The following is a 56,272-nucleotide window of genomic DNA, read 5'->3' on the forward strand; positions in this document are numbered from 1 at the left end:
CTGCTCCAAAATATCTCAGGAAAAACAACGCACCATCGTACACTCAAAGTTCTGTGTAATGGGATGGGTTACTACCGCCTTGTGCAAGATCGGTCCTGATTATATGAAGTGGAGCCGCTATGATATTAATCGCACTGAGGTGATGCGTTGGCCCTATTCGTTCAAGCAAAAATATCTTTGCTCTTATTGATTGTGGAGGGGCTCCGGTGGCGATTCAACTCGAATGCATTAGTTTGATTATCCCTATATGGAAGATAGATCGGCATTATCCGGGAGGTTTTCGAACCCTCCTGACCGATAAGAATTTAGAGTTCGGGAACGCGTTTTACCATGATGAGCACCTGTATCGTGAGGGTTCGATGGATCCAATGACCACGAATCTCCTGATCAGCCGCTGGGAAACACTTGGGCTGGTGCCAATGAGAAGGCTAAAAGGGAAACCCTACTGGAATGACTTGTGTGTCGCCACCAGTGTCGATGGCCCCACCTATCCTTGTGATTGGCTCGAATACAATCGGGACGAAGGCACTGTCAGTTACAAACATGTGCTCGAGGTCGATCTTCTTCCCTACTATGTCTACGAGCTGCGTGACCCAAGGAATAATCGCACCTTCTATGTTGGGAAGGGAAAAAATGATCGAATCTTTCAACATCGACCTGCCAAACAGTCGGATAGCGACAATGACGATATGTTAAATTCACAAGAGGAAGCCCGGAAGCTAGCCCTCATCAGGGAAATACAGGATGAATGCCAGCGTGACTGCCATCGAGTCGTCATTGGGCGGTTCGAGACTGAAGCAGAAGCCTTTGCTGTTGAAGCCTCACTGATCAAGTGGGTCTACGGCATCGAAAATCTCACGAACAGCGTCCACGGGCATCGTCACAAGAATATTCGAGATCATCGGCAGCAGAATGAGATGTTTGATCTCGAGGAAAAGAACCAATGTTATCCGAGCGAGCCGGGATTGGACGTGCCAAAGCGCGTCCCTGGCGAGCGCGATATGTCTGGAAAATATACAGAAGAGCAGCGTCGAAAGATCGCCGAAAACGCGATCTTTGAGAAGCTGGAAGCCCTAAGGGATGAGCTATGCGAAGCGCCCGCCCTTTCAGATCTCTTGGTCTCGGCGCCTAACATGTCGACACCCCAGGATCCGTGCCTGATTGTCAGTGGTTTTCATCCAGAGGCCATTCGTTTGATGATCAAGCTGCAGCTGACGGGCGATTATGTCCGGTTCAACCTGATACCAAAAAGCAGCAGGCAGAATGACATTGCCGCATTTAAGGCGGTGTTATCCGCTGATGATAGGGGGTTATTCGAACTCAAGAATGGAAGTGCTTTTCGAGTCTATGGAAAGATGCTTGACTTGGAGATATCCTTGGACGGCAAAAAAAGAGGTGTTCAGCATGCCAACGTGAATGACATCGTCGCGATAATCGAATATCTTATTGACAAGCTGAATGGTTGTAGGCCCAACTGAGCGTCAATAATGGCGTAATTTGCTGTTGGTCCAGATCGTCGTGGGCCGGTGATGCAAATCCTGGCCAAGGTTTCGCCGCAGATTGAGGTCTATTCGATCGACGAGTGCCTTTTCGTGGGCCATGTGCGCTAGCACCTCGCGTGCACGGAACAAAGGATAGCTCCGTCGAGGCAGATAATCACACGGGACGTAACAGTCGAGCACATCCCCGCCGATCGTCGTCAGTCCGTCACGGGGATCGAGCGTGCTGGGATCGCGCGCGAGCGCCGTGAGGGTGTGACCCTGCTCCAGTGCCTGGGCCAGGACCTGCTGGCCGGTGCCGCTGGTCGCGCCGAAGAGAGCGATCTGCATGGCGTTGTCTCCCGATCGTTGTCTGTCCAAGAAGCGACCTGACAGTGAGGGCGGCTCAGCCGGAAGGCGAGGGTGCCGATCCTGCGTCCAGGGCCCGATACCAGCCCACTTCCGCGACGCAGAGTTGCGCATGACAAGGTTGGGGCGCCGAGGTTAAACGCGAAGCTCGGGTGACCGACTGCCCTCGGCCGGGCTGGACGACTGAAGGTCGATGTCGTCGCGGCAGCCCGACCCGTATTGCTATGTGACTCGGTATTAGGCACACTGCTCGGGCTTAAATGAGCCTCGCCCCAGTGCGGGGCTTTTGCATTTTTGGCCCTCCAACACTCATGGCGGCCGTTCTTACCTCCCAGCCTTTCGCGGAACCCTACTTTGATCTCTACAGCCAACATCACCATGCAGTTCGGCGGCAAGCCGTTGTTCGAGAACGTCTCCGTCAAGTTCGGCGGCGGCAATTGCTACGGACTGATCGGTGCCAACGGCTCTGGGAAATCGACCCTGATGAAGATCCTGGGCGGCGATCTGGAGCCCACCGCAGGCAACGTCTCGGTCGATCCCGGCAAGCGGCTCGGCAAACTGCGCCAGGACCAGTTCGCCTATGAGAACCATACGGTGCTGGATACCGTCATCATGGGACACGACGAGCTGTGGCGGGTCAAGCAGGAACGCGATCGCATCTATGCCCTGCCGGAGATGAGCGAAGAGGACGGCATGGAGGTCGCGCATCTGGAGGTACAGTTCGCCGAACTGGATGGCTACACCGCCGAATCGCGCGCGAGCGAGCTGCTGCTGGGACTGGCCATCCCGCTGGAGCAGCACGAAGGACCCATGAGCGCGGTCGCGCCGGGCTGGAAGCTGCGCGTGCTGCTCGCCCAGGCCCTGTTCGCCGATCCCGACATCCTGTTGCTTGACGAGCCCACCAACAATCTGGACATCCACACCATCCAGTGGCTGGAAGAGGTGTTGATCGCACGCAACAGCACCATGATTATCATCTCGCACGATCGGCACTTCCTGAACAGCGTCTGCACCCACATGGCCGACCTCGACTACGGCGAGCTGCGTATCTACCCCGGCAACTACGACGAGTACATGACCGCCTCCAGCCAGGCACGTCTGCGCCTGCAGGCGGACAACGCCAAGAAGAAGGCCCAGCTCGCCGAGCTGCAGACCTTCGTCAGCCGCTTCTCCGCCAACGCTTCCAAATCCAAGCAGGCCACCTCCCGCAAGCGCCAGATGGAAAAGATCGTGCTGGAGGACATCAAGCCCTCCAGCCGGGTCAACCCCTTCATCCGCTTCGGTCAGGACAAGAAGCTCTATCGTCTGGCGCTGGAGGTCACGGGACTGGCCAAAGGGTACGACGGCACACCGCTGCTCAGCGGTCTCGACCTGACCGTCGAGGTCGGCGAGCGCGTCGCCATCATCGGCCCCAACGGCATCGGGAAGACCACACTGCTGCGCTGTCTGGCCGGCGACCTGACGCCCGACGACGGTACGGTCAAATGGTCCGAGAACAGCCAGTTGGGCTATTTTGCCCAGGACCATGCGGACGATTTCACCGAGAGCACCACGCTCTACGACTGGATGGATCAATGGAAGCAGCCTGGCGACGACGAGCAGGTCATCCGAGGAACGCTGGGGCGCCTGCTGTTCTCCCAGGACGAGATCAAGAAACCGGTGAACGTGATTTCCGGTGGTGAGCAGGGCCGCATGCTGTTCGGCAAGCTGATGCTGCAAAAGCCCAACATCCTCCTGATGGACGAGCCCACTAACCACCTGGACATGGAATCGATCGAGTCGCTCAACACGGCGCTGGAAGGCTATCCGGGCACCCTGATCTTCGTCAGTCACGACCGCGAGTTCGTCTCCTCGCTGGCGACCCGCATCATCGAGCTGACGCCCCAGGGCGTGATCAATTTCAGCGGCAACTACGAAGACTATCTGCAAAGCGGCATCGCGCCAGCCTCCGGCGTTTGATCGACGTTCGGTGCGATGACGAGGATGATGTACTGTCATCAAGTATCGACAATTGTCGATCGTTCTGATCTCGAATATTGATTTTATTTGCGTCCTCCCGGCGTCTATGTTCAGTCCATCGCATCGTCAGAGACTGAGACCCAGGAGGCGCAGATGTCGATCACCATCACCACGGCAGCGGCACTCGCCGCGCCCCTCGCACTTTGGCTTCCCGCCGCGCTCCCGAGCCATCTTGCCAACCGCTTCGGTCGACGCGTGCCGCCCCTGGCCAACAGTCTGGCCTGGCTTGCCTTCGCGCTGGCTGTGCTCGCGCTTCTGACCCACGGTTTCGGCCCTGCGGAATCACTGACACTCTTCAGCATCGATCTGCCGCTGGACATCGGCGCCTTCGCCATCGGCGTCTACGTCAACGCGGTGACGGTCATCATGCTGACGCTGGTCTCGCTGGTGGGCGCGATCGTCTCTACCTATGCGCGCAACTATGTGGCGGGCGACGCCAATGAGGGGCGCTTTCACAAGTGGCTGCTGATGACGCTGGCGGCGATCCTGACCCTGATTGTCGCCAGTAACCTGCTGATGTTCGCGCTGGCCTGGATCGCCACTAGTCTCTGTCTGCATCGTCTGCTGCTGTTCTATCCGGAGCGGCCGGCTGCGCTGATCGCCGCGCACAAGAAGTTCGTCTTCAGCCGAATCGGGGATGCCAGTCTGCTGATCGCCGTGATCCTGATCGGTGCCACCCTCCATACCCTGGACTGGGCAGGCGTCGGGGCGGCCATGGAGTCCATCCAGGGTCCGCTGCCCGCCACCCTGCAATGGGCGGCCTGGCTGGTGGTGCTGAGCGCGGCCCTCAAGTGCGCCCAGTTCCCCTTCCATGGCTGGCTGATTCAGGTGATGGAGGCGCCGACCCCGGTCTCGGCCCTCTTGCATGCGGGCATCGTCAACGCAGGCGCCTTTCTGGTGATCCGCATGAGTCCGATCATGTCGGTGTCGGGGCCGGCGCTCACGGCCCTGGCGGTGGTCGGTCTGGTGACGCTGACGGTGGCCTCGCTGGTGATGCTGACGCAGACCAGCATCAAGGTCTCGCTGGCCTGGTCGACCTCGGCGCAGATGGGCTTCATGCTGCTGGAGGCCGGCCTGGGGCTCTACAGCCTGGCCTTGCTGCATCTGGTGGCCCATTCGCTCTACAAGGCGCACGCCTTTCTCGCCGCCGGCAGCAGCGTGGACGCCTTCCGCGCGCCTGCGCTCCAGTTCGACGCGGCGGGACCGCAGCCCTGGCAGTGGTTGGTGGCCTTCCAGGGTGCCGTGCTGATGGCCTTGGTCGCCGGTTTCCTCTTTGGGGTGGATCCAACGCGCCAGCCGGCGCTCATCGTCACCGGCGCCATCGTCGCGATCGCGGTCGCCCAGCTCCTGCTCCAGGCGCTTGTGCTGGAAGACAGGGCTGCGCTTCTGCTGCGAGCGAGCGCTATCGGTGCCCTGGTCTGTCTCGGCTACTTCGGTCTGCATGCCGCCTTCGAGTCCGCTATTGCTGGGAGCGTGCGCCCCGTGCCGCTGCCTGGTGGGGCCTTGGATACGGCGCTGAGCCTGGCGATCGTCGCCGTCTTCATCGGCCTGATCCTGCTCCAGCATCTTTTCATGCGCCTCGCGGCACCGCTGCGCCAGGCCATCCAGGTCCACCTCTATAACGGTCTTTACGTGGACGTGGTGGTCACGCGTGTGATCACGCGTCTGTGGCCGATTCGCCGCGCGCCGGCCCTCGCCTGAGGAGGATGACAGCATGAACCTGACAGCACTCTCCAATCTTGCGCTGACGCCAGTCGAGGCGATGACCATGACGGAGGAGACAGAGGTGATCGACGCTTCCCACGAAATCGCGCCTTCATGGCTTGACGCGCAAATCACGGCGGCCTGCGATCGCATCGCGCCGGTCTGGCCGCTCGATCGCTTCGTCGCCGTCAACCCTTTCCATGGATTGCGCCATGCGCCCTTCCAGGAGGCCGCCGCCATCATGCGTCGGGCGGCCGGCGCGCGCCTCTACATGTCCAGGGCCTATTACCGGGAACAGATCGAGGCCGGACGCATCGCGCCGGACGACCTGCGCCAAGCCGCCGCGCTCTGCGGCAGCCACCTCGAACCGGATGACATCGTGCGCGCAACGGCCAGCGAGGCGCATTCAGCCGGCGGTGTTCCGCTGCTGACCGCCGTACTCGACGAGATGGATGCCGATCGCTGGTCGAGCTTCGTCGTCGACCGGATCAGCCATCACTGCGCGGCCTATTTCGACATGGGCCAGGCGACCTGGAAGCAGCCCTGGCAGGGTCTGTCGCTCTACGCCTCCTGGCGGCGTTTCGCGGCGCTCGACTTCAGCACCACCATGATGGGGCAGGGCGGCATGCGCGCACGGGTGAAGGCCCTTCCGGAGAATCCGCGCGACTGCATCCGATCCGCCCTGACGCGCCTGGGCATCCCGAACGCCGCAGTCCTCGACTATCTGCACGCGGCCCTGATGGATGTCGGCGGCTGGGCCGCCTGGACCCGGCTGCTGCGCTGGCAGGCGGAGCTCGCGGGTGCGAGCGACGCGACCATCGAGGAGCTGCTGGCGATCCGCCTGGCCTGGGATCTCCTGGTCTATGAACACAAGGCGAGGCCAGAGCTGACCCAGCGCTGGCGTGCGGTCTGCGCCGGGCTCGCCAAGGCTCCGGCTGTGCCCGAGCGTGACGGCCAGGCCGATGCCGGACCGACGACCGATTCGGGCATCGATCACCTGTTGCTGACCGCCCAGGAGTCGGCCTACCAGCGTCGGCTGATCGGTCAGTTGACCGCCGTCAGTGGAGATGGCCAGGGATCGCCGGCTCGGCCTGTGATGCAGGCCGCCTTCTGTATCGATGTGCGCTCCGAGGTCATGCGCCGGTCGCTGGAAACCGCCTGTCCGCAGGCCCAGACGCTGGGCTTCGCGGGCTTCTTCGGCGCGCCGATCGAGGTCGTGCCCCTGGGCGCGGGCCAGGCGAAACCCCATGTGCCGGTGCTGCTCAGTCCCGGTTATCGTGTCTGCAGCGAGATCCAGGGTGGCGACGGTGCACGAACCGTCCGGGCACTGAACACCCAGCGTCGGCGGATCGGCATCAGCAAGTCCTGGAAGGCGTTCAAGATGGGTGCCTCGTCCTGTTTCTCTTTCGTCGAGGCCGCCGGCATCTGGCTCTACGCCCCCAAGCTCATCGCTGACAGCCTGGGCTGGAGCCGACCCGTGCCGGCCCCGGACGATCTGCGACTGGATGCCGAGGCGGCGTCTCGGGTCGCTCCGAGCCTCGGCACGCCAGCCCATCACCGCTGTTGCGCCGCGCCCGAGACCACCCTGGGCATCCCGGAGGAGGACCGCCTTTCTTTGGCGGAGGGCATCCTGCGCGGCATGTCTCTGACCGAGGGGTTCGCGCGTCTGGTCCTGCTGGTCGGGCATGGCAGCACCAGCGTCAACAATCCCTACGCGGCCGGGCTCGATTGCGGCGCCTGCGGGGGGCAGACGGGCGAGGCCAGCGCCCGCGTCGTGGCCGCACTGCTCAATGAGCCGAGGGTGCGCCAGGGACTGGCCGAGCGCGGGATCGACATCCCGGCGGACACCTGGTTCCTGCCCGGTCTGCATGACACCACGACCGACGATGTGCGGCTCTTCGACACCGCCATCCTGCCGCCGGACTACGCGGAGGAGCTGGCCGAGATCAGGAGCTGGCTCAAGGAGGCCGGGGCGCTGACCCGGATGCAGCGCGCTACGCTCCTGAGTCTCGGCGGGCGCAGCGGGCGCGGGCTGGAGACACGTATCCGTCGCCGTAGTCGCGACTGGTCGCAGGTCCGCCCTGAGTGGGGGCTGGCGGGCAACGCCGCCTTCATCGCCGCCCCGCGCGCCCGCACCCAGGGCATCGACCTTGGCGGACGCAGCTTCCTACATGATTACGACTGGCAAACCGATGCGGACTTCAAGACCCTGGAGCTGATCATGACCGCGCCTTTGGTGGTCGCGACCTGGATCAATCTGCAATACTACGGCTCCATGGTCGACAACCGCCGTTTCGGCAGCGGCAATAAGGTGCTCCATAATGTGGTCGGCGGCGCCATTGGCGTCTTGGAGGGCAACGCCGGCGACTTGCGCGTGGGACTGCCGCTGCAGTCGCTGCACGATGGCCAGCGCTGGATGCACGAGCCACTGCGCCTGAGCGCCTTTCTGCAGGCGCCCGAGGCGGCGATCGAGGACATCATCGCCCGCCATGAACTGGTCCGGCAGCTCTTGGATAACGGCTGGCTGCACCTGTTCAGGCTCGGTGAGTCCGAGGCCGATATCGAGCGGCGTCTGCCTGGGCAGGGTTGGGTCGGCGCGCTACGAGGCGATCTTGTTTCGACGGATCACGAAGCTCCGGCTGCGTGATCCGAGCGATGCAGCAAACGCTGCGTTACCGATGTGACGACCCAGAATCGATCATTGAGGATCTTGAACGACGCATGGATTTCGCCATCAGGTTTTTCGTGTTCTTCGGATTTTGGACGATCCTCGCCGGTTGGGATCCGTCTTCCTGGGTCATCGGTCTTCCCGCCGTACTCTTCGCGAGCTGGGTTTATGGTCGCCTGGCACGGGATTCGGCGCGTCCAGGTATCGGTCAGATCCTGGCGTTCCTGCCCTTCTTCCTGCGCGAATCCTTCCGTGGCGGGGCGGATGTGGCGCGGCGGATTCTGCGTCCGCGTATGCGCATCGCGCCGGGTTTTCAGACCTATCGGATGCGCCTGTCGCAACCTGCGGCGCGCGTGCTGTTCCTCGACTGCATCAGCCTGCTGCCGGGATCCTTGAGTGCCGACCGGCACCAGGATGTCATCCAGGTGCATCTGCTGGATGCGAGCCTGGATGTGACGCCCGAGCTGGCCGACCTGGAGCGCCGCGTCGCGGCCATCTTCGGCGAGCACCTGGAGCCGCCTGCGCATGTCTGATTTCTTCGTCGCAATCGCCCTGGTACTCCTGCTCAGCATGACCGCCGGTCTGGTCCGGGTGGTTGTGGGGCCGACGCCCGCCGATCGCATGATGGGCGCTCAGCTCCTGGGGACGACCGGCATCGCGGTGCTGCTCTTGCTGGGACGCGCCTTCGCGATGCCGGCCCTGGCCGATGTGGCCCTGATCTTCGCGCTGCTGGCCGCCGTTGCCGTCTCCGCCTTCACCCGGCGTCGATTGGATCGGGAGCCTGACGCATGAGTCTGGTCCTGACGCTGCTCTCGGTCGTGTCCATCGCGCTGGGTGCCTTCTTCTTCCTGGTCGGTACGCTTGGACTCATCCGGCTGCCGGACCTCTTCAGCCGTCTGCACGCGCTGACCAAGACCGATAATCTCGGGCTCGGGCTGGTGATCCTCGGTCTGCTGCCCTGGGTGCCGGATCCCTTCCATGCCTTGAAGCTGGTGCTCATCTGGCTACTGGTGCTGCTCGCCGGAGCGACCGGATCCCACCTGATCGCGAAACGGGCCTTGCGCGGGGACGGCGAGGATCCGACGCCATGACCACCGATGTGCCGATGTTCCTCTTCGATCTGGTGCTGCTCGCCACCCTGTTGGGACTGGCCGTCGCCGCACTGACCAGCCCGGACGTGCGTCGGGCAGTGATGTTCTTCATCGCCTTCGGGCTCTGGCTGGCGCTGGTTTGGGCGCGGCTGCGCGCGCCCGACGTGGCGCTGGCGGAGGCGGCCATCGGCGCGGGTCTCGGCGGGGCGCTGATGCTCGCGGCGGCGCGCCGGGCCGCGCGTCGATCAGCGGCGAACGAAGCTGACGATCGGGAGGACGCGGGGGCGTGAGACGTGCCGGAAGCCTCATGATCGCCGTGCTGGTCGGACTGCTCGCACTCTGGCTGCTCTGGGTGCTGCGGGATGCGCTGGCACCGACGCCGCGTCTGGCCGATTTGGCCCTGCGGGAGCTGCCCAACACCGGGGTCAGCAATCCGGTCACCGGCGTGCTGCTGGCCTATCGGGCCTACGATACCCTGCTCGAACTGGCGGTCTTGTTGGCGGCCTTGCTGGGCATCTGGTCCCTGGGCGCGGCCTCGCCGGGCTTCCAGCCGGCGGGGACCGTGCTGCGCGGCATGGTCGAGCTGGTCGTGCCGTTGTTGATCCTGACCGGCGGCTATCTGCTCTGGGTGGGCGGACATGCGCCGGGCGGGGCCTTCCAGGCCGGTGCCTTGCTCGGTGCCGCCGGCGTCGTGCTGCGACTGGCCGGCGACGCGCGGGCCGGGTTGCCGCCGGTTCCGGTACAGCGCCGATTGGTGGTGGCTGGGGCGGCGACCTTCGTTCTGGTCGGACTCGCGACCATGGCGTTCGGCGCGGGCTTTCTGAGCTATCCGCACGCTTGGGCGAAATGGCTGATCCTGACCATTGAAACAGCGGCGACCCTGGCGATCGGGGTCACGCTGGCCGCCGCCTATGTCGGCGGCAAGCCAGTGCCGCGATCAGGCGAGGACGGCCCTTCATGATGACGCCGTTGCTCTACGGCGGGGCTGGCGTGATCCTGTTCGCGCTGGGGCTCTGGGCCTTTCTGGTCCATGAGCCTCTGCTGCGCAAGCTGATTGCGCTCAACATCATGGGGAGCGGCGTCTTTCATCTCCTGATCGCCATCGCCGAGCGCGGCGCGCTGCCGCCGGATCCGGTGCCGCATGCCATGGTCCTGACGGGGATCGTCGTCGCCGTGAGCGCGACGGCGCTGGCACTGGCGATGGGGCGACGGCTGGAAGACGACGACGATGCTCGATAGCCTCGCCCTGGCCGTTTCCGTCCCCTTGATCGGCGCGATTCTGGTCACCGCCGTTCCCGGCCGCGCCCAGGGACTGGGCCTGCTCGCCGCGCTGGCGACTCTGGCGACGGTCGGTCTGGTCACTGTCGAGGTCTGGCAACAGGGCAGCCTGCGCTCGGACCTCGGCGGCTGGGGCGCGCCGCTCGGCATCAGCCTCGTCGCCGACGGGCTCTCCGCCGCGCTGCTGGCGATGGCGGCCCTGGTCGCGCTGGCGGTCAGCGTCTATGCCTCCGGCTATTTCAGTCGTGGCGAGACCAAAACCCATTTCTGGCCCCTGTGGCTGCTGCTCTGGGCCGCCTTGAACGGGCTCCTCCTGGCGGCGGACCTCTTCAATCTCTACGTCACGCTCGAACTGCTCGGACTGACGGCGGCGGCCTTGGGCGCCCTGACGGGCACGACGGCGGCGGTCGAGGCCAGTCTGCGCTACCTCCTGGTCGGTCTGCTCGGCTCCCTGGCCTATCTGCTCGGCGTGGCGCTGCTTTACACCGCGTATGGCACGCTCGACATGACCCTCCTGGGCGCTGCCGTGAGACCCGAGCCCGTCGCGGGCTCGGCGCTGGTGCTCATGACCGCCGGTCTGGCCTTGAAGGCGGCGCTCTTTCCCATGCATTTCTGGCTGCCCCCGGCTCACGCCAACGCGCCGGCCCCCGTGAGCGCGGCGCTTTCGGCACTGGTCGTGAAGGCCGCCTTCTATCTCATGCTGCGGCTCTGGCTGGATGTCTTCGCGCCACTGGTCACGCCTTGGGCTGCGGGTCTCATGGGGCTGCTCGGTGCCATGGCCGTGGTCTGGGGCTCGTGGCGGGCGCTGCGAGCCGAACGGCTGAAGCTGATGGCGGCCTATTCCACGGTCGCCCAGATCGGCTATCTCTGTCTCTTCCTTCCGGTGCTGACCGCGCTGCCGGCGGGTGCCGCACACGACGATCTCTTGGTGGCGCTGCTGCTCATGGCCCTGACCCACGGCTTCGCCAAAGCGGGACTCTTCCTCGCCGCCGGTCTGGTGCAGCGTAGCGCGGGGCATGATCGCATCGACGACCTCGGCGGCACCGCGCAGCATATGCCGGCGACGACCTTCAGCATCGGCCTGGCCGGTATCGCCCTGATCGGATTGCCGCCGAGCGGCAGCTTCGTCGGCAAGTGGATCCTCATGCGGAGCGCGATCGAGAGCGGGCAGTGGTGGTGGATCCCGGTGATCCTCGTCGGGACCCTGCTGGCGGCGGCCTATGTCTTCCGTGTCCTGAGCCGCGCCTTCAATTTGGAGCCGACGCCGCGCCGCTTCGTCACTCAGGCACGAACCGAGGTGCCGGCGCTGCTGTTGGCCTTGACCTCGGCGGCGGTGCTGGGGCTGGCGGCCCGTCCGCTCTGGCACCTGCTGGGCTTCGAGGGCGGTCTATGAATCTCGATCAACTGCTGCCTGCGGTCATCGTGCTCAGCTCGTTCCTGCCGGGCGTCTTCATCTTTCTGTTGCAGGAAGAGAGTCATCTGCTGCGCGGCGTGCTCAACATGACCGGCGCTGTCGTCAAGCTGCTGCTGGTCGGCGTGATGATTTGGGGCGTCTTCCACGGCCATGTCTACGAGACGCGGCTGACGCTGGCGCCTGGGCTGGATCTGGTGCTGCACGCCGATGCCCTCGCGGTGCTCTTCGCGACCCTGTCGTCGGTTCTCTGGCTGGTGACGACCATCTATGCCATCGGCTATCTGGAGCACTCGCCAAACCGCAGCCGCTTCTTCGGGTTCTTCAGTCTCTGCGTCTCGGCCACGATCGGGGTCGCTCTGGCCGGCAACCTGCTGACCTTCGTCGTCTTTTACGAGGTCCTGACGCTTGCGACCTATCCGCTGGTCGCCCATCGCGGGACGCCGGACGCCACCCGTGGGGGCAGGATCTATCTGGCCTACACCATGGGCGGCGGTGCCCTGCTGCTGGTCGGTGCGGTCTGGCTGCAGGCGCTGAGTGGGCCTGCCGACTTCGTGCAGGGCGGTTTTCTGTCGGGGCTGCAGCCGGATGTCTGGGGGCAGCTGGTCGCCATCTTTTTCCTTCTGCTGGCCGGGCTCGGCGTCAAGGCGGCGCTGTTTCCTCTGCACGGTTGGTTGCCGCAGTCCATGGTCGCGCCGGCCCCGGTCAGCGCGCTGCTGCACGCGGTGGCGGTGGTCAAGGCCGGCGCCTTTGGCATCGTGCGGGTCGTCTACGATGTCTATGGCGTGGGGTTCGCTGACGCGCTCGGGCTGCTGACGCCGCTCGGCATCCTCGCGGCGATCACCATCCTCTACGGCTCGGGCATGGCGCTGACGCAGGACGGACTCAAGAAGCGGCTCGCCTATTCGACCGTGAGTCAGGTCTCCTACATCGCGCTGGGCGCCTCCATCCTCGGTCCCGTCGCCACCATCGGCGGCCTGGTGCATCTGGTGCATCAGGGGCTCATGAAGATCACGCTCTTCTTCTGCGCCGGGAATTACGCCGAGACCCTGGGCGTCCACAAGGTCAGTCAGATGGACGGGGTCGGGCGGCGCATGCCCTGGACTACGCTGGCCTTCAGCGTCGGCGCCCTGGGGATGATCGGCATCCCGCCGATCGCGGGCTTCGTCAGCAAATGGTACCTGGCACTGGGCGCGGTCGAGGCCGACGCCTATTGGGTGCTGTTGATCCTGGCCTTGAGCAGTCTGCTCAATGCCGGCTACTTCCTGCCCATCCTCTACCGTGCCTGGTTTCGGCCGCCCCCCGAGCGCTGGCCGGAGGAGCACATACCGGCCGGGCGTTTCGAGACCATGGGCGCGCTGCTCTGGCCGCCCCTGATCACCGCCGCCTTCTGTCTCGCCGCCGGCCTCTTCGCCGCAGCGCCCTTCAGTCCGCTCGAATGGGCGACGCTGATCGCGCGCCGGGAGTACGGGCCGTGAGCGGCGGGCTGCTGATCCTGGTCTGGGTCTGGCCGCTGCTGCTCGCGGCCCTGGCGGTCAGGCCGTCGTTTTGGTGGCTGCCGGCCATTGGCGCACTGCCCGGACTGGCCGCCGCGCTGCTGGTGCCGCTCGGCAGCCGTCTGGAGCTGCCCTGGCTGTTTCTCGGCACCACCCTGGGGCTCGACGCGACCGGCCGGATCTATCTGATCTTCACCGCCATCCTCTGGCTGGTGTCCGGGATCTATACCGCCTTCAGCGCTCGTGGAACGTCGCACGCGGGGCGCTTCGGCGTCTTCTTTCTGCTGGCGATGGCCGGGAACCTCTGGCTGATCGTCGGACAGGATCTGCTGAGCTTCTATGCCGGATTCGCCATCATGGGACTGTCGGCCTACGGGCTGGTGATTCACGACGGCAAGACGGCCGCGCTGAGGGCCGGCAAGGTCTATCTGGTGATGGCCCTGCTCGGGGAGGTGACCCTCTTCGCCGCCCTGGTGTTGGTCGCCAGTCATGCCGGAACCACAGTGCCCGCGCCCGAGCAACTGGTTGGTCTCGACAACCTGACCATCGCGCTGCTCATTCTGGGGCTCGGCGTCAAGGCCGGCATGGTTCCGTTGCATCTATGGCTGCCGCTGGCGCATCCGGCCGCGCCGATCCCGGCCAGCGCCGTGCTCAGCGGCACCATGATCAAGGTCGCGATCCTGGGCTGGCTGCGTTTTCTGCCGTTGGGTGCCGTCGCCCTGGCCGATTGGGGCGCCTGGCTGACCGGGGCGGGTCTGCTGACGATGTTCTATGCGCTCCCCATCGGTCTGATGCAGTCCGACCCCAAGGTGATCCTGGCCTATTCGAGCATCGGCAAAATGGGCCTGCTGATCCTGCTGCTGGGGCTGATCCTGACCGAACCCGCGCTGGCGCCGGTCGGTGTCGCCGCGATCACCCTCTATGCCGCCCATCACGCGTTGGCCAAGGGCGGGCTCTTTCTCGGCGTCGGGCTGCGTAAATATGCCGCGCTCCCGCAACCCCTGCTGCTCGCCGGGCTGGTCTTTCTGGCCCTGGCGCTGGCCGGTGCGCCCCTGACCAGCGGTGCGGTCACCAAGTACGGCATCAAGCCGCTGCTCGCTGGCGCCGACTGGGGATGGCTGTCCATCGCGGTCGCGGTTTCGACGGTCGCCACCACGCTGCTGATGGCGCGTTTCCTCTGGGTGACCACGCGCATCAAGCCCCACCCGGAGACCGGATACACCTGGCCTAGTGCGGCATGGGCGGTCCTGGTCACCCTGTTGCTGTTGTTTCCCTTCGTCCTCGGCGAGCCGGCGGCCTGGCCGACCAATGCCGCGACCGTTGGCGCCGGTATCGGCATCGCGGTTGCGGTCATGGCTGCGGCGCGCCGCTACCCCGGTTTCGTCAAACCCCTGGTCGGCCGCATCCCGCCTGGCGATCTGCTGGGTCTGATCAAGCGGATCCTGCTGGTGCTGGTCTGGTATGGGCTCGCGATTTTGCGTTTCGTGGGGGCGCTCTACGCGCGTATCGAGGCGCGCCTGACCCATGCGTTCGATCGGGTCTTCGCACAGCCGACGTCCGACGGCGAGCAAGGACTGCGTGCCTGGCCGGTGGCCGGCGCCCTCTGGCTTGCGGTCGGGGGTCTGCTCTTCGTGGCCGTGCTCGGCGGGGCGCCCGAGGTCTCGCCCCACGAGCCAGCGCCACGGGGCGAGATCGCCGCGACGTCCCCCTTGGAGGCGGATCTGCGGTCGGAGCCTGGCGTCGTCGGTGTGCCCGGAGACGAGCCGCCGCCCAGCTCACTGCCGGATGTCGACGCCGAGACCGACAGGGCATCCGCGTTCGAGCCGAGTCCGCGTTCGGAAATGTCTGAGGTTGACGCAGCGATCGCAGCCGAGGCCGAAGAGGCATCGACTCCGGCCGCTCGAACGCCCGCTCGCGCGAGTGACGAGTCGTCGGTGGAAGCGCTGGCGGTTTGCGACCCCGAGATCCCCTTCGTCTTCGCCAGTCCCAAGGATCCCGCCGAACGGATCAGCTTGCAGCGCTGCGTCCGGGATCCGGACAGCGGGGCGCCGCGCCTGCTCGATGCGCCGCCGCTCACGAATCGCTTGGTGTATCTGTTGCAGGAACAACTCGGCGCACTGGGCTTCGACCCAGGTCCGGTCGACGGCCTGATCGGACCCAGAACCCGCGATGCCGTTCGCACCTTCCAAGAGGCGCGGGGCATTCCTCAGACCGGCCGGATCAGCTTCGATCTGCTGGAGCGTCTACAGCGGGAAACGCTTCAGGACCCATGAGTCCCCAGCAGATGGTCACTTGAGGTCCTTTGGAATCCAAAGGACCAACCGCGTTATCAGCCACGTTCGAGCAGCACGCGCAGATCGAGCACTGCGGCGTTGGCTCGCGAGATGTAGGATCCCATCACGAGCGAGTGATTTGAAAATAGACCGTAGCCGTGGCCATTGAGCACGATGGGGCTCCACTTGGGCAGGCTGGCGCCCTGCAGATCGCGCAGGATCTGTTGCAGCGAAAGCTGGGCGTTCTTGTCGCCCAGCACGTCGGCGAAGTCGACCGCCAGGGCTTGCATGGTGTGCAGTAACGCCCAGGAGTAGCCGCGGGCCTCATAGAAGACGTCGTCGATCTCGTACCAGGGGGTCTGGTCGGGCGACGGCGCACTGTGCAGGACGAGTGCCGCAGTCAGCTCGTTTTCACCCACGCTGGCGCTTAGGCGCTGCGCGTAGCTGCCAAGGCGCTTTTCGACGACTTGCAGGTAGGCGTTCAGATTGTCGGCGCGCGTGTAGAATCGTGCGGATCGGTCGGTCCCCGACATCAGCGCCTGCATGTAACGCCCCAATGCGTCCAAGCCGCGTCGGTATTCGCCTTCGGTCGATGGCAGGATCCAGGACGAGGCGTTGAAGTTGAATTGCGCTTCGGCCTCGCGTAGGTCGCTATTCTCAGTCGACTGGGTTTGCGCACGGCTGAAATCGTTGCGCAAGGCGGCGATCGAGTCGCGCAGTTCCGTCAGCACGCCGAATTCCCAATTCGGCGTGTTGTCCATCAGCAGGCCCGGAGGCAGGATGTCATTGCGCAGATAGCCGCCGGGTTTGTCGAGTAGCGCCTCGGCGACACCCATCACGGCCGACACGGTCATGACGCCGGGCTTCAGTGTGGCGTTCTCGTCATCGAACCGCTGCACGGCTTCCTGATGTACATCGAGATGCGTCGGCTGTACCGACCAGTAGGCACCCAATCCGCCAATCGCCACGACCAGCAACAACAGACCGCCGCCGATCAGGGCTGCGAGTCTGGGGCCGCGCCGCCCGGTGATTTGAGTCGGCGCGCTCTGGATCTCGCTATTGGTCTCGTTCGTCACGATTCTCTCCTGTGGTTCATCAATGGCTCCGGGGGATTCCGGGTGCGAGCAGTGCCCGCGCGAATGCCTGCCAAGCCATTCGGGTCAATAGTATTGGCGCTGCTCGGGTCCGCTTGGCGATTGTACCAAAGAGCAGGATCCGGCTTCCGGCGCGCTCCGAAATGGCCGTACCTCTCGCGCGTGAGGGCGTCCATGCTCGCCGGATCATTGGTCGCCTTCATCGACTGGCTCTGTAGTAGCTTGCACGGCCGGTCGATGGCGAGCACGTTGGCAGTGAAACATGTGCATCGATCGGTCTCCATCCCGGTTTGGATGGCGCCTTTCCCTAAAGGTTCTTGGCGGCTGTCGCAGTCGGCGTGTCTTCTCGACCATGCGATGGGTCGAGCGACTGTTGTTGAATGGTGCCACCTGCCATAGCGGCACCCACAACAGCTGATGCGACTCGTCGTTGCCCGGAATCCTCAGATCGTCGTCCATCTCCACCAGAAAACGGATGTCGATGTGCTGGTGCCGCGGGCCGCGCGCACTGGCGGGGATGGTGTGGATGTCGACGTCGAAGATGGTGTCGTCGAGGAGACGGATGTGCGAGGGGTCGAGGCCGGTTTCCTCTGACGTTTCGCGCAGTGCGACACGCAGGATGTCTGAATCGCAATCGGCGTGTCCGCCGGGCTGGAACCACTGGTCGTGCTTGCGATGGTGCAGCAGCAGGACCCGATCGCGGCTCGGACTCACCACCCAGGCGGATCCCGTTACGTGGGCGGGCCAGAGATCGCAGTGAAAGCAGTCCGCATGAGCGATCACGAAATCGCGCGCCCGTGCCACGTAGGCCGATTCTTCCATGAATCGGGTCCGGTGTGCGTCGAGCAGTGAAAGGAGCGCTTGGCGGTGCATGAGGGGTGACTCGGTCAGGCTTCGGACGGGTTTTGGATGGCGTCGATCGCCGCCGCAGCCGCCTCGTCCACATCGCCCTCACGCCCGGCGAGGATCAAGCGGCCGAAGGCGCCAACCGCGCGCGCGTTGATCAGCGTGATGCTCGCGGCCTTCTCGGCTTGATTCGCGGCATAGACGATGTAGCCGGCCGGTTCGGTTTCGAGGATGAACATGCTCTGCCCAGGCAGGATCATGGAGCCGCGCCGATCCTGACGATTGATCAGCACGCAATGGTCGGGGGTCATGCCGCGGAGCGTTTCCTGCCAGGCGATACGGCAGGTTTCGCGGTCCGCGACGGTGGCGCCCATCCGCGACAGGAGGACGCGGCCGGCCTCGCGCACATCGCTCTGATCGCGCTGGTGGATCACCAGCGAGCCGTAGGTGCGTTCCACGACCTGCTGCGAGAGGTGCACGCGGGTGGCCTTGAGCGCGGCATCGGTGAGGCGATGGACCGCCATGCCGGGAGAGACCTCCACCCACAGGCAGGCATCGCCAGGTACCGGGAGGAAGCCCTGGGACACGGTCGCCATGTAGGCGGCGAGCTGGGGCTGCAGCGCGTCGATGTACACGTAGGTTCTAAGCTTGATCATCCTGTCTCGAAGCCCTGGAGCGGCTGTGTCGTTGAGTGCGCTGGATGCCGGGATCTGAGCGACTGTCTCGATCTGCCCTTGGCACCAGATCCCGATAGGCGTGCCAAGTGGCGTGGCCGACCAGTGGAACGGCCAGGAAGAGTCCAAGATAGAAGGTCAGGAGTCCCGCCCCGACGATTGCGACCAGCAGAGCAGCCCAGAGCAGCATGGGCAGCCAGTTCTGGGCCACGGCCCGCACGCTGGTCCGCATGGCGGTGAAGCCGTCCACCGGGCGGTCGATCAGCATGGGAATGGTGATGGCGCTGACGCAGAAGGTGCAGGCGGCGAAGAAGGCGCCGACCAGGACGACGGCAATCACCAGGGGCCTGTGCTCCCCGGACAGCACCACGGTCGGGATGAAGTTGTCCCAGGTGGGGAAGGGGTCCTGGTAGAGCATGATGAACAGAAAGACCGAGGCCAGTATCCACAGCTGCATGATGATCAAGAGGAAACCGGTCGCGATGCCGAGCTGCCCCTGATTGCGCTTGACCGCCTCCAGCGCTTGGCAATGGTCCATGGGCTCGCCCCGCTCCAGGTGATCGCTCATCCGATAGAGCCCGATCGCGAGCAGGGGCGCCATCAGAAAGAATCCGGCGGTGAGGAATGGCACCAGAAAGCTGAGATGGCCGAGCAGAGTCAGCAGGAAGATCGACGCGCTCAAGATGACGATGCCGGCGCCGTACCTCAGGCTGTACAGTGGGGCCGCCCGGATATCCCGCCAGCCCTTCTTCAGCCAACGCCAGGGGTGCCGCAAGGTCACCCGATTCACAGGCGGGTCCTTTTGATCGAGCGCCGGCTCGAAGGGTGTCTCGTTCATCGCTCATCCTCCTCATGCCCTCTTCGGGGCTTGGTCGTTCTTGCTAGCCTGTCGCCTGGTCCTCGGTCTGCTTGCTGCCAGTTTCGCGCCCGCGCGTCAAGCGAGCATGGGTCTTCTTCAATTGACGGCGCAGTTGCTCACCTTCCTCGTCCAGGAAGTCGAGGAAGGCGCTCGCGACCACCGAGAGCTCTTTGCCTTTCGCGTAGGCTACGTACCACTTGCGCTCGAGCGGGAATCCCTGCACGTCGAGAATCCGCAGCGGTGATTGCGGTCCCTCCTGGGCCAGTGTGTGGAGCGAAAGCACGGAGATGCCGAGCTGGCCGTAGATCGCATGCTTGATGGCCTCGTTGCTGCCTAGTTCCATCCGAACGCGCGGCTTGAAATCGGCCTCCGCGAAGTTTCTGAGCACGATGTCGCGGATGCCCGAACCGGGCTCGCGCATGATGAAGTGTGCGTCGGCCAGACGCGCCACGGGGAGGTTTCGCTCTGTGGCCAGCGGATGATCCCGGTGTGCGATCACGTGCAGGGGATTGGGCGCGAAGGCCTTGCTGGTCAGCTCCAGATCGCGTTCGGGGATCTGTCCGAGGATGTAGAGGTCGTCCTTGTTGGCGGCGAGGCGCTCCAGCACGCTGTCGCGGTTGGTGACCTTGAGCGCGACGTCGACACCGGTGTGGCGCTGACAGAAGCGACCGAGCACCTCGGGGGCGAAATACTTGGCGGTGGTGATGACGCAGAGGCGCAGATAGCCCTGCCTGAGGCCCTTGAGGTCGGCGACCTTCATCTCGAAGCGGTCGAGGACGTCTAGGATCGCCTTCACTGCGGTCTCGAGCTCGCGACCCGTCTCGGTGAGATAGACCCGTCGGCCGATCTGCTCGAACAGCGGCAGACCGATGACATCCGTCAAGCGCTTGATCTGGGTGGAGACCGTGGGTTGGGTCAGATAGAGCTCGTCGGCCGCCTTGGTGAAGCTGCCGAGGCGGGCGATCGCCTCGAACACCTGGAGCTGGCGCAGACTGACGTGACGGACAAGATTCAGCATGGGGTCGAACATCTTCGGCTCTCGATGGCTCCGATGATAACGCGCGCTCCAGGGGTGCTGGCGAGGCGTTCGATCCCGCGACGAGGGTTGATCCCGTCAATCGGGCCAGACACGCTGGCTGGAGCGATAGTTGTGGTCGTCGGTCGTCTGGGCCTCCGGTTTGGTGCGCGGGCGTCGAGCGGCTGGACGTTTGACGCCGCTTGGTACTGCTTTGGCCTTGGTGCTGGGGGCTGCGGCGGGCTCGGCCGCCGGCGGCTCGGGCGGGGCGATGGGCGGCTCTGTGTCATCGGTCATGGTTCTGATCTCCAGGTCGCGTCAGATCAAGAAGCCGCCGGAACGGCCGTGATGAGTGCGTCGATCTGACGGGCGAACGCCCGATGTTCGGGCAGGATCGCGCCCGAGTCCTCGTCGGTCTGGATGGTGAGGCTTACGGAGGTGCGCCCGAAGCTGATGTCCGGGTAGCGATTGGCAGCCTCGCTGATGTCGGCCAGGGCCTCTAGGAAGTCCCGGGTCTGCTCGTAATCCTCGAAGACGATACGGCGCTCCAGACGCGCGGGGCGGTTGCGTTCTTTCCAGGTGGCTGCTTGATTGGACATGGTGATCCTCGTCGTTTGTTGTCAGGTGTCGTCAGTGATTGGCGGTCGATGGGTGGTGTGCGACTGGTGCCCCATGATGCCAGTCGGGGGCGAGCGTAGCTGTTGCAGCCAGGCGTCGAGTTGCCGGACGTGGCTCAGCTCCTCGTCGTGGAGGGCGGCGAACAGGGCCTGGTCGTCGGGTGCGTCGATCAGCGCGCAGTACTGCGCCGCTTCGCGATACAGCGCGACCGCCCGCTGTTCGAGCAGCTGATCGGCCTGCAGCAGCTCGATCAGCGACAGGCCCGCACGTACCGGAGTCAGCTGCGAACCGTTGGGGATGGCACCGAATTCGAGCAGGCGCGCGATCAGCCGCTGTGCGTGCGCCTGCTCCTCGTTCGCCTCCTGGCGGAAGTGACTGGCGATCTCCTCCATGCCCCACAGCTCCGCCAGAGCGGCATGGGTGAGATACTGCTGTACCGCGCTCAACTCGTAGCTCAGGGCGCGGCCCAGATAGCCCAGCACTCTGAGGTTCACGGTTCCGGGGTTCAGGATTCCGGGGTGTGCGGTCATGGCGCTCGATCCGCGTTCGCGCGTTTGACGAGGCGATCGCTGGCGCAGCCGGCTGGCGGTTTCTCAGCCATGCGATCGGCCAGCGTCGCCTAGGACCGGCCGTGCCCGCCGTCGGTGTCGCCCGGTTGCTTGGGCAGGACCGGCTCCACCTCGCGATGGGGGCGGGCGATGATGTGGGCGGCGACCAGTCCGTCGCCCACCCGTTCGCAGGCGTCTGCCCCGGCCCGCACGGCGGCATTGACCGCACCGGTCTCGCCGCGCACCAGCACGGTGACATAGCCTCCGCCGACGAATTCACGGCCGACGAGGCGCACCTCGGCGGCCTTGGTCATGGCGTCCGCCGCCTCGATGGCGGGCACCAGTCCACGCGTCTCGATCATACCGAGGGCGATTCCATAATTTTCACTGGCCATGGTGGTCGTTCCTCACATCGAAAAAATCATTGCATCCAGAACGCGTCTCGAACTAGGCCGCCTCTTTGGTCTCCGGGCTGCCGGTCGGCAGTACCGGCTCGACCTCGCGATGGGGGCGGGCGATGATGTGGGCGGCGACCAGTCCGTCGCCCACTCGCTCGCAGGCGTCTGCCCCGGCCCGCACGGCGGCATTGACCGCACCGGTCTCGCCGCGCACCAGCACGGTGACATAGCCTCCGCCGACGAACTCCCGACCGACGAGGCGTACCTCGGCGGCCTTGGTCATGGCGTCCGCCGCCTCGATGGCGGGTACCAGACCGCGCGTCTCGATCATTCCCAGTGCAATCCCGTAGTGTTCGTTGGCCATTGTGTGACTCCTCTGTTTTGGATAAACCAACCTGTGTTTTGGGTAAACCAGCCTGCTCGAAAAACGTCGCCCCGCGCGATCGGATGGTCGAATTCGGGCGTCCAAGCCCGCGTTGGGGTCAGTCCCTCACGGAGGTTGCGTCCTCCTCCCAGCGATCGATGATTCCGCCGATGCTCAGATCGGTGAGAATCCCGTTCCCGACCGCGAGACGCGCGGCCGAGCCACTGATGGTGAAGACCCAGTTGCCCGGACGGGCGCCGACGGTGTCGACCGCCACCGCCCGCTCGCCCAGGGGGCCGCGCAGGACCCGGAACGAGACGCGCGCCAGACCGGGTATCCGGCGCGTGCAGACCAGTGAGTCCTCGACTTGCATGATGTCCATGCTCACTGCGCCTCCCAGTGATCGATGATCCCGACGATGGTCAGATCGCTCGGGTAATCCTTGTGGCCGGCGGCCTCGCGTGCCGCCGAGCTTCCGACGCAGATCACCCAGTCGCCGGGCGTGCAGCCGACGGCGTCGACGGCGACCAGTGAGCTCCTGCCGTCGCGCACCACCTGGAGGTGGCGATGCTCCAGCCCTGGGATGCGATTGGTCGCGACCAGTGGCTTCTCGACCTGGCAGATCTTCATACCTCCCTCCAGGTGCTCGGCAGCGAGCTTCCGACGCATTCGATGGGGTCGGCGCGACTGGTATCGCGCAGGGTCCAATAGGTTTGGATCAGGCCGCGCTCGGCGAGATCCGGATAGCGTTTCAGGATCGCCTCGGCGATCCGCGCGCAGCGTTGGACCGCCCGCTCGCGCGCCCCGGGCACCTGGCCCGTGTAGTGGAAGCGCAGCACGATGGGGATGGGCAGCCCGTGCGCCACGTTGAGCCGGCGGAAGATCTCGATGCCGACGTCCAGGTTGGGCGCCCCTTCCTCCAGCGTGCGCATGAAGGCGAAGTAGGTCAGGTTGCGCAGATGGACCTCCTCGAAGTCCGTACCGACGCCGATGAAACGCTCTTGGTGACCGGCATCCGGGTAGTGCTCCCCGGCGTAGGTTCGGACATAGTCGATCTGCGACAGGTTGTTCTCGATGAGTTTGGCCATGAGGTCCTGCATGCCGGCCTCCGGGGGCGGACCGCCGTCGCGCGGTCGGGCGATCGCCTCGCGGATCCGGGTCCGTGCCGATTCGGGATCGAGCTGCGCCGTCGCGCGGTAGAGTCCACCGGCGTCGACCAGGCGATCCAGATCCGGCTCTCCGGCGTCGTTCGGCAGGTGGATGCGCAGGCGGTCGGTGTCGGTGTCGATGCCGATGAGCAGCGTCGCGATCGAGGCGCCGCAGCAATGGGTGTTCTCGACGGCCAGACGGAAGGCCCGTAGCTGCGCCAGTCCTGCCGAGGCGGCTGCGCGCGTATCGCTGCCGTGTGCCGCGCAGCCCTGGTGATCGGGGTCGCGGCTGCTGTAGTGATAGGCCGCCACCTTGAGATAGCGGGTCGGGGCGTCGGCCAGATTGGGCACGCCTTCGCGGAAACGCCCCAGCTCTACCGCCTCCCAGCGCTGGAGCGCCTCCTCCACGTCGAAGAGTGCGCCGGCGGAGGATCGGCGCTGTACCGTCCCCATCGGGAGGCGCAGCACATAGCTGATGGTGTGCGCCAGGCGCCCGTCGGCGCAGGGCGTGACGTTCATGGCGTGGAAGCCGCAACGCAGCAGAACGTCCTGGAAGTCCCGTGCTTGAGGGTGGGTCTCCAGCGGATCTGCGGTGAAATAGTCCGTGCTCATGGCGCGGAAGGTCTCGAAGGTGGCGTGCGCGAAGAGCGCGCGCATGTCCAGCCGGTCCACCCAGGCATCCGCCAACGCGTCGTCCGGCAGCGCGAATCCGAGTGCCGCCCGCGCGGACTCCTGGGCCGAGCGCTCGAAGTCAGGCGCATGCTGACGGGCGGCGATGGCCCTGAGCGTCGGCACGATCCGCGCGAAGGCGCCCTTCACGCGCGTCTCGTATGCCCACAATTGGCGGTTCTGCTCCGCTCGGGTCAAGGGATGCAGCGCGTCTGGCTTCTGGCGAACAGCGGTCTGGAGCGCGTCATCCCGAAGCCTTTCGTTGCGGAAAGCCTGGTCCCGGAGCGTTTCATCGGGGCGTGCGTCGATCGGGCTCGCGGGGGGCTCCAGCCAGGTGGCGTCTGCCGGGGCCGCGACCGCCGATACGGGTTGCACTGCGGGCCTGGGGCGGGCGTTGAGGCTGCTCCACATCGGTGCGCGGCGGCGTGACTTGGGGCTGGGCTTCATCTTCATGGCTCCTTGGCGCTCCCGCTCAGCCTCTGGCCCCGCCGGACAGGGTCACCAGGGCGCCCCGGTCGGTGCTGCCGCTGCTCCCCGTGATCTGCAGTTCGGGTGCCTTGCGCGCTTGGGCGTCGCGATAGGCACGCGCCCCGGCGAAGGCCCCCATGGGCGTTCCCCGGCGAGTCGGGTTGCGCCCGAATGCGGAGGTGCCTTCGGTGCCCGTGACCCGCTCGTTGCGTCCCCAATCGTCGCCCGTGATGCGCGTGCCTCCGTCCATGCCCTCTCCGGTGATGCGGGGGCGTGGCGCTTCGGCCGGTTGTTCGGATGCGATCATGGCCGGCATCGTTGGGTCCATTGCCATGGGGCGTGTGCCGTCAGGGTGCGGATCCGCGTCGCCGGACCGGCGCAGGCGGAAGTCATCGGTTCCGGTCACCACGCCACCGGCCATGTTGAAGGGACCCGTGATGCGGCTGCGCGTCTCGTCGTAGGCGGTGCCCGTCACCCGGCGCTCGTCGGTGCGGTCCTGTGCCGAGCGTGCCGGCGTGTTCAAGCTGAAGGCCGTCCAGTTGCCGCCGCTGAGCGGCTGCGGGAAGTCCGCACTACCGGGCGTTGCCGCCGAGCCCTCGCCGCAGGCGGCGAAGAACTGGTCCTGACCGAGATAGGGCGTCCCCGTGATCGATTGGCAGGCGCCCTTGGCGGCTCCGCTCATGACGCCGCCGATGCCGGGCTGGGTCCCGGTGAGCCCGGCGCCGGGGGTGCCGTGCCGCAGGGGGGCGCTTTCGAACATGGCCTGGGCGATCTCGGGTCCGCAGTGCGCGAGCACCGGGCCGGCGCCGAGATAGGCGGTGCCGGTGACGACCTCGCAGGCGCCGGGCTCGTCGCCCGTGACCTGCTGTGAGCGGCCGATCTGACTGCCCGTGACCTGCTGGCCGTGCCAGGTCGCGTCGACACCGACCTTCTTGCCGCCGAAGGGCTCCGGCGAGGTCTTGCAGTGGCCTTGGAAGTGCTCGCTGCCGAGGTACTCGTTGCCCGTCACGCGTTGACAGGTTCCGGCCTCGTTGCCGGTCACCCGTTCGCGGCGCCCGATCATGGAGCCGGTGACCGACTGGCCGCTCAGGGTCTGCGTCTGCCGCACCTTGGGTGGGGCGCCCTCGGGGCCGGGCGCGGTGTAGGGCGTTCCCGTCAGTTGGCGGCTTGCGCCGGTCTCATCGCCCGTCACCTTGGTGCTGCGTCCGACCTGGTTGCCGGTCAGGGTCTGATCCTGCTCGGTGGCCGTCGCCGCCGCCTGGCGACCGGGGGTCGCAACCGGACCCTGGCCGCAGAATTCCTGGAACACCTCCGCGCCCATGTATTCGGTTCCGGTCACGGCGCGGCAGGCACCTGGCTCGTCGCCCGTCGTGCGCCTGCTGCGACCGACCTTCGTGCCGGTCACCTGTTGTCCGGAGGCGGTCTCGCTCACGCCGACCTTGGTGGGGGCGGGGTCCGACTCCGCACGCGCTTGGCGGCGGGTCCGCCCGCTCGGTCGCGGACCCGTGTCGCCGCATTTGCCATGCTCGCAGCGCTCCTCGCGGACCCGCTTGGCGATCTCGCGCGAGCTGACTCCGGCATTGCGCATCAGTGATGTGGTTGCGGCGTTGCGCGAGCGTCCGCCCAGCGCCTCGACCCCGGAGCGGCCGCGATCCGCCATGGCGGCGCGCCGCGCCATGGAGAGCAGCCGTCCCCGTGAGACCGCCGCATTTTTGCCCTTGGCCGGGCGTGGGCGGCCCGAGCGGCTGCGCCGCTCGCTGGCCAGGGCTCTGTCCTTGGCTGGCTCCACGATCGTGTGCCGGGCGTCTTCGTCTGCGGGCTTGGAGCGGCTGGCGCGAGGCGCCGGCGGTTCCATGCCGCTGATGGCGCGGCGGCGGGCGATCGCCGCTTCACGCCCGGCGAGGCCGCGCGTGTCCGCTCCGCGATCGCTCGTGGAGGTGACCTGCGCCGCCGACTTGCCCAGTGTGAGCCGTTCGCGCCGCTGCATGGACCGTGCGCGTCCTTGACCGGCTGCCAACTGGCGATTCCGCTCGGTCTTGCGTGGCTGTTCTGTCCGTGGGGCGGGGCGGCTTGGTGTCGGTGCGCTGTCCGCACGAGCGGCCTCGGCACGCTCAGGCCTGTGCTCCAATTTGCGCTCCGCGCGTGCGCCGGCCCTCGGGTTGGGCGCGCTGCTCGTGCTCTGCGTCTTTCCGCCGGCGGCGATGGCGCGGCGCTTGGCGATGGACGCCTCGCGCCCAGTTAGCCGTCGTTCGCTTCCAGCCTTGTCCATGCTTGCCTCTCGTTGCGTTCTGCGTGTCTGAATGACTGGCCTGCTTTCTAGGCCGCGCGATACACCAGGAAGGCGTGCCCCTTGCTCTGGGCGTAGGTGTCGTAGCCGACCAGGCGGACGTGGTGGTCCGGGTAGGCGCGTCGGCAGGACTCGATCTCGGCGAGGATGACGTTGGGGTCCTGCTCGCCGAAGAAGGGCATCTTCCACATCGGCCAGTAGTATTCGAAAGACCGGCTCGGGTGCTCATGCTCCAGCGAGGCGTTCCAGCCGTTGTCGAGGATGTAGAGGATCTGCTCCATCACCTCGTCGCGGCTCAGTGGGGGCAGATAGGAGAAGGTCTCGTAGCGGCCGATGGTGGCGTGGTCGCCCATGGTGCTCGCGTTGCTCATGGCGTCGATGTCCTCTCAGGTCGAATGGTGCTTCGGTCGTGTTCGTTCGACGGATCGCCCTAAGCGGCGTCCAGCTTGTCCACCACGTCGAACTCGAACTTGATCTCCTTCCAGGTCTCCATGGCGGAGGCCAGTTCGGGGCTGTGACGCGCGGCCTCGGTGAGGATTTCGCGGGCGTTCTTCTCGACCTCGACACCCTCGTTGCGCGCCTTGACGCAGGCCTCGGTCGCGACCCGGTTGGCCGCCGCGCCGGCCGCGTTGCCCCAGGGATGGCCCTGGGTGCCGCCGCCGAACTGGAGCACGGAGTCGTCGCCGAAGATGGTCACCAGCGCCGGGATGTGCCACACGTGGATGCCGCCCGAGGCCACCGCCATGACGCCCGGCATGCCGCCCCAGTCCTGATCGAAGAAGAGTCCGCGCGAGCGATCCTCTGGCACGAAGGATTCGCGCAGGGCGTCGACGAAGCCGAGCGTCGACTGACGGTCGCCTTCCAGTTTGCCGACCACGGTGCCGGTATGCAGATGGTCGCCGCCGGAGAGGCGCAGACACTTGGCCAGCACGCGGAAGTGGATACCGTGCTTGGGGTTGCGGTCGATGACGGCGTGCATGGCGCGGTGGATGTGCAGCAGCATGCCGTTGTCGCGGCACCAGTTGGCGAGACTGGTGTTGGCGGTGAAGCCGCCGGTGAGGAAGTCGTGCATGATGATCGGCGCGCCCAGCTCCTTGGCGAACTCGGCCCGCTTGAACATCTCCTCGCAGGTCGGCGCGGTGACGTTCAGATAGTGTCCCTTGCGCTCGCCGGTCTCCTCTTGCGCCTTGCGCACGGCCTCCATCACGAACTCGAAGCGGTTTTGCCAGCGCATGAAGGGCTGTGAGTTGACGTTCTCGTCGTCCTTGGTGAAGTCCAGTCCGCCGCGCAGCATCTCGTAGACGGCGCGGCCATAGTTCTTGGCCGAGAGTCCGAGCTTGGGCTTGACGGTGGCGCCGAGGAAGGGGCGGCCGTACTTGTCCAGGCGGTCGCGCTCGACCTGAATGCCGTTGGGCGGACCGCCGCAGGTCTTGACGTAGTGCAGCGGGAAGCGGATGTCTTCCAGGCGCAGCGCCCGCACCGCCTTGAAGCCGAAGACGTTGCCGACCAAAGAGGTCAGCACGTTGACGATCGAGCCTTCCTCGAACAGATCGATGGGGTAGGCGACGAAGGCGTAGAAGCTCTCGCGGTCGCCCGGCACGTCCTCGATGCGATAGGCGCGTCCCTTGTAGTAGTCGAGATCGGTGAGCAAATCGGACCAGACCGTCGTCCAGGTTCCGGTCGAGGATTCCGCAGCAACCGCTGCTGCGGCCTCTTCCCGAGGAACGTCCGCCTGGGGCGTCACCTTGAAGCAGGCCAGCAGGTCCGAGTCCAAGGGCACATAGTCGGGCGTCCAGTAGGTGAGTGCGTAGTCTTTCACGCCCGCGTCGTAGGTCTTGATGCTCATCATTTGCTCCGTTCTATGGGTGCGACCTGGATGGTTGATAAATCTAGATGTGAGCGATTTCGAATTCCAATCGATATAAAGAATGCAAAAGATCGATTTCTGTCGATGGATTGCCGTCTTGGGATTCTCGAACGGATGCGCGCCGTGCCGTTGAGGTTCGGTGATAAGAGACTGTGATGGTTCGCTTTTGACGCTGGCGCTAGAGGACGCAGGGCGGGGGGGCGGGACGCTGGTGGAGCGAAGCTTTGAATCTGTCGCGCGGCCGTGCTGAGTGCTTTTCCGTCAGGGCGGGATTTGGTGTCCCGCCAGCCAACCGCATATTGTTCTCGAAATGTCTGGCTCTCTGTGAGCTGTCTGAAACCTCATCAAGCGCCTTGTGAGTTATCGCTATGAAGATCCTGATCATCCTGGTCGCGGCCCTGGTGCTGCTCGCCATCACCGCCATGGCCGTGTTCGTGTTCGTCGTTCAGAACGTGGAGACGCCCGAATATCGCGTCGTGGAACGCGACGAGCCGTTCGAGGTCCGCGACTATCCGCCACTGGTGGTCGCGGAGGTGACGCGCAAGGGGGACCGTCAAACGGCGCTCAGTGCCGGCTTTTCGCCGCTCGCGGGCTACATCTTCGCCAAGGAGCGCGAGGGCGAGCGCGTGGCCATGACCGCCCCGGTCACGCAGCAGTCTGCCGAGCGGATCGCGATGACGGCGCCGGTGACCCAATCGTCGACCGAACCCGGCGAGTGGTCGGTTCGCTTCATCATGCCCGCGCGTTACGACCTCGCCTCGCTGCCGGCGCCCGCGAGTGGTGACGTTCGGCTGGAGCAGATTCCGGCGCGGCGCACGGCGGTGGTGCGCTTCAGCGGCAGGACCACCGATACGCTGATTGGGGAGCAGGAGCGGGCGCTGCGCGATTGGATCGCGGCACGCGGTCTGCGATCGCTCGGTGAACCGGTCTACGCCTATTACAACGATCCCTTCACGCCCGGATTCCTACGCCGCAACGAGGTCATGATCGAGCTGGCTCGGGACTGAGCCTGGATCCTGTGCGCTGAAGCGCGCCCGGATCACCAACCGCGATGCGTAAGTCCGCAGGCTGTTGTTCTGGGCTCACGCATCGCTGAGTTTCGGTCGAGCCACGAGATAGATCAGCACGCCAAAGACCGGGAGCAGCGCGACAAGCATTTTCCAGGCGCGACCCTGGACGTTTCTCCGTCGCATGTCGTCGATCGCCAGGAAGGGGAGCACGAGCAGCAGAATTACCAGATCGAGGGTCATGACATGGACGAGCGGCTTGGTCTGCCACAGGTCCAGGTAGGTTTGCATGGATCCACCAGTGCCGACGATCACCAACAGGATCGAGACGATCAGCAGGATCGCCGGTCCGACCCGCGAGTCCAGACGCTGTTGGAGTTGGGATCTGGTCCCCTCGACGTCGCGGCCCCAGCGGCGCAGCGCCACGTAAAAGAGGATGCCAAAGGCGCCGGCGAAGAAGGACGCAATCACGAACGGCCAGGCAGGGAGGGGTTGTTCCTTGCCATCGAAGAGCACCAACAGGGCATAGGCCATGGGGATCACGCCAAGGAGATTGAAGACCATGAACACCAGCGGCTCCACGGCAGAGAGATTTCCGGTGAGCGATGCCATGACCACGTGCAGGCTGTACCCGTCGTCTGGAGGCAACAGACGATTGCTGGCAAAAAATCCGTAGATCGGAAAGGCGATCCAGAGCAGCCAGATCAAGATCTGTGGGTATGTGAGTGATTGCTTAAAAGCCTCTGCGAGCTTTCCCATGATTGATGCGCTCCCCGTTGATTGTCCCAAGTAGGGCTCAAGCCACCGCCTTTGCGAGTTCGTCTCTTCGCTGTCGACCCGCATCATCGAGCTGATGCCCCAGGGCGATCAACTTCGGCGGCAACGAGGTCACGATGGTTGGGTCTTTGAATCGGGAGGGGAAGCGCAGGGGCGAGAGCTTGCGTGCTCTGTCTCAGCCCCTGGGCAGCGGTCTGTCAGGATCGCCGAGGATGTCCGGCTCAGCGTCTGTGTGTCGGATGTAGGGTGTGTTGTGGCAGTGCATCAGGGCCGATCAGTTCGAGTCGTCCAGAGAGGCTGCGTCGCAGCCGATAGCGTTCACCGGCATGGAGAATGGTCAGCTCCGGGTCGGAGCCCAGCAACTCAGCGCTGTAGACGCTGAGCGGTCGTGTTGGCTCTGTCCTGCGGTTGCGATTTTGTGGGCCGTCGGGAGGCTGTTCGTCGTTTGCTGATGGGTGTTCTGCGTGCATGCTCATGATGAGAATCCGGCTGAGTGGGTAATTGTTTATCTAAATGATAACAGTTATCATTTAACTTTCAAGTCGGAAAGGGTGAGCTGCAACAGCCACTCCTGGTCGGCCTAGCGACATCATGCATGAGGCCTTTAGCGATGATTCGATCCATTCTGAAGCTTGGTGGAAGCCTGCTGCCCGCCATTCTCGCGGCCGCTTTCGTACTCGGTCTCCTCTTGTCTTTCAACTCTACGGGCACGCTTGGGTGATGCGGGCGAGGGGCGGTGTGTGACCGCCCTTCCTTTTTTACGTGCGCTGGGCGGCGGCTCAGAACATGTAGCTCACTCCGAGTCCGACGCTGCGCGGGCGGCCTGGGTAGCCGATGCGGGCGTCGAGTCCTCCCGGGTAGTAGGGGGCGATGTGGTAGCCGTAGAGGTCGTAGTCCGCGTCGAGCAGGTTCTCGGCCCAGACGTAGAACTCTACGCCCTTCTCCTGGAGTCCGACGCGCAGATCGAGCTTGTTGTAGGCGTCCAGGTCGAAGTTGTTTTGCGGGTCGGCGGGACGCGAACCCACGTAGCGGTTCGTCAGCTCCGTGTTCAGGACGGGGGCACCGAGCCCCAGAAAGGGTGGGAGCGGCTTGATGTAGTTGATGGAGACGCTCGCGCCCCAGTTCGGGACCTCGGGCACCTCGTTGCCGTCCTTCACGGCGCTCGCGCTGTCGTCGCCGTCCACCAGGATGTGGGCGTCCAGGTAGGTGAGCGCGCCGCTGAGGGTCAGCCCGTCGCCGACTCGCCACACGCCTTCGAGTTCGACCCCCTTGCTCTCGGTATCGTAGTTCTCGACCAGGGTCGCCATCGATTGGGGATCGAATCCCAGCAGATGGTCGTCTTTCACCAGGTTGTAGAACAGTGCGCCGTTGAGTCCGAAGCGACCGTCGGCGCTCTCGAACTTGAATCCGGTCTCCAGGGTGTTGACGGTGGCCGCCTTGTAGGCGGGATCTTCCTCGCCATAGGTGAAATTGGTGCCTTCCTGATTGAAGCCGCCGCTCTTGTAGCCGCGGGCGAAGAGACCGTAGAGATTGGTCTCCTCGGTCAGTGCGTAGCCCAGGGCGATGCGCCCGGTCAGATAGTCGTCGCTCAGGCTCTGGTCGTCGCTGGCCACGCGGAGGGGGCTGGGGTTGCTGTCGTTGGCGCGCCACTTGGCCTGGTAGTCCTTGTCCTCCCAGGTATAGCGTGCGCCCAGTGTCAGCTTGAGTCGTTCCAGGTTCGGGATGGGAATGGTCGTCTCGCCGAAGAGTGCGAAGGACTCGGTGGTGAAGTCGCGGTCGATCGTGGCGTTGTAGGGGTTGGATGGATAGTAGTTGTCGTAGGTGTTGCGGTTGTCCCAGGTGCGGTCGGAGTAATAGTAGTTGAGGCCGGTGACCCAGAAGAGCTCGGCCCCGGGTTTGGAGGAGAGACGGATTTCGTCGTTGTAGATGGTCTCGTCGGACTGGGTGGTCCAGCGCGCGTCGGGCTTCATTCCGACCAGTCGCTGATAGGTCAGCCCCTCGTAGATGGGCGTGGTGTTCTCGTTGTCCGACTTGGAGTAGCCACTCAGGATCGTGAGGACGGCATGCTCCAGTTCATAGTTGAACTCGGCGGTGAACCGATCCATGCGGTGTTCGTCGGAGATGCCTCCGGAGGGCTGATCAACCTCGGGCGAGTCGCTGTAGGGATAGAGCAAATAGTCGACGTCGCTGTCCTTCTGCTCCTCATGTCCGGCCGTGATCAACAGGCTGGTGCCCGCCGAGGGCTCCCACAGCAGCGAGCCCCGGAAGGCCTGGTCGCGCGGCCGCACGACGGGTTCGCCGTCCGCGACGTCGGTCACGAAGCTGTCCATCTGCGAGGTCCGCGCGGCGAGACGGGCGCTCAGGGTCTCGCTCAATGGGCCGCCGACCGCCGCCTCGAGCATCCAATAGTTGTCCTCACCGACCTCGCCGCGGACGTAGCCCTCGGTCCAGCGCGTCGGCCGGCGCGTCGTGATGTTGACGGCCCCGGCCTCCGAGTTGCGTCCGAACAGGGTCCCCTGGGGTCCCTTGAGGACCTCGACCCGATCGATGTCGAGCAGGCTCATCGTCGAGCTGGTCGCCGACAGTGGCAGACCGTCGAGGTTGATGACGACCGAGGTGTCATCGCCGCTGACCTTCTGCAGGGCGCCGACGCCACGGATGCGCAGCGTGCGGTTGCTCATGCCCATGTTCGAGACGAAATCGACGCTCGGTACCTGCTGGAGCAGTTGGCTGAGCGAGTGCAGCCGCCGCTCCTCGACCTGTTCGCCGCCGACGGTGGTGAGGCTGAAGGGGATGTCCTTCGCCAGCTCGGCGGAGCGGCGCGCGGTGACCGTCATGGTGTCGAGGATCACGGCCGCCTCGGCCTCCGAGTCGGTGGGCGCGTCGGCCAGTGCGTGCCCGGCGCCGCCGAGGCTGAGGGCGCCGATGGTCGCCAGCGCGATGGGCTGCAATCGAAAGCCATCGAGAACGGGAAGGAGGCGCGGATCCGGGCCTCCGGCGTCGCGTCGAATCATGCTGAATCACCTGTCGTTAGAGGGTTCGATCTGTGTCCCGGCCATCGGCTCGATGGTCAGGGTCGGGTGTCTCGTTGGCTGGCATCGGGATGCGGACTGCACTGGCTGAGTGGGTGTCGAGACGGGATCAGTGCGCGTTCGCGCCATTGGTGGGCAGTGGCAGACAATAGGGGATGCGTCTGCCCTCGATCTCGCGATCGATGCGCTCGGTGCGCAGTCCGAACAGCCGTTCGGTGAGGTGCGAGTCGACGACCTCGCGGGGCGTCCCGTCGGCGAGGATCCGTCCCTCGTACATGGCGAGCACCCGGTCGGCGTACTGACTGGCCTGATTGATGTCGTGCAGCACCATGACGACGGTCAGTCCGTGACGCCGCTGCAGGCTCGCCAGCAGTTCCAGCAGCTCCACCTGGTGCCCCATGTCCATGTAGGTCGTGGGTTCGTCGAGCAGCAGGATCTCCGCCTGCTGGGCCAGCGTCATCGCCAACCAGGCACGCTGGCGCTCGCCGCCGGAGAGGGTGGCGAAGCGGCGCTCGCGCAGGTGGGCGATGCTGGTCGCGCTCAAGGCCCAGTCGACGACCGCGCGATCCTCGGCGCTGGCCCCGCCGAGCAGGTCCTGATGCGGATAGCGTCCGTGCCCGACGAGCTGGCGCACGCTGATGTCGTCCGGGGCCGAGGGGCTCTGGGGCAGGCTGGCGAGCCGGCGGGCGAGGGCCTTGGGCTCCCAGTCGGACAGCGGGCGCTCGTCGAGTCGGACCGTGCCGGAGGCCGGGCGGAGCAGACCGCCGAGGGCCTTGAGCAGGGTCGATTTGCCGCAGCCGTTGGGGCCGACCAGGCAGCTGACCTTGCCGCGCTCCAGGCGCAGCTCAGGGATGTCGACGATGGTGTGCTGGCCGTAGGCCAGGGTCAGTCGGGTGGCGTGCAGGGTCATGGGTGCGCCCTCGTGCGGCGCTGCAACAGAAGCAGGAAGATCGGGATGCCGATCAGGGAGGTCAGTGCGCCGACCGGCAGCTCCTGCGAGACGGTGAGCAGGCGCGCGGCGATATCGGCGGACAGGGTCAGCAGTGCGCCGCACAGCAGGGTGGTGAGCATCAGGCGGCGCATCTCGCCCCCGACCAGGCGTCGCGCCAGGTGGGGGATGACGAGCCCGACGAACCCCACCGGGCCGGCGACCGCGATGGCGCTGGCGGCGAGCAGCACGGCGACGCCGATCGCGATCAGGCGCCAGCGGCGCACCGGCAGCCCGAGCGACTGCGCGGTCTCGTCCTCGAAGCGCAGCACCGAGAGCGGGCGCAGCAGCAGCGCCGCCGCGCCCAGACCGATGAGGGTCCAGGGCAACAGCAGCAGCAGGTGATCGAAGTCGCGTCCGTAGAGACTGCCGGCCAGCCAGATCAGGGCGATCTCGGTCCGTGCCCCGCCCCAGACCACCACCACCCACATCACCAGGGCGTTCAGCACCGCGCCCACGGCCACCCCGTTGAGGGCCATCCGCACCGGGTCGATCCGTCGGCCCCAGGACAGCCCGAGCACCAGCACGGCGGCGCCCATGCCCCCGGCGAAGGCGGCGAACGGCAACCAGGTGAGTGAGATCTCGGTGCTGGCGTCGTGCAGGAGATTGGCATCGAGCAGGTCGCCCAGCAGCAGTACCGTGACCACCAGCAGGCTGGCGCCGCTGGAGATGCCGATGACGCCGGGATCGCCGAGCGGATTGCGGATCACCGCCTGCAGGATCAGCCCGGAGACGGCGAAGTGGAGCCCGACCAGCACCGCGAGCAGGGTGCGCGGCAGCCGCAGGTTCCACACGAGGTCGTGCCCCAGCGACTCCCCGCTCGGATCGAGGAGCCCCCGATAGACGCTGGCCAGGTCCACCGACACCGAGCCGGCGAGCAGCGACAGCACCATCATCAGGGCGAGTGCCGCGCAGAGCGCGACGACGATCCAGTGAAAGCGGCCAGTCGCGGGCGTCCGGGGCACGGAGGTCGGCGCCTTGGGGAGGGGGATCGAGGGCGATGACGAGCTGGACATCTCAGGCCTCCTGACGGCGGATCAGCCGCACCAGCAGCGGACCGCCCGCCAGCACGCAGAGGATGCCGACCGGGATCTCCTGCCACTTGGCGATCAGGTCGGCACCGCAGACCAGGCAGGCACCCACCAGCGCGGACAGGGGCAGCAGCGCCCGATGGCTCGTCCGCTCGCCGACGTGGCTCAGCCCGAAACGCACCAGATGCGGTGCCACCAGACCGACGAAGGCGATCGGCCCGGTGGCGGAGACGGTCGCGGCCGTCAGCACCACGGCGGTCAGCCCCAGGAGCAGACGCCAGGGCAGGGCACGCAGACCGAGCGAGGTCAGCAGCTCCTCGTCGAGCGTCAGCAGGTCGAGGATGCGCGCGCAGGCGACGCCCAGCGCGAGTCCAGCGACGACCCAGGGCCAGAGCATCTGGACCTGCGACCAGGTGCGGTTGGCCAGACTGCCGCTCAGCCAGTAGTAGATGCCGTTGGCCTCGGTCTGGGAGGAGACCAGCACCAGGGTGATGGCGGCGAGGAAGAACAGGTTGACGCTCATGCCCGTGAGCGTCAGATGCAGCGGCTCCAGGCGCGTGCGCAGGGCGATGCCGAAGGTCAGCAGCGCTGCGAGCAGACCGCCGAGGGTGCCGCAGGCGAGCATCAGGGGGAGCGGCAGGCTGGCGAAGGCCATGCAGAGCACCATGGCGAAGGCGGCGCCAGCGCTCACCCCGAGCAGGCTCGGCTCGCCGAGCGGGTTGCGGGTGATCGACTGGGCGATCGCCCCGGCCATGCCCAGGGCCGCGCCGGCCAGCAGACCGGTGAGCAGGCGCGGCAGACGCAGCTCGTGCAGTACGAAGGCCGAGTTCGAGTCGCCGCCGTGCCACAGGGCTCGGGGCAGTTCGGTCAGTGGAATCGGGTAGTCGCCGAGGCTCAGCGCGGCGGCCCCCGCCATGCCGAGCATGAGGAGACAGGCGGCCCCGAACACCAGTGGCGGGGCGGGCGCGACGGCGCGCAAGGGCCCGGAGAGGAGTCGTCCCGACATCGACGCGGCCTACTCGACGAAGGTCATCGGGGTGGCGCGCGCGGCTTCCGGGATGTCGGTGGGCTCCGGGAAGCTGTCCGGGTAAAGCAGATGCGCCATCTCGCGCAGCACCATCTCGCGCGCCAGCGGACCGTGCGACATGACGTACTGATCGTTCACCCGCCAGGCGCGGCCGTTCTTGACCGCCTTCAGCCGTGGCCAGACCGGATGATCGGCGAAGGGTCCGTCCTCTCCCTTGAAGACGAGGATGACGTCGGGATCGAGGCGCAGCAGGGTCTCCAGGCTGATGGCCGCCGAATCGGGCATCTGAAGCTCTGGCGTCGGGCTGTCGCCCTGCACGTTGGTCGCCCCCAGCCGGTCCATGATCTGGGTCGTGAAATAGTGGTTGTAGAAGGCATAGGGCACGTCGGCCCAGTCCCATAGGAAGACGGCGCTGACGCCACCCGGCGCCTTGGCCGCGTGGGCGTCCAGGTCGGCGAGGAACCGCGCGTTGAGCGCCTCGCCGTCCTCCTCGAACCCCAGCGCCCGCGAGACGCGGGTCACCGCGCTCAGCGAGTCGTCGAGCGTGGTCAGGTCGAGCGCGACGAAGGTTCCGGTCTCCTCGATCTTCTTCTCGAATGGCTGGGTGTAGGTGCGCAGACCGATGATGAGATCGGGCGAGAGCTGGGTCAGGACCTCGAGGTTGACCTGGTGTATCTCGCCCAGATCGACCGTCCCGGTGGCGGCCTCGCCGAGAAAGGCCGAGTGCTTGCCGTTGAGCGTCGAGAGTCCGGCGATCCTGCCTCCCAGGGCGGAGAGCAGATCGGCGCCGAAGGTGGAGATGGCCGCGACGCGCTCGGGGCGCCGCTCGATGACGACCGTCTGGCCGCGGGCATCGACGATGCTGACCGGAAAGACGTCCGCCCGCGTCATGCCGGAACCCAGTCCGGCGATCCCCAAGGCGGTCGCGAGGAGGGCCGGAAACGCGCGTCGCAGCGACCCTTGGCGCATTCGGTTCGCGTTGTTCGTCCGAGCCGCTGCGCCGGCCGATCTCCGACCGTCATCGGTCGCTCGGTCGCTGGTTGTTGACCCCATGATGCAATATCTCTCTAAATGCGAACAAATCTTGATTTCATTATTTGAGCGGGGCGATGCCGGTCGCTACCCGAATCGGCGCAAGGGGCGCGCGCGGATCCCGCACCGATTCGGGTAGTCGTCCGCTGTCGGGCGCGTCGATGCTTAGGTCTGGTTCTGACCGAGACGACAGTGATCCGACATGGAGAGAGGAGCGAATGACGGCGGAAGCCGGCGCCTGATGTTCCAGCTCATGGCAGGGCGGCGCATTGCGCTGCTGGCCGCACTGCTGGTGACCCTGGTCGCGGTGATCGCCGAATTGGTGCCGTTCTGGCTGCTGTTTCGGGCGATCGACGCCTTGCTCGTCGATCCGCAGGATCTGCCATCGACCCTGCTGAGCTGCGCGGTCTGGCTGTTGGTGGCCCTGCTGCTGAAGTATCTGGCCTATGGCGTCGCCTACCTGATCAGCCATCACACGGCCTACGCCATCATGGCCGATACGCGCCAGCGGCTGGTGAGCCAACTGGCCGCCGCCCCGCTGCACTGGCTGCTGGCGCAGGGTGCCGGCGCGCTCAAGCAGTCGGTCATCCAGGACGTGGAACGCATGGAGGCCTTCATCGCCCATCACACGGTGGAGGTGACGGCCGCCGTTCTGGCGCCGCTGGTCGTCACTGGGCTGCTGTTCTGGGTGGACTGGCGCCTGGCATTGGCCGTCCTGGCGGTCGGTCCGCTGGCGTTCGTCAGCGCATCCATCGTCATGCGTGGGAGCGGCCAGGAGCACGAGCGCTTCAATCGCGCGACCGCCGACCTGAGCAACGTGACGGTCGAGTATCTGCGCAACATGCCGGTCATGAAGATCTTCTGCCACGCGACCTCGGGGTTCCGGCTGCTGCAACGGCGCCTGCGCGACTACTACCAACTCACCGAGGACATCACCCGGCGCACGGTGCCGGGCTGGTCGCTGTTCACCAGCGTGCTCGGCGCCCACATGCTGCTGGTGCTGCCGCTCGGGGCTTGGCTCGAGGCGCGCGACGAGGTCAGCGCCGCCGAGGTGGCGCTTGCGGTGATGCTGGGGGCAGGCGTGTTTCGCCCGATGCTGAAGGTCAGTCGCTTCTTCATGGAGATGCCTGGGATCTTCGCCGGGCTGAGTCGCATGGCGCCGATCCTCGCCATTGGCGCCGGCCCGCGCTGCGGCGCGAGCCAGATCGAGCCGCCGGTGACGCTCGCATTGGATCGGGTCGGCTTCGCCTATGGCCCCCGCTCCATTCTGGAGGACGTGAGCCTGAGCCTGACGGCGGGCAGCTTCAACGTGCTGCTCGGTCCCTCGGGCTCGGGCAAGTCCACCATCGCCCAGATCGTCGCCGGAGCGCTGGTGCCGGCCTCCGGCACCGCCCGCATCAATGGGGTTGAGATCCAGGATCTGGGCGATGCGGAACGCGCGGCCTTGATCGCGCTGGCGACTCAGGACGTCTTCCTGTTCAGCGGCACCATCCGCGACAACCTCCGGCTCGCGCGTCCCACGGTGAGCGAGGCGCAGTTGCGCCGAGCGGTCGAGGTGGCGCAGGCGCAGACACTGATCGAGGCGCTGCCGGATGGCTACGAGACCCAGGTCAGCGAGCTGGGTGCGCGTCTGTCGGGGGGCGAACGCCAGCGCATCGCGGTGGCTCGGGCGCTGCTCGCCGACACCCAGGTGCTGGTGCTCGACGAGGCCACCGCCTTTGCCGACAGCCTGACGCAGCGCGCCTTCTTCCAGGCGCTGCGTGCGGCCTATCCGGACAAGGCGCTGCTGGTGGTGGCGCATCGGCTGTACGGGATCGAGCAGGCCGATCAGATCCTGGTGCTCGAGCGGGGTCAGGTCACCGATCGCGGCACCCATGCCGAGCTATTGCGCTCGAGTGTCTACTACCGGGCGATGTGGCGCCGCGAGCAGCAGATCGAGGAGTGGACGCTGGTCGCCGACGACGAACGTCCAGGCTCGGGCATCGGGTGGAATCGTCCGGCGACGCCGACGGAGGTGGTCAATGGCTGAGTCGGTCGACGTCTGGCGGAGCCTGTGGCGGATCGTGCGGCGCAGTGGCGCCTCGCCCCGCGTGTTTCTGGCGGGTCTGGTGCTGCGCGTGCTGGAGCGCTGCACCGAGGTCCTGCCCTATCTGCTGTGCTTCCTGTGGCTGCTCGATGTCTCGCAGTCCCCCGTGTCGGGCTGGGAGTGGACCGGTGAGCCGCTTTGGCTCGGTGCCGCGCTGCTCGCGATCTTCCTGTTGCAGTGGTCGTTCGCCCATCATGGTCAGCGCCTCGGCTTCCTCGGCAGCTACCGCATCATCGGGGGCTATCGCGAGGGGCTGCTCGATCGGGTGCGCGCGATGCCGATCGGTGTGCTGCGCACCCGTCGAATCGGTCATCTCAGCGACCTCCTGACCGACGACATTCAGCGGCTGGAGGCGATCTTCACCCATGTCTCGGCGGACTTCGTCGCGGCGCTCGGGCTCGCCCTGACCTCGATTCTGGTGCTGGCCTGGATCGACTGGCGGCTCGCGCTCGCCCTGGCCGCCATGGCACCGCTGGCGACGGTGGCGCTGGTGCTGGCACGCCGGATGTTCGAGCGCGCCGGACTGCACAAGCACGCACGGGTCAAGGAGACCTCGGGAACCCTGGTGGAGTTCATCGGCGGGCTCGCCACGCTGCGCCTCTTCGATCGTGCCGGGCCCTGGCTGGAACGGCTGAACGCAAACTTCACCGAGTTGAGCGGGCTCAGCCTCGGCATCGAGAAGTGGGGCGCCGGGCCGGTCATGCTCTTTCGTCTGCTGGTCGAGGGCGGGCTGATTCTGTTGTTTCTGGCCGGTGCCTGGCTGGCCGCGGCCACGCCGCACGCCCCATTGGCCTGGCTGGCCCTGTTCCTGCTCGCCTACAAGTTCATCGGGCCGATGCTGGAGGTGGCCGAGTATCTGTTGATGTTGCGCTCCGCGTGTCAGAGCGAGGTCAAGCTCGAGGAGGTGTGGCGCGCGGCCCTGCTGCCGGAGCCGGCCCGTCCGGTCGAGCCGGCCGGCCGTTCGGTGCGCTTCGATGGGGTCTCCTTCGCCTACGCGGGCGAGCCGGCGCTGAGCGAGATCAGCTTCGAGGTGCCCGAGCGCAGCGTCACCGCGATCGTCGGTCCGTCCGGGGCGGGGAAGAGCACGCTGCTGCACCTGCTGGCGCGTTTCCAGGACCCCGACCGGGGCGCGGTGCGCATCGGCGGCGCGGACCTGCGCGAGATCGGTTCCGACGGGCTCTACCGATTGATCAGCATGGTGTTCCAGCAGGTGCAGCTGTTCGACGGCACCATCCTGGAGAACATCCGCGCCGGGCGCGAGGACGCCAGCGACGAGGAGATCCTGAGCGCCTGCCGGGCCGCCGACTGTCATGACTTCGTCAGCCGTCTTCCCGACGGCTATCGGACGCGCGTCGGCGAGGGCGGGTTGAGCCTCTCGGGCGGCGAGCGACAGCGTCTCTCGATCGCCCGCGCCCTGCTCAAGGACGCCCCGGTTCTGCTGCTCGACGAGGTGACGGCGGCCGTGGACCCGGAGTCGCAACGCGCGATCCAGCGCACCCTGAGCAGGCTCGCCGTCGACCGCACGGTGGTGATGATCGCGCATCGTCTGAGCACGGTGCGCAACGCCGACCAGATTGTGGTGCTGCGCGACGGGCGAGTCGCCGAGGTCGGCGATCACGACCAGCTCCTGGGGCGCGGCGGGCTCTACTCGGAACTCTGGGAGGCCCAGGTCTCGCTCGGACAAACGGCCTGATCGTTGCGGGGCCAGTCGGTGGTGCGGGATGCACCTCCCCAAGCGCACCGAAGCCGGACTCTATCCGGCGTCTGGGCGCCGTTGCGTCGGCGCCGACTGGGAGTGTGCTGGATCCGTTTCGTCCTCTTCACGCCCATGCGGCTCGATGGTGTGGGTATTCGAGAGAAATCAATTCCACTTGCTTGTGTAGGTTATGGGGTATTAGACTTCCATTAAATGCTAGTAATTAGCATTTGCATGAATGCGGTTGTCATCAATGAATACATTCTTCGAACCTGGAACGACTGGATGCCCAGATTCGAGCGGGGCGGCCCAATGTTCCCCGGAGCCTCGGGTCGTCACCTTGCAGTCCGGACTGATGGTGTGTCACACGACCGCAGCCTGTCTCGATGCGGTCGATACACCCAAGTGCTTTTCTGGCGATTGCGAGTTCCTGCATCTGAACTGTCAGCTCGATGGCTTCTGCGAGGGGCGCGTGGGCGTCCATCCTTTGGCCTATCGCAAAGGGGACATGAGCCTGGGATGCTCTGCGGGCGAGGAGTTTCAGGTCCGTCATTGCGAGAAGTTTCAGAATCTGGCGGTGATGGTCAGCCCGCAGACCCTCGAAGAGCTGGCAGGTGACGCGGCATGCGCGCTCGTTGGTGGCCGGGGCGCATCCGACTTTTTCCTGCTCGATACGGGTTCGTGCCGAAAGGCCTTGCGGTCGGCGTTGAACGTCGTTTGTCTGATGAGCGAATTTCCACGTCAGCGTCTGTTGCTGCACGCGGCCACGCTCGACTATCTGCATTGGCACCTGGCCGCGTTCAGAGCGAACGACGAAGCCAAGCGGCCATCACAGCGGGAGTGCCGGCAACTGGATCGTGCCCGGGATCTGCTCCTATGCGATCTGAGCACTCCGCCTACGATCGCCGAGCTGGCCCAGGCGGTAGGAATGAACCAATACAAATTGAAGGTCGGTTTCAAGCGGCGTTTCGGATGCAGTATCTATGCGCTGTTTCAGGAAGAGCGCATGCAGCAGGCGCGTCGCCTGCTTCAGTCGCACAATGTGACCGAGACCGCTGTCATCTTGGGATACACCAACATCAGCCACTTCAGCGCCGCATTCCGCAAACAGTTCGGATGTCTGCCTAGCCAGGCGCGTCACCAGGCGAGAGGAGATATGTGCGGATTGCTGTCGGCGTGCGCCTGAACGGACGCTTGCGATCCATCCTCTTAGGTCAACCAACGCCTTAGCTGGATTTATGATTGGGTGCACTGCCGTGCTAAAGCTGGAGGGCGCGGCCAGTGGGTTTGATCCTCATCGAACGGCTACGGCTGCTTGAGAAATGTGCTTTCGGTGCAGCCCTGCAGCCCGATCGGTCCTGAGGATACGAAAGCCGAGCACGACTCCAAATTGATTTTGGACTGGACAAAGAAAAAGCGGTTAGCCGATTTCTCGGCTAACCGCTTATTTTTTGGTCGGGGCGAGAGGATTTGAACCTCCGACCACCTGAACCCCATTCAGGTGCGCTACCAGGCTGCGCTACGCCCCGTAAAGACGTACAATCTTAGTGATCGATTGTCTTTCTGTCAATGGTTGATTTGCGGGTGCTAGGCGGATGGGGGAGGTCGACTGGATGTGGCTTGGTGGCGGCGTTTGGCCGACGGATGGATCTATGGCATCGTCGTGCTCGATTCGACCCGGACTGACCATGGGGTTGGTGCTGGAGGCGTCTTGATGATTGCGAGAGGATATCGTGTCGAAAAAAATCGTGGTGGATGTCGGTGCTCAGACGTTGATGCTGCTGGATGGGCCGCGCCTGTTGGGGAGCTATCTGGTTTCGACCGGCCTCAATGGGGTTGGCGAGCAGCGTGGCAGCGGCTGTACGCCGCGCGGCTTGCATCGGGTGCGATTGGGGATCGGCGACGGATGTCCGGTTGGAACCGTGTTTCGCGGTCGACGGCCGACCGGCGAAATTTTCGATGATGCCTTGGCGGCGGCGTATCCGGAACGAGATTGGATCCTGACCCGTATTCTTTGGTTGACGGGGTGCGAGTCCGGGCGCAATCGCGGCGGTCCTGTGGATACCCTAAGGCGCTTCATCTACATCCATGGCACCCCGTATTGGGAGCCCATGGGCGAGCCGCGTTCTCATGGCTGCATCCGCATGCGCGACCCGGATCTGATCGCGCTGTTCGATCAGGTGCCTCGGGGTACGCCGGTCGAGATCCTGGGGTGAGATGTCGGATGCCGACGGCTGGACCGAAGCCGGCGTGGGGAGGCATCGCGTTTTCGTTGCTGCCACGTATCGGCCTGTCCCTCTCGATGCTGCTCGGCGTCTGTACCCTGGTTTTTCTGCTGATCCACCTGGTGCCGGGCGATCCGGTCGAGGTGATGCTGGGGGAGGGCGCGCGGCCCGCCGATCAGGAGGCTTTGCGTCATGCCTTGGGGCTCGATCGGCCGCTGTCGGCTCAGTATTTGGAGTATCTGGGGCGTTTGGTTCGGCTCGATCTGGGGGTGTCGCTGCATGCCCAGCGTCCGGTGTTGGATCTGTTGAGCGAGCGGGTCGGGCCGACCCTGGAGTTGGCCGTCGCCTCGCTGTCCCTGGCGATCGTGCTCGCCATTCCGCTCGGCGTGCTCGCCGCACACTACCGAGGGCGGGGCGTTGATCGCGCGGCCATGACCTTTTCCATGCTGGGTGCGGCGATACCGAATTTCTGGCTCGGTCCGCTTCTGATTCTGGTCTTTTCACTGTGGCTGGGTTGGACGCCGGTCAGCGGACGGGATGGGCCGTTCAGTCTGGTTCTTCCGGCAGTGACTTTGGGGACGGGGCTTGCGGCCGTGCTGGCGCGGATGGTGCGCAGCAGTGTGCTTGAGGTGCTGGGAGAGGATTATGTGCGAACGGCCCGTGCCAAGGGGCTGGGGCCTCTGGCCGTTCTGTGGCGTCACGCGTTGCGCAACGCCTGGCTTCCGATCCTGACCCTGGTCGGTCTACAGTTCGGCGCCCTGCTGGGCGGGGCGGTCATCACCGAGACGGTATTTTCCTGGCCCGGTTTGGGAAGTCTGCTGGTCGAGGCGATTCAGACTCGCGACTACCCCCTGGTGCAGGGCGCGGTTCTGCTGATCGCCTTGACCTATCTTGCGGTCAATACGCTGACGGACCTGCTCTATGTCGCTATCGATCCACGCGTTCGGGCCGTTTGAGTCTGGCTATTCCGCGTATCCGCCGCGTCCCGTGCCGCGCGTGTTGCGCGCGAAATAGCTGACACGTCCCATCGGGATCACGGTGACGCCGCCCTGGCTGACGTGGAAACGCTGGCTGTCGATCTCGCGGTCGAAACCGATGCGATCGCCGTTCTCGATGATGTTGTGTCGATCGACGATGACGTTGCGCAGCTTGGCCCCTCGGCCGACGCGCACGTAATCCATGATGATGCAGTTATCCAGCTCCACATCCTCCTCGATCACCGCCTCGCGCCGGATGATGGAATTGCTGATGCGCGCGCCCTTGTGGATCATGGTCGCGGCCCCGAGCAGGGTGTTGTCGAGCTGTCCGCCGAGGATCCGCGCCACCGGACCCTGGTAGCCGCTCGAAAAAACGGGCCAATCCGGGTTGAACATGTCGAACTTGGGTTCCTCGCCCAGAACGTCGTTGTGGGCGTCGAAATAGGCGTCGATGGTGCCGACGTCGCGCCAATAGACGGGCGCCTCGTAAGGCTGGATTCCAGGGATACGGTTGCTGGAGAAGTCGTAGGCGAAGAGCCGGTGGGTGCGCAGCAGTCGCGGCAGTACGTGCTGACCGAAATCGGTTTCGCCGGCTTCCTGGGTCTCCTTGAGCGCCTTGATCAGAACCTCGCTATCGAAGATGTAGTTGCCCATGGAGGCGAATGCCTGGTTGGGATCCGAGGCGAGCGGGGTCGGGTTGGCCGGCTTTTCCTCGAAGGCCTGGATGCGACCTTCCTCGTCGGCGGCGATGACCCCGAAGCTGGAGGCTTCATGCAGGGGAACGGGGAGGGCGGCGATGGTGACATCGGCGCGGCGCTCCTTGTGGAATTCCACCATCTGGCGGATATCCATGCGATAGATGTGATCCGCGCCGAACACCGCGACCAGGTCGGGACGATGCTCCTCGATCAGGTTGATGTTCTGGTTGATCGCGTCGGCGGTGCCCTGAAACCAGTGCTCGCCGGACATCATCTGAGGCGGCACCACGGTGACGAACTGGCTTTGCAGCAAGGGCGAGATGGTCCATGCCTTGCGCACGTGCTCGATCAGGGACTGGGATTTGTACTGGACCAGCAGATAGATGGTCTGGATCTGCGAGTTGACGAGATTGCTCAGGACGAAATCGACGATCCGGTAGCGGGCGCCGAAGGGCACCGAGGGTTTGGAGCGGCCGGTCGTCAGCGGCTGGAGCCTGGATCCCTGGCCGCCGGCCATGACGAAGGCGATGATACGTTCGGTCTGCATATATGCTGTCCTCCTCAAGCGCCTGGTGAAGGCGGGCACTGTTATGAAAATTATCGAGTTTAGTCTCTCGATATGTCGGTACCTTGTCCGTCCGCATATTGTATGTGCCGGTGGCGGCCCTCAATGATAATCATCTCACCGGCGGCTTTCCCGAGAATTCTCGTTTGGGTTGCGTGGTTCCCGTAGTCTCGCCAAGCGATCGATGCGCTCGGCCACAGTGGCGCGGCATCGGGATACAATGCGCACTTTTGCGCGGGACGAGCCTGTCGTTCGGTCCGTTGGAATATCGAGGAATGTTGCGATGAGTGATCCAATGAAAAAGGTCCCCCGCCGACCCGTCATCCTGATCGTCCTGGATGGTTTCGGTCTCAATCCGTCCAAGGCCAACAACGCCATCGCGATCGCGAATACGCCGAACCTCGATCGCTACTTCTCCACCTATCCCCATACTGCAATCCAGGCATCGGGTCTGTCGGTCGGTCTGCCGGATGGACAGATGGGCAACTCGGAGGTGGGGCACATGACCCTAGGATCCGGTTGCGTGGTTCGGCAGGATCTGGTGCTGATCGACGCGGCGATCTCGGATCACAGCTTTTTCGAGAACCACGCCCTGGTCGCGGCGACCAAGGCGGCGGCAGCGCAGGGGCGTCCGATCCACCTGATGGGTTTGGTCTCCGATGGCGGCGTGCACAGCCATGTGCGCCATCTGGCTGCGCTCATCAAGCTCTGCAAACATCAGGGCGCGCGCCCCATGGTCCATATGTTCACCGACGGTCGCGACACCGCGCCGCGCTCCGCCCTCAACTATCTGAACTGCATCCAGGAGGCATTGGAGATGGCGGGCGGTCAGATTGCGAGCGTCTCCGGCCGCTACTATGCGATGGACCGCGACAACCGCTGGGAGCGGACCGAGCTGGCCTGGCGCGCCATGGTCGACGGCGAGGGCCGGCGCGCGCCGAGCGCGCGGGCGGCAATCGAGGCGGCCTACGAGGCCGGCGAGGACGACGAGTTCATCAAGCCCACACTGGTCGAGGGTGGCGAATGCATCCAAGACGGCGATCAGGTGGTGCATGTCAATTTCCGCAAGGATCGTCCGCGCCAGATGGTCTCGGCCTTCTTCCAGCCGGATTTCGACAAGTTCGACCGCCGTGGCGTCACTGGGGTCAAGGTCACCTGCATGATGGAATACGACCAGTGGTACGGTCTGCCCTTCGCCTTCGATCACGACATGCCCAAGATTACGCTGGGCCAGATCCTGAGCGACGACGGACTGCCGCAGTTCCACTGCGCCGAGACCGAGAAATACGCCCATGTCACCTTCTTCTTCAACGGCGGGCGCGACGATCCCTTCCCGGGCGAGGAGCGTGCGCTCATTCCGTCCCCGAAGGTGGCGACCTACGACCTGCAGCCCGAGATGAGCGCGTCTCAGGTGGCCGACGCGACGATCGAGGCACTGCAGCGCAAGACCTTTCCCTTTATCGTGGTCAATTTCGCCAACGGCGACATGGTCGGCCATACGGCGGTGCGCGAGGCGGTCATCGCTGCGGTCGAGACGCTCGATCGCGAGGCCGGCCGACTGATGGACGTGGCGCGCGAGTGCGGCTATTCGGTCATTCTCACCGCCGATCACGGCAATTGCGACGAACTGGTGGACCCGGTCACCGGTGCCCCCCATACGCAGCACAGCGTCTATCCGGTGCCCTGTCTGGTGGTCGACGAGGTGCCCTGGCGTCTCGCAGTGGGTGGAGGTATCAAGGATATCGCCCCGACCGTGCTCAACCTCATGGGTGTCCCGGTTCCTGACGTGATGGACGGACGCTCGCTGCTGCTCGGCCCGGCGACGGTCTGACGCATGCGCGCCTATCTAGATCTGGTTCGCGATGTCGTCGACAACGGCCTCAATAAGGGTGATCGCACGGGGGTCGGCACGCGCTCGCTGTTCGGACGTCAGGTCCGTTTCGATCTGCAGGCGGGCTTCCCGCTGCTCACCACCAAGCGCGTCCACCTCAAGAGCCTGGTGCACGAGCTGCTTTGGTTTCTGTCCGGCTCCACGGACAATCGAGCGCTGCGTGAGCAGGGTGTCTCCATCTGGGACGAGTGGGCGACCGAGGATGGCGATCTCGGTCCCATCTACGGGGCGCAGTGGCGCAGTTGGCGCTGCCCGGACGGGCGGGTCGTCGATCAGCTCGCGGAGCTGGTCGAGACCATCCGCACGCGGCCCGATTCGCGCCGTCTGGTCGTCTCGGCCTGGAATCCGGCCGACCTGCCGGACGAGTCGCGCTCGCCGCAGGACAATGTCCGTGCAGGCCGCATGTCTCTGGCCCCCTGTCATTGTCTGTTTCAGTTCTACGTTGCCGACGGGCGTCTGTCCTGTCAGCTCTATCAGCGCAGTGCGGACCTTTTTCTTGGGGTGCCATTCAATATCGCCAGTTATGCGCTCCTGACCCACCTGATCGCCGATCAGTGCGATCTGGCTGTCGGCGAATTCGTCCATACCTTCGGCGACCTGCATCTCTATCGCAATCATCTGACCCCGGAGATCGTCTTCGCCCAGTTGGAACGCACGCCCAAGGCGCTGCCGCGTCTTGAGCTCAAGCGCCGCGCGGAGACGCTCTTCGACTACCGCTTCGAGGACATCGAGGTTCTCGGTTATGATCCGGCTCCGGCCATTCGCGCCCCGATCGCCGTCTGAAGGAAGGACGTTTCTCTATGGATCTTTTGTTTACGTCGCTCGTCGACTACGGTCTCTTTCTTGCCAAGACCCTGACGCTGCTGCTTGGTATCGTCGTTCTGCTGGTTCTGGTCTTTCGTCTACGCCAGGGTAGCGACCAGAGCGAACGGCTGGAGGTCACGGATCTCGGCGAGCGCCATCGCAACCTGGCATCCTCGCTCAAGGAATTCTCGCTCTCGCGCAAGGAATACAAGGTTTTCCTCAAGGCCGAGCGCAGGCGCGAGAAGGAACGCGAAAAGGAGCGGGCGGATAGCCGCAAGCGGCTGTTCGTGATCGATTTCAAAGGCGATATCCGGGCCAGCGAGGTCGGTGCGTTGCGGATGCTGGTGACGGCGCTGCTCCTGGAGGCGCGCGAGGGCGATGAGGTCTTGGTTCGGCTCGACAACGCCGGCGGCATGGTGAGCGAGCACGGTCTCGCCGCCTCTCAGCTCGCGCGAATCCGCTCCAAAGGCATCCCGCTCACGGTTGCGGTCGACAAGGTTGCGGCGAGCGGGGGGTATCTCATGGCCTGCGTCGCCGATCGCATCATTGCCGCGCCCTTCGCCGTGCTCGGCTCGATCGGTGTGCTCGCCGAGCTGCCGAATTTCCATCGTCTGCTGGATCGCTATGGCGTGGATTTCGAGCTACACACGGCCGGCGCGCACAAGCGGACGCTGACGCTCTTCGGCGAGAATACGGACGAGGGGCGCGCCAAGTTGTGCGAGCAGTTGGAGGAGACCCACCGTCTGTTCAAGACATTTGTCGCCGAGTACCGTCCGGATCTGGATCTGGATCAGGTGGCTACGGGCGAGTATTGGCACGGGCAGCGCGCGGTCGAGCTGGGTCTGGTCGACAGTATCCAGACCAGCGACGACTTTCTCCTGGACGCGAGCCAGGGGCGGGATCTGTTGCAACTCAAGTACCGCGCGGCGAAAAAGCCCATCGAGCGTCTGCTGTCGGCGATCCAGAGTACACTGGATCGCGCCTTTGTCACCTGGCGCGGCTGAGCGGCGGGCGGCCTCCCTCTGGGGGGCGAACGGCATCCGCAGACGGATGCCCAGAGGGCGCACCCTGAGTGCGCTGTCGCAATGGAGTGAGCATGGCTGACATCCTTTTGCATGTCGAGCGACCGAGCGGTTGGGCCGATTCCGTTCACGTCCATGTTTGGGACGGCGAACCGGGCGGCTTCGCCAGCCAATGGCCGGGTCTGCCGATGGAGCCCGTTGGTGCTGGCTGGTACCGCATCCGTTTGCGGGGGGTGAGTTCGATCCGTCTGGTCTTCAACGATGGGTGCGGGCGCCAGACGGCCGATCAGTATCGCGACAGCGATGGCTGGCTGGATGCCGGCGGGGTTTGGAGCTCGGTCGAGCCGAAGGGGTTCGGGGCCGTCGAGCATCCCGTCGCGCGGCCCGCGCCACCCCCGGTTCTAGCTCCGAGCGGGTTCGGAGAGCTGCGCCCGATCGAGGAGCGCTGCGATTTTCGCGAAGAGACCATCTACTTCCTGTTGACCGCCCGTTTCAACGACAGCGACCCATCCAACAATTTTTTCTGCCGCGACCGTATCCAGTTCGATTCGACCGGCCATCCTGTCGACCCCCATTGGCGCGGCGATTTCAAGGGATTGATCCAGCGGCTGGACTACATTCGCGATCTTGGCTTCAGCGCCATCTGGATCACGCCCCCGGTGGAGAACCGCTCCGGGCTCGACTACCACGGCTATCACGCCTACGACTGGACCCGCATCGACCCGCGTCTGGAGTCGCCCGACGCCACCTATCAGGACCTGATCGACGCCGCGCACGCCAAGGGCATCAAGATCATCCAGGACGTGGTGATCAATCACTCCTGCCAGTACGGTATTCGCGGCAAGGTCCATATCGATCATCTGCCGATCAAATACTATGTCCCGGCCGGAAGCGAGCCGGGGCGGGTCGATCACGGTCCCTATCAGGGCAGTCTCGGCAACTATGCCTGGCCGAACCGCGACGATATCGACAATCCGGTCGCACCCGACTGGTACCGCGAGCGCCACGCTCGCGATCCGGACGGCGTCGAGCCGCTGGTCGACCCCAAGACCGGCGAGACCCTGCCCAAGCCCGGCTACGACCCGGGCCGCTTCTTCGGGATCGATCCGGGCAGTCTGGATCCGGACTGGTATCACCAGGAGGGATTCATCTGCGGCGGCGACTGGGAGAGCGCCTATCCCTTGCAGCACAAGCACATCGCCGGCGACTGCATCGATCTGGCCGTCGAGCGCCAGAACCTCAAGGACTACATCATCGGCGCTGTGTCGCGCTATCTGGACATGGGCGTCGACGCCTTGCGTATCGATACCGTCAAGCACATCGAGCGCGACACCCTGCTCGAATACGTCGATGCCTGGAAGGCGCACAAGCCGGGGCTGTTCGTGTTCGGCGAGAATCTGGTCAAGGGCTACGGCTGGGGCGATCTGGGTGGCGGAGACAACGGTCCCTCCGAGATCCGTCCCTGGTGGTACACCCGGCTCGGCACGGATCCGCGCGATCCGCTCTCAGGTGGAAATTCCGGATTTCCGCAGCTCGACTTCGGGCTTTTCTCGACCTTCCGCGACACCGTCAGCAAGGGCACCTATGCCGGAACCGGCCAGGTTCTCGGCATGGACTGGATCTATGGCGACGTGACCCAGTTGGTCACCTTCCTGCAGAATCACGACGTGGGTCCGGACAACGACTTCAAGTACCGCTTCAAGGGCGATCAGTGGATGGCGGCGGCCGCCTATAACCTTATCTGGACCCTGCGCGGCATCCCCTGTCTCTACTACGGAGAAGAGATCGAGTTCATGAAGGGCGCTCCGCAGGACGTGGAGGGCGAGCGCGATACCCTGCACCAGACCGGCCGCGCCTATTTCGGCGATCATCTCACCGACGCGCGCATCGCCGAGACCCAGTCTCATCCGCTCTATCGGCACATCCAGCGACTCAATCTGATCCGCCGTGCCATTCCGGCGTTACAGAAGGCGCCGGTGACCCGGCTGGCCGAGTGGGGCGACGGCATGTCCTTTGTGCGGGACCATTCCGATGGCGCATCCTATGCCGTCGTCGGTCTCGCGATTGGGAGCGATCAGCACATCCAGGTGGATGGGGTCAGAGCGGGCCTGTATAGAGATGCGGTGAGCGGGAATGAGATCGCCAGCGATGGGGAGCTGAGTTTTTCCGTTTCGGCCAACTCGGCGGGTATTTATGTATTGGATGGACCAGGAAAGGTCGGTGAAGATGGTGTGTATTTACGCTGATTTCCGGTGCTGGTTTCCAACGCCTGAATGTGTATTATCACGCGCATGAGCGAGCACCCTCGAAATGATCGGGACCGGCGTATACAGACGCGCTATCCGGTGGATTTTCACGCCAAGGTCCGTGGGCGTAACCAGTTGCCGACGAACTGTCGGGTGAAGAACGTCTGCAATGGGGGTGTATTGCTGGCCCCCGATGCCTCCGAGCTGGAGTTGCCCTTCCAGTCGGGGGAGCATGTGGATCTCTATTTCGACCTGCCCGATGCCCAAAGCATGGATCCGGTGCAGGCCGTGGTCGAGGTGGTCCACCGTGTCGACCGTGGCGTCGGCGCCCGTTTCATCCGGCTGCTCGGCGATGGACGCTCGCGTCTGGCGCGTTTTATCAGCGAAACCATCGCCAGAACGCGTGACGAGCTGGATCCAGACTCGAATCCGACCCGCACGCTTGCGCGCGAGGTTCTGCAGAACGTCGGCAAGCAGCGGCTCGGCGGCATGATGGATTCGCTGCTGGAGACCCTGGTCGATGAACTCTGGCAGTATACGGAGAAGGCGGATAACGACGCCGAGCGCGCACGTTTTGCCGGAGAGATCGGAATCCTGGCCAAGGCCATCCAAAGCGAACGCGTTTCTCAGCGTCTGTTGGGCGAGCTGCTCGATTCGCTCAAGGATATCGGGAAGACCTCTCGGGCCAAGCCGAAGTCGGACGGGTCAGGCAATGGCGACGAGGGTGGGCTGAAGCTCGTCGATCAGGACGAATTCGAGATCTGGCTCGCCAAGTCTCAGCTCGCCAACCGGCTTGAGGAGGATCTGCGCGAGCCGCTCGATGCGCTGCGTACCCACATCGGAGGCCTGTTCCACGACAGCGCCTTGCCGATGGACCCCATGGCACTGGCGGAGGCCATCGAGCGAGTATTGAAGGAGGCCGGGCTCGGGAGCCAGCTTCAGCGTCTGGCGCTGCAGCTCGTTTCGGATCATCTGTCCCGCAATATGGGTGCCTTCTATCGCGAACTCCTGCATTCTTGGACCACCTCCGGGCTTCTGGAGCTTGCGGAGGCGCAGCGCTCCGCCAGCGAACAAGCGGGAGAGCCGGCCTCTGGTGCGGCCGATTCCGTATCTGTTGGGATGGGGGCCGGTGGCGTGAACTCGGGTGTCGGCAACGAATCGCTCGGGACAGCGGTTCCTCCGCCCTCATCGGCAGGGAGCGCCCAGACATCGAGTTACGAGAAGGCCGCCGGTTTGGTGGCGAATCTGCTTGCGGGCTATCAGTCCCCTTTCACCTATCCGCTGCTTGACCAGCGTGTCCGGCATTATGCCGGCGGGCGACGGATTGCCGATCTGTTGGCCAATCTGCCGTCGGGTTTTCAGATGCCCGACCCCGATCCCAGTCGTCCCTTGCGCGATCTCGTCGCTCAGTGGCTCCACGCGGCGGAGGAGAAGAAATCCAACGGCAATACCGCCGATAGGCCCGTGATGTCTCCTCAGGTCGAGGAGCGCGTCGACGTGACGGATCGACTGCTGTCGCACATGCTGGCCGATCCCACGACGCCGCAGCGGCTCAAGTCGCTGATCAAGCCGCTATCGACCCGCTTGCTCTCGATGGCCGTGACCTCGCCGTCCGGCATCGCCGATAACAATCAGCCGTTGGTCAATCTGATCAACCAGCTCGAACATCTGGCGATGTTTCTCCTCAACGACGAGGGGGCGGACGAGGGGTTGCGGCGCGAATACGAAGCGGCGGTGAAGAAGCTGGTCGAGTCGGATGGGCGCGATCCCAAGCTTGTCGATGAGTTGTCGAAGCGTTTGGCGAGTCTCGAACAGCGCGCCGGAAATGAGTATCAAGGCAACATCTCCAATTGGGTCAGCGTCTGCGAGTCGCGCGAGCGTGGCCGGATTGCCCGAGGAGAGGTGCGCAGCGCGCTGAACGCGGCCTTCGATGGCAAGCGTATCCACAAGGTGATCGACGAACTGCTCCAGGTCGGCTGGCGCAATCTGCTGGATATGACCTGCGCCAACCTCGGCATGCAGTCCGAGCGCTGGAAACGATATTGGGATCTGCTGTGGTCGGTGCATCTCATGACGGGCGGGGAGGGTGAGGCGCCGCCCGAGGGCTTGATGACGCTCGATACCTTGGTCGGCGGCCTGCGCGATGCCTTGGCCTATATCGGCACAGATCCGATCGTTGTCAACGATGTGCTGGGGCGCATCGATACCGCCGTGCGACGCTCGCGGGCCTCGCTCGACCGCGAGGACGACTATCTGCTTTTCTGCCCGATTCTGCCCGATTCGGAGAACGAGCCCGAGCACATGCCGGCGAGCGTCTCGCCGTCCGATTGGGAGCGCGCGCTCACCCAGGTCGAAGACCTGTCGCTCGGTGCGCTCATCTGGATGCGCGGGAAGGAGACCAGCAAGGCGCTCCGTCTCATCTGGCGCAACGAGGACGGATCCCGTCTGGCGGTGACCGACACCATGGGCAAGAAGGTGAAGGTGTTGCGGCGTTCTCGACTCGCCGAGGCCTTTCTGCGTGGTCAGGCCCGCGCTCAAGCGCCATCGGACAAGCGGATCGTGACGCGCGCGGCCGATGCGGCGCTCTCCGAGATGCAGGAGCGGTTGCAATATCACGAGACGCACGATCCTCTGACGGGGCTCTCCAATCAGCGCCGTCTGGTCGGATCGCTGACACAGCTCCTGTTGACGGAGGCGGGGGCGTCCAATCGTCATGTGCTCGGGTTTCTCGAGCTGGATCGCTACGACACCCTGACCGGAACCTTCGGGTATTCGGTCGGCGAACGCATGTTGACCGCCGTGGCGCGTCTGCTTGAGGGCGTGGCCCCGGATGCCGTTTGTCTTGCCTACATGGGAGGCAGTCGTTTCGGATTTCTGGCGCCCGTGATGGACCGGGATCATTCGATGGAGATCGGCGAGTCCATTCGCGCTGGGCTGAACGTCATGCCGTTCGATTTGCAGGGCAAGCCGTTTCGCATTTCGGGGAGTCTGGGGCTCGCCATGCTGCTTGGCGACAACAGCAGTCCCGAGAAGCTGATCTCGGCCGCGAGCGTCGCCTGTCTCGCCGCCCAGCGCGAGGGCGGGGACCGGGTCGTCATGTTCCGCGAGGACAACGAGCTGATCTCTCGTCAGCTCGACCATATGCGCGGCTGGGCGCAGGCCGAGGACGTCATCAAGGCAGGGCGGAGGAAGCTGCGGTATCAGCCGATCGTACCGCTCGATCCGGCCACCGATCTGAGTCCGCATTGCGAGATCCTGTTGAGCGTGTACGACGATCAGGGCGTGCCGCTCCCCCTGCAGTCCTTCATCGCCGCTGCCGAGGCATTCAACATGATGCGCGAGGTCGACCGGCAGGTGATCGAAGAGGCGTTCAGCTGGGTCAGCGCCCATCCGTTGAAGGTGCGCGAGATCGGCGGTGTGGCGATCAATCTGTCCGGTCAATCGCTGAGCGATCCAGGGCTCATCAATTACATTCGGGCCGGGATCAAGCGCTTCGAGATTCCGGTCGACATGGTCAGTTTCGAGGTCACCGAGACCGCCGCGATCGTGAATCTCGACCAGGCGGCCATCATCCTGGAGGACATCAAGTCGCTCGGCTGCCGTATCGCCTTGGACGACTTCGGGGCCGGCATGTCCTCATACAGCTATCTCAAGCGCTTGCCGGTGGATTTCGTCAAGATCGACGGCTCGTTCGTCAAGGACATTCTGGTCAGTCCGCACGATCGGGAGATCGTCAAATCCTTCAACGAGATCGCCCATTTCATGGGCAAGAAAACGATCGCGGAGTACGTGGAGAACCAGGAGATCCTCGAACTCCTGCGCGATATCGGCGTCGACTATGCGCAGGGATACGCGATCGGAAAACCCCTGTTCATCGAGGATATGATCTAATCCGCCTCCTTCCACCTTACTGGTGTGCGTGAACCGGTCCGGCGCGGATTCCTTCCGGAGGCGTCGAACCGGGACGCGCGCCCCTCTGATCAAGGAGATATCCCCGTGACACTTCCCAATGCCTTAGTGGCGACCCGTTCCAGCTATCAGACGGTCTCTGGCGAGCATGTCGCCTATTACCACGACGAGACGGGCTCGGGGCGTCCACTGGTGCTGATCCACAGCATCAATGCGGCCTGCAGCAGCTTCGAGGTCAAGCCGTTCTTCGAGCATTATCGCGGCACGCGACCGGTCTACAGTTTGGACCTGCCTGGGTTCGGCCATTCCAGCCGCCCGAAGGGTGGATATTCCCCAGAGTTCTATGCAGAGACGATCGCCGACTTCCTGCGTCAGGTCGTCGGGCGGCCGGCGGATCTGCTCGCGCTCTCGCTCAGCGCCGAATTCGCGGCGCGTGCCGCGCTCAAGGCGCCGGATCAGGTCGCCTCGCTGGTCATGATCTCGCCCACGGGGTTTGGCCGGCAGAGCCTGCCCGGAACCCGAACCGCGCGGTTCATCCGTGCCTTCCTCGGATTGCCGCTGCTCGGACAGGGGCTCTTTCGGTTGGTCTCGTCACGTCCCAGCATCCGCTATTTCCT

50 protein-coding genes, 1 tRNA gene and 1 pseudogene (1 of these 52 cut by a window edge) are annotated in these 56,272 nt (G+C 65.0%); 26 read left to right on the top strand and 26 right to left on the bottom strand.

Features of this window, described 5'->3' with window-relative positions:
* Both ACFSJC_RS01640 and ACFSJC_RS01645 read left to right on the top strand, forming a co-directional pair.
* Positions 1-190, top strand: a 190-nt coding sequence (locus tag ACFSJC_RS01640; protein ID WP_386022257.1) for a hypothetical protein, incomplete at its 5' end; no start/stop codon positions are given.
* A 16-nt stretch (positions 191-206) separates the two neighbouring features.
* Positions 207-1,478 carry a GIY-YIG nuclease family protein gene (locus ACFSJC_RS01645; protein ID WP_386022260.1) on the top strand — a complete coding sequence of 424 codons (1,272 nt, stop codon included), beginning with the start codon at positions 207-209 and terminating at the stop codon, positions 1,476-1,478.
* Between the two features lie 3 nt (positions 1,479-1,481).
* Here ACFSJC_RS01645 and ACFSJC_RS01650 read toward each other — a convergent pair whose 3' ends face one another.
* The gene (locus ACFSJC_RS01650; protein WP_386022263.1) at positions 1,482-1,829 is read right to left on the bottom strand and encodes an NAD(P)H-binding protein; all 348 of its coding nucleotides are present in this window, start codon (positions 1,827-1,829) and stop codon (positions 1,482-1,484) included.
* Between the two features lie 372 nt (positions 1,830-2,201).
* Here ACFSJC_RS01650 and ACFSJC_RS01655 point away from each other — a divergent pair, with 372 nt between their 5' ends.
* The 12 genes from ACFSJC_RS01655 (at position 2,202) to ACFSJC_RS01710 (ending at position 15,787) form a co-directional block, all read left to right on the top strand.
* Positions 2,202-3,806, top strand: coding sequence for an ABC-F family ATPase (locus ACFSJC_RS01655; protein ID WP_386022266.1), 1,605 nt, complete (start codon positions 2,202-2,204; stop codon positions 3,804-3,806).
* 153 nt (positions 3,807-3,959) lie between these two features.
* Entirely contained in the window at positions 3,960-5,567 is a 1,608-nt protein-coding gene (locus tag ACFSJC_RS01660) for an NADH-quinone oxidoreductase subunit L (RefSeq protein WP_386022268.1), read from the top strand.
* A 13-nt stretch (positions 5,568-5,580) separates the two neighbouring features.
* The gene (locus ACFSJC_RS01665) at positions 5,581-8,217 is read left to right on the top strand and encodes a YbcC family protein (RefSeq protein ID WP_386022271.1); all 2,637 of its coding nucleotides are present in this window, start codon (positions 5,581-5,583) and stop codon (positions 8,215-8,217) included.
* Positions 8,218-8,291: 74 nt separating this feature from the next.
* Positions 8,292-8,771: a Na+/H+ antiporter subunit E gene (locus ACFSJC_RS01670; RefSeq protein WP_386022274.1), complete on the top strand. Its 480-nt coding sequence runs from the start codon at positions 8,292-8,294 to the stop codon at positions 8,769-8,771.
* Positions 8,764-9,030, top strand: a complete 267-nt coding sequence (locus ACFSJC_RS01675) for an MrpF/PhaF family protein (RefSeq protein WP_386022277.1) — start codon at positions 8,764-8,766, stop codon at positions 9,028-9,030. The genes ACFSJC_RS01670 and ACFSJC_RS01675 overlap by 8 nt, the downstream gene beginning before the upstream one ends.
* Entirely contained in the window at positions 9,027-9,329 is a 303-nt protein-coding gene (gene mnhG / locus ACFSJC_RS01680; RefSeq protein WP_386022280.1) for a monovalent cation/H(+) antiporter subunit G, read from the top strand. Before ACFSJC_RS01675 ends, mnhG begins: the two co-directional genes overlap by 4 nt.
* On the top strand, positions 9,326-9,619 hold the full coding sequence (locus ACFSJC_RS01685) for a Na(+)/H(+) antiporter subunit B (protein ID WP_386022283.1): 294 nt from the start codon (positions 9,326-9,328) through the stop codon (positions 9,617-9,619). The genes mnhG and ACFSJC_RS01685 overlap by 4 nt, the downstream gene beginning before the upstream one ends.
* Positions 9,616-10,290, top strand: a complete 675-nt coding sequence (locus ACFSJC_RS01690) for an MnhB domain-containing protein (RefSeq protein WP_386022286.1) — start codon at positions 9,616-9,618, stop codon at positions 10,288-10,290. The genes ACFSJC_RS01685 and ACFSJC_RS01690 overlap by 4 nt, the downstream gene beginning before the upstream one ends.
* Positions 10,287-10,568, top strand: a complete 282-nt coding sequence (locus ACFSJC_RS01695; protein ID WP_386022289.1) for an NADH-quinone oxidoreductase subunit K — start codon at positions 10,287-10,289, stop codon at positions 10,566-10,568. The genes ACFSJC_RS01690 and ACFSJC_RS01695 overlap by 4 nt, the downstream gene beginning before the upstream one ends.
* Positions 10,558-12,000: a complex I subunit 5 family protein gene (locus ACFSJC_RS01700; protein WP_386022292.1), complete on the top strand. Its 1,443-nt coding sequence runs from the start codon at positions 10,558-10,560 to the stop codon at positions 11,998-12,000. The genes ACFSJC_RS01695 and ACFSJC_RS01700 overlap by 11 nt, the downstream gene beginning before the upstream one ends.
* On the top strand, positions 11,997-13,496 hold the full coding sequence (locus ACFSJC_RS01705) for a proton-conducting transporter transmembrane domain-containing protein (protein ID WP_386022295.1): 1,500 nt from the start codon (positions 11,997-11,999) through the stop codon (positions 13,494-13,496). Before ACFSJC_RS01700 ends, ACFSJC_RS01705 begins: the two co-directional genes overlap by 4 nt.
* Positions 13,493-15,787, top strand: coding sequence for a proton-conducting transporter transmembrane domain-containing protein (locus ACFSJC_RS01710; RefSeq protein ID WP_386022298.1), 2,295 nt, complete (start codon positions 13,493-13,495; stop codon positions 15,785-15,787). The genes ACFSJC_RS01705 and ACFSJC_RS01710 overlap by 4 nt, the downstream gene beginning before the upstream one ends.
* A 56-nt stretch (positions 15,788-15,843) precedes the next feature.
* Here the strand turns inward: ACFSJC_RS01710 and ACFSJC_RS01715 are convergent, their stop codons facing one another.
* From ACFSJC_RS01715 to ACFSJC_RS01790, 16 genes and pseudogenes are all read right to left on the bottom strand, one after another.
* Complete coding sequence (locus ACFSJC_RS01715; protein WP_386022301.1) at positions 15,844-16,863, bottom strand: DUF2333 family protein; 1,020 nt, start codon at positions 16,861-16,863, stop codon at positions 15,844-15,846.
* Between the two features lie 345 nt (positions 16,864-17,208).
* Positions 17,209-17,754, bottom strand: a pseudogene (locus tag ACFSJC_RS01720) (NUDIX hydrolase); the annotation flags it as partial.
* Positions 17,755-17,768: 14 nt separating this feature from the next.
* The gene (locus tag ACFSJC_RS01725; protein WP_386022304.1) at positions 17,769-18,383 is read right to left on the bottom strand and encodes a BMC domain-containing protein; all 615 of its coding nucleotides are present in this window, start codon (positions 18,381-18,383) and stop codon (positions 17,769-17,771) included.
* Positions 18,370-19,239, bottom strand: a complete 870-nt coding sequence (locus ACFSJC_RS01730) for a DUF2189 domain-containing protein (protein WP_386022307.1) — start codon at positions 19,237-19,239, stop codon at positions 18,370-18,372. Before ACFSJC_RS01730 ends, ACFSJC_RS01725 begins: the two co-directional genes overlap by 14 nt.
* Positions 19,240-19,282: 43 nt before the next feature.
* Positions 19,283-20,290, bottom strand: coding sequence for a LysR family transcriptional regulator (locus ACFSJC_RS01735; RefSeq protein WP_386022310.1), 1,008 nt, complete (start codon positions 20,288-20,290; stop codon positions 19,283-19,285).
* 84 nt (positions 20,291-20,374) lie between these two features.
* Positions 20,375-20,572, bottom strand: a complete 198-nt coding sequence (locus ACFSJC_RS01740) for a hypothetical protein (RefSeq protein WP_386022313.1) — start codon at positions 20,570-20,572, stop codon at positions 20,375-20,377.
* Between the two features lie 26 nt (positions 20,573-20,598).
* Entirely contained in the window at positions 20,599-20,874 is a 276-nt protein-coding gene (locus tag ACFSJC_RS01745; RefSeq protein ID WP_386022316.1) for a 4a-hydroxytetrahydrobiopterin dehydratase, read from the bottom strand.
* A 21-nt stretch (positions 20,875-20,895) separates the two neighbouring features.
* Complete coding sequence (locus tag ACFSJC_RS01750) at positions 20,896-21,423, bottom strand: ferritin-like domain-containing protein (RefSeq protein WP_386022319.1); 528 nt, start codon at positions 21,421-21,423, stop codon at positions 20,896-20,898.
* Positions 21,424-21,512: 89 nt separating this feature from the next.
* Positions 21,513-21,836, bottom strand: coding sequence for a BMC domain-containing protein (locus ACFSJC_RS01755; protein WP_386022322.1), 324 nt, complete (start codon positions 21,834-21,836; stop codon positions 21,513-21,515).
* A 52-nt stretch (positions 21,837-21,888) separates the two neighbouring features.
* A complete protein-coding gene (locus tag ACFSJC_RS01760; protein ID WP_386022325.1) occupies positions 21,889-22,203 on the bottom strand; it encodes a BMC domain-containing protein in 315 nt (104 codons plus the stop codon).
* A gap of 118 nt (positions 22,204-22,321) precedes the next feature.
* A complete protein-coding gene (locus ACFSJC_RS01765) occupies positions 22,322-22,585 on the bottom strand; it encodes a carboxysome peptide B (protein WP_386022328.1) in 264 nt (87 codons plus the stop codon).
* A 2-nt stretch (positions 22,586-22,587) separates the two neighbouring features.
* Positions 22,588-22,833, bottom strand: coding sequence for a carboxysome peptide A (locus tag ACFSJC_RS01770; protein ID WP_007042725.1), 246 nt, complete (start codon positions 22,831-22,833; stop codon positions 22,588-22,590).
* The gene (locus tag ACFSJC_RS01775) at positions 22,830-24,467 is read right to left on the bottom strand and encodes a carboxysome shell carbonic anhydrase (RefSeq protein ID WP_386022332.1); all 1,638 of its coding nucleotides are present in this window, start codon (positions 24,465-24,467) and stop codon (positions 22,830-22,832) included. Before ACFSJC_RS01775 ends, ACFSJC_RS01770 begins: the two co-directional genes overlap by 4 nt.
* Positions 24,468-24,492: 25 nt before the next feature.
* On the bottom strand, positions 24,493-26,757 hold the full coding sequence (locus ACFSJC_RS01780) for a CsoS2 family carboxysome shell protein (protein ID WP_386022335.1): 2,265 nt from the start codon (positions 26,755-26,757) through the stop codon (positions 24,493-24,495).
* Positions 26,758-26,804: 47 nt separating this feature from the next.
* Complete coding sequence (locus ACFSJC_RS01785) at positions 26,805-27,146, bottom strand: ribulose bisphosphate carboxylase small subunit (RefSeq protein ID WP_386022338.1); 342 nt, start codon at positions 27,144-27,146, stop codon at positions 26,805-26,807.
* A gap of 59 nt (positions 27,147-27,205) precedes the next feature.
* Positions 27,206-28,621: a form I ribulose bisphosphate carboxylase large subunit gene (locus ACFSJC_RS01790; RefSeq protein ID WP_386022341.1), complete on the bottom strand. Its 1,416-nt coding sequence runs from the start codon at positions 28,619-28,621 to the stop codon at positions 27,206-27,208.
* 389 nt (positions 28,622-29,010) lie between these two features.
* On the opposite strand from ACFSJC_RS01790, the gene ACFSJC_RS01795 reads away from it, so the two are divergent.
* Positions 29,011-29,649 (top strand): SOUL family heme-binding protein, encoded by a 639-nt coding sequence (locus ACFSJC_RS01795; RefSeq protein WP_386022344.1) that lies wholly within the window; start codon positions 29,011-29,013, stop codon positions 29,647-29,649.
* A 75-nt stretch (positions 29,650-29,724) separates the two neighbouring features.
* Here ACFSJC_RS01795 and ACFSJC_RS01800 read toward each other — a convergent pair whose 3' ends face one another.
* From ACFSJC_RS01800 to ACFSJC_RS01830, 7 genes are all read right to left on the bottom strand, one after another.
* A complete protein-coding gene (locus ACFSJC_RS01800; protein ID WP_386022347.1) occupies positions 29,725-30,495 on the bottom strand; it encodes a hypothetical protein in 771 nt (256 codons plus the stop codon).
* A 152-nt stretch (positions 30,496-30,647) separates the two neighbouring features.
* A complete protein-coding gene (hemP, locus tag ACFSJC_RS01805; protein WP_386022350.1) occupies positions 30,648-30,902 on the bottom strand; it encodes a hemin uptake protein HemP in 255 nt (84 codons plus the stop codon).
* Between the two features lie 303 nt (positions 30,903-31,205).
* Positions 31,206-33,440: a TonB-dependent receptor gene (locus tag ACFSJC_RS01810; protein WP_386022353.1), complete on the bottom strand. Its 2,235-nt coding sequence runs from the start codon at positions 33,438-33,440 to the stop codon at positions 31,206-31,208.
* 127 nt (positions 33,441-33,567) lie between these two features.
* Complete coding sequence (locus ACFSJC_RS01815; protein WP_386022355.1) at positions 33,568-34,368, bottom strand: ABC transporter ATP-binding protein; 801 nt, start codon at positions 34,366-34,368, stop codon at positions 33,568-33,570.
* A complete protein-coding gene (locus ACFSJC_RS01820) occupies positions 34,365-35,462 on the bottom strand; it encodes a FecCD family ABC transporter permease (RefSeq protein WP_386022358.1) in 1,098 nt (365 codons plus the stop codon). Before ACFSJC_RS01820 ends, ACFSJC_RS01815 begins: the two co-directional genes overlap by 4 nt.
* A gap of 1 nt (position 35,463) precedes the next feature.
* Positions 35,464-36,483 carry a FecCD family ABC transporter permease gene (locus tag ACFSJC_RS01825; protein WP_386022361.1) on the bottom strand — a complete coding sequence of 340 codons (1,020 nt, stop codon included), beginning with the start codon at positions 36,481-36,483 and terminating at the stop codon, positions 35,464-35,466.
* Between the two features lie 9 nt (positions 36,484-36,492).
* A complete protein-coding gene (locus ACFSJC_RS01830) occupies positions 36,493-37,473 on the bottom strand; it encodes an ABC transporter substrate-binding protein (RefSeq protein ID WP_386022364.1) in 981 nt (326 codons plus the stop codon).
* Between the two features lie 304 nt (positions 37,474-37,777).
* Here ACFSJC_RS01830 and ACFSJC_RS01835 point away from each other — a divergent pair, with 304 nt between their 5' ends.
* From ACFSJC_RS01835 to ACFSJC_RS01845, 3 genes are all read left to right on the top strand, one after another.
* Complete coding sequence (locus ACFSJC_RS01835) at positions 37,778-39,565, top strand: ABC transporter ATP-binding protein (RefSeq protein ID WP_386022367.1); 1,788 nt, start codon at positions 37,778-37,780, stop codon at positions 39,563-39,565.
* The gene (locus tag ACFSJC_RS01840; RefSeq protein WP_386022370.1) at positions 39,558-41,315 is read left to right on the top strand and encodes an ABC transporter ATP-binding protein; all 1,758 of its coding nucleotides are present in this window, start codon (positions 39,558-39,560) and stop codon (positions 41,313-41,315) included. Before ACFSJC_RS01835 ends, ACFSJC_RS01840 begins: the two co-directional genes overlap by 8 nt.
* Positions 41,316-41,571: 256 nt before the next feature.
* The gene (locus tag ACFSJC_RS01845) at positions 41,572-42,504 is read left to right on the top strand and encodes a helix-turn-helix transcriptional regulator (protein WP_386022373.1); all 933 of its coding nucleotides are present in this window, start codon (positions 41,572-41,574) and stop codon (positions 42,502-42,504) included.
* 266 nt (positions 42,505-42,770) lie between these two features.
* Here the strand turns inward: ACFSJC_RS01845 and ACFSJC_RS01850 are convergent.
* Positions 42,771-42,847: transfer RNA gene (locus ACFSJC_RS01850), tRNA-Pro, on the bottom strand.
* Between the two features lie 201 nt (positions 42,848-43,048).
* On the opposite strand from ACFSJC_RS01850, the gene ACFSJC_RS01855 reads away from it, so the two are divergent.
* Positions 43,049-43,534 (top strand): L,D-transpeptidase family protein, encoded by a 486-nt coding sequence (locus ACFSJC_RS01855; protein WP_386022919.1) that lies wholly within the window; start codon positions 43,049-43,051, stop codon positions 43,532-43,534.
* An 8-nt stretch (positions 43,535-43,542) separates the two neighbouring features.
* On the top strand, positions 43,543-44,499 hold the full coding sequence (nikB, locus tag ACFSJC_RS01860) for a nickel ABC transporter permease (RefSeq protein WP_386022376.1): 957 nt from the start codon (positions 43,543-43,545) through the stop codon (positions 44,497-44,499).
* A gap of 6 nt (positions 44,500-44,505) precedes the next feature.
* On the opposite strand, the gene ACFSJC_RS01865 is transcribed toward nikB, so the two are convergent.
* Entirely contained in the window at positions 44,506-45,765 is a 1,260-nt protein-coding gene (locus tag ACFSJC_RS01865; RefSeq protein ID WP_386022379.1) for a glucose-1-phosphate adenylyltransferase, read from the bottom strand.
* A gap of 301 nt (positions 45,766-46,066) precedes the next feature.
* Between ACFSJC_RS01865 and gpmI the strand changes: the two genes are divergently transcribed.
* From gpmI to ACFSJC_RS01895, 6 genes are all read left to right on the top strand, one after another.
* Positions 46,067-47,614 carry a 2,3-bisphosphoglycerate-independent phosphoglycerate mutase gene (gene gpmI, locus ACFSJC_RS01870; RefSeq protein WP_386022382.1) on the top strand — a complete coding sequence of 516 codons (1,548 nt, stop codon included), beginning with the start codon at positions 46,067-46,069 and terminating at the stop codon, positions 47,612-47,614.
* Positions 47,615-47,617: 3 nt separating this feature from the next.
* On the top strand, positions 47,618-48,457 hold the full coding sequence (locus ACFSJC_RS01875; RefSeq protein ID WP_386022385.1) for a thymidylate synthase: 840 nt from the start codon (positions 47,618-47,620) through the stop codon (positions 48,455-48,457).
* A gap of 17 nt (positions 48,458-48,474) precedes the next feature.
* The gene (gene sohB, locus ACFSJC_RS01880; RefSeq protein ID WP_386022388.1) at positions 48,475-49,482 is read left to right on the top strand and encodes a protease SohB; all 1,008 of its coding nucleotides are present in this window, start codon (positions 48,475-48,477) and stop codon (positions 49,480-49,482) included.
* A 92-nt stretch (positions 49,483-49,574) separates the two neighbouring features.
* On the top strand, positions 49,575-51,746 hold the full coding sequence (locus ACFSJC_RS01885) for an alpha-amylase family glycosyl hydrolase (RefSeq protein ID WP_386022391.1): 2,172 nt from the start codon (positions 49,575-49,577) through the stop codon (positions 51,744-51,746).
* A 45-nt stretch (positions 51,747-51,791) separates the two neighbouring features.
* A complete protein-coding gene (locus tag ACFSJC_RS01890; protein ID WP_386022394.1) occupies positions 51,792-55,637 on the top strand; it encodes a DUF1631 family protein in 3,846 nt (1,281 codons plus the stop codon).
* A gap of 105 nt (positions 55,638-55,742) precedes the next feature.
* On the top strand, positions 55,743-56,272 hold the 5' portion of the coding sequence (locus ACFSJC_RS01895) for an alpha/beta fold hydrolase (RefSeq protein ID WP_386022397.1). Its footprint extends 343 nt past the window's final position; only the first 530 of its 873 coding nucleotides appear in the window; it begins with the start codon at positions 55,743-55,745; its stop codon lies beyond the right edge, outside the window.

It is taken from the genome of Thiorhodococcus fuscus (assembly GCF_042682685.1).
Taxonomy (GTDB): domain Bacteria; phylum Pseudomonadota; class Gammaproteobacteria; order Chromatiales; family Chromatiaceae; genus Imhoffiella; species Imhoffiella fuscus.

What these genes read in the sequence shown, in the direction of transcription:
- ACFSJC_RS01820 (WP_386022358.1), bottom strand. Translation starts at nt 35,462, where the DNA reads ATGTCCAGCTCGTCATCGCCCTCGATCCCCCTCCCCAAGGCGCCGACC.
- ACFSJC_RS01750 (WP_386022319.1), bottom strand. Translation starts at nt 21,423, where the DNA reads ATGACCGCACACCCCGGAATCCTGAACCCCGGAACCGTGAACCTCAGA.
- ACFSJC_RS01825 (WP_386022361.1), bottom strand. Translation starts at nt 36,483, where the DNA reads ATGTCGGGACGACTCCTCTCCGGGCCCTTGCGCGCCGTCGCGCCCGCC.
- ACFSJC_RS01800 (WP_386022347.1), bottom strand. Translation starts at nt 30,495, where the DNA reads ATGATGCGGGTCGACAGCGAAGAGACGAACTCGCAAAGGCGGTGGCTT.
- ACFSJC_RS01865 (WP_386022379.1), bottom strand. Translation starts at nt 45,765, where the DNA reads ATGCAGACCGAACGTATCATCGCCTTCGTCATGGCCGGCGGCCAGGGA.
- ACFSJC_RS01790 (WP_386022341.1), bottom strand. Translation starts at nt 28,621, where the DNA reads ATGAGCATCAAGACCTACGACGCGGGCGTGAAAGACTACGCACTCACC.
- ACFSJC_RS01670 (WP_386022274.1), top strand. Translation starts at nt 8,292, where the DNA reads ATGGATTTCGCCATCAGGTTTTTCGTGTTCTTCGGATTTTGGACGATC.
- ACFSJC_RS01700 (WP_386022292.1), top strand. Translation starts at nt 10,558, where the DNA reads ATGCTCGATAGCCTCGCCCTGGCCGTTTCCGTCCCCTTGATCGGCGCG.
- ACFSJC_RS01650 (WP_386022263.1), bottom strand. Translation starts at nt 1,829, where the DNA reads ATGCAGATCGCTCTCTTCGGCGCGACCAGCGGCACCGGCCAGCAGGTC.
- ACFSJC_RS01675 (WP_386022277.1), top strand. Translation starts at nt 8,764, where the DNA reads ATGTCTGATTTCTTCGTCGCAATCGCCCTGGTACTCCTGCTCAGCATG.
- ACFSJC_RS01660 (WP_386022268.1), top strand. Translation starts at nt 3,960, where the DNA reads ATGTCGATCACCATCACCACGGCAGCGGCACTCGCCGCGCCCCTCGCA.
- sohB (WP_386022388.1), top strand. Translation starts at nt 48,475, where the DNA reads ATGGATCTTTTGTTTACGTCGCTCGTCGACTACGGTCTCTTTCTTGCC.
- ACFSJC_RS01795 (WP_386022344.1), top strand. Translation starts at nt 29,011, where the DNA reads ATGAAGATCCTGATCATCCTGGTCGCGGCCCTGGTGCTGCTCGCCATC.
- ACFSJC_RS01815 (WP_386022355.1), bottom strand. Translation starts at nt 34,368, where the DNA reads ATGACCCTGCACGCCACCCGACTGACCCTGGCCTACGGCCAGCACACC.
- ACFSJC_RS01775 (WP_386022332.1), bottom strand. Translation starts at nt 24,467, where the DNA reads ATGAAGCCCAGCCCCAAGTCACGCCGCCGCGCACCGATGTGGAGCAGC.
- mnhG (WP_386022280.1), top strand. Translation starts at nt 9,027, where the DNA reads ATGAGTCTGGTCCTGACGCTGCTCTCGGTCGTGTCCATCGCGCTGGGT.
- ACFSJC_RS01760 (WP_386022325.1), bottom strand. Translation starts at nt 22,203, where the DNA reads ATGGCCAACGAACACTACGGGATTGCACTGGGAATGATCGAGACGCGC.
- ACFSJC_RS01755 (WP_386022322.1), bottom strand. Translation starts at nt 21,836, where the DNA reads ATGGCCAGTGAAAATTATGGAATCGCCCTCGGTATGATCGAGACGCGT.
- ACFSJC_RS01845 (WP_386022373.1), top strand. Translation starts at nt 41,572, where the DNA reads ATGAATACATTCTTCGAACCTGGAACGACTGGATGCCCAGATTCGAGC.
- ACFSJC_RS01695 (WP_386022289.1), top strand. Translation starts at nt 10,287, where the DNA reads ATGATGACGCCGTTGCTCTACGGCGGGGCTGGCGTGATCCTGTTCGCG.
- ACFSJC_RS01730 (WP_386022307.1), bottom strand. Translation starts at nt 19,239, where the DNA reads ATGAACGAGACACCCTTCGAGCCGGCGCTCGATCAAAAGGACCCGCCT.
- ACFSJC_RS01810 (WP_386022353.1), bottom strand. Translation starts at nt 33,440, where the DNA reads ATGATTCGACGCGACGCCGGAGGCCCGGATCCGCGCCTCCTTCCCGTT.
- ACFSJC_RS01735 (WP_386022310.1), bottom strand. Translation starts at nt 20,290, where the DNA reads ATGTTCGACCCCATGCTGAATCTTGTCCGTCACGTCAGTCTGCGCCAG.
- ACFSJC_RS01840 (WP_386022370.1), top strand. Translation starts at nt 39,558, where the DNA reads ATGGCTGAGTCGGTCGACGTCTGGCGGAGCCTGTGGCGGATCGTGCGG.
- ACFSJC_RS01785 (WP_386022338.1), bottom strand. Translation starts at nt 27,146, where the DNA reads ATGAGCAACGCGAGCACCATGGGCGACCACGCCACCATCGGCCGCTAC.
- nikB (WP_386022376.1), top strand. Translation starts at nt 43,543, where the DNA reads ATGCCGACGGCTGGACCGAAGCCGGCGTGGGGAGGCATCGCGTTTTCG.
- ACFSJC_RS01780 (WP_386022335.1), bottom strand. Translation starts at nt 26,757, where the DNA reads ATGGACAAGGCTGGAAGCGAACGACGGCTAACTGGGCGCGAGGCGTCC.
- gpmI (WP_386022382.1), top strand. Translation starts at nt 46,067, where the DNA reads ATGAGTGATCCAATGAAAAAGGTCCCCCGCCGACCCGTCATCCTGATC.
- ACFSJC_RS01705 (WP_386022295.1), top strand. Translation starts at nt 11,997, where the DNA reads ATGAATCTCGATCAACTGCTGCCTGCGGTCATCGTGCTCAGCTCGTTC.
- hemP (WP_386022350.1), bottom strand. Translation starts at nt 30,902, where the DNA reads ATGAGCATGCACGCAGAACACCCATCAGCAAACGACGAACAGCCTCCC.
- ACFSJC_RS01885 (WP_386022391.1), top strand. Translation starts at nt 49,575, where the DNA reads ATGGCTGACATCCTTTTGCATGTCGAGCGACCGAGCGGTTGGGCCGAT.
- ACFSJC_RS01835 (WP_386022367.1), top strand. Translation starts at nt 37,778, where the DNA reads ATGTTCCAGCTCATGGCAGGGCGGCGCATTGCGCTGCTGGCCGCACTG.
- ACFSJC_RS01685 (WP_386022283.1), top strand. Translation starts at nt 9,326, where the DNA reads ATGACCACCGATGTGCCGATGTTCCTCTTCGATCTGGTGCTGCTCGCC.
- ACFSJC_RS01665 (WP_386022271.1), top strand. Translation starts at nt 5,581, where the DNA reads ATGAACCTGACAGCACTCTCCAATCTTGCGCTGACGCCAGTCGAGGCG.
- ACFSJC_RS01740 (WP_386022313.1), bottom strand. Translation starts at nt 20,572, where the DNA reads ATGACCGATGACACAGAGCCGCCCATCGCCCCGCCCGAGCCGCCGGCG.
- ACFSJC_RS01725 (WP_386022304.1), bottom strand. Translation starts at nt 18,383, where the DNA reads ATGATCAAGCTTAGAACCTACGTGTACATCGACGCGCTGCAGCCCCAG.
- ACFSJC_RS01745 (WP_386022316.1), bottom strand. Translation starts at nt 20,874, where the DNA reads ATGTCCAATCAAGCAGCCACCTGGAAAGAACGCAACCGCCCCGCGCGT.
- ACFSJC_RS01890 (WP_386022394.1), top strand. Translation starts at nt 51,792, where the DNA reads ATGAGCGAGCACCCTCGAAATGATCGGGACCGGCGTATACAGACGCGC.
- ACFSJC_RS01765 (WP_386022328.1), bottom strand. Translation starts at nt 22,585, where the DNA reads ATGGACATCATGCAAGTCGAGGACTCACTGGTCTGCACGCGCCGGATA.
- ACFSJC_RS01830 (WP_386022364.1), bottom strand. Translation starts at nt 37,473, where the DNA reads ATGCGCCAAGGGTCGCTGCGACGCGCGTTTCCGGCCCTCCTCGCGACC.
- ACFSJC_RS01770 (WP_007042725.1), bottom strand. Translation starts at nt 22,833, where the DNA reads ATGAAGATCTGCCAGGTCGAGAAGCCACTGGTCGCGACCAATCGCATC.
- ACFSJC_RS01875 (WP_386022385.1), top strand. Translation starts at nt 47,618, where the DNA reads ATGCGCGCCTATCTAGATCTGGTTCGCGATGTCGTCGACAACGGCCTC.